Origin of the sequence: Arthrobacter vasquezii (genome assembly GCF_029455255.1) — a bacterium.
GTDB lineage: Bacteria > Actinomycetota > Actinomycetes > Actinomycetales > Micrococcaceae > Arthrobacter_D > Arthrobacter_D parietis.
This window is the reverse complement of sequence record NZ_JAROKN010000022.1, coordinates 1-49,022: the sequence shown is the minus strand read 5'-3', so window position 1 is coordinate 49,022 and position 49,022 is coordinate 1. Positions and strand designations below refer to the sequence as shown.

The following is a 49,022-nucleotide window of genomic DNA, read 5'->3' as shown; positions in this document are numbered from 1 at the left end:
GTTCCCGGCCGCTGGGCGACGGCGGCGCTGGAGTGGCGCGGCTCGACCGTCACAAGCGTGACGCAGTCGTGGCGGTCCCAGACGGCGACAAATGCGGTCATACCGAGTTCGTTCGCCAGAACCGTCAATTCAGGAAGCGCTGCAGTCTGCAGGTCACGGGAAACTCCTCGCGCTAGGGCGGCCAGACCAGGGCCGGACGTGATTTTGCCGGCATCGTCCCTGACGATGAGCGAATGATCTTCCAGCGTGCGCACAATCCGGTATGCGATGGAGCGGTGGACGCCCAACTCCACTGACAACTCGGCAATTGATAGCGCCCGCGGAGCATCCGCGAGAATCTCGAGGGATCGCAGGCCGCGGGACAGGGTCTGCGAATGCTGGGGCGATGGTGTTGTGTCGGAGCTCACACTCGGATATTATTCTATATCGGAACGATATGTTCAACTATCGAACTGCAACTGCCTGTTTGGTCGGTTAACGGCAGCGGCGGGCAATAGGAGGCGTCGACTTCCGGTAATGCTGCGGTGTAGTGCCCCTGAAGAGTATGATCTGAACCACAGTTACCGAACGTTCTGTCGGTAATTAAAGTCCGTCCCACCTGGAGTAACAATGACGTCTTCAACGGCTGCCCCACGGCAGCGCATGTCTCGGGAGGACCGCAAGGTCGTCGCGGGGACCATGGTCGGTACCACCATCGAATGGTATGACTTCTTCATATTCGCGCAAGCCGCGGGTCTCGTCTTCGCGCAGCTGTACTTCGCGCCGCTGAACGAGGACAGTCCGGGCCTGGCGCAGCTGGTCTCATGGGCCACTATCGGCATCAGCTTCTTCTTCCGGCCGCTCGGAGCGGTAGTTGCAGGTCACCTGGGGGATCGCATCGGGCGCAAGGCCATGCTCGTCTTCACCCTGGTGATGATGGGTTCGGCCACCGCCTTGATCGGCCTCCTGCCGACCTACGCGCAGATCGGCGTGGCGGCGCCGATTCTGTTGATGCTGCTGCGCATCCTACAGGGCTTCTCGGCAGGCGGAGAATGGGGCGGTGCGGCCCTGATGGCGGTAGAGCACGCTCCGGTTCACAAGCGCGGCTTTTGGGGTGCATACCCCCAGATCGGTGTTCCCGTTGGCATGATCATCGCAACGTTGGTGCTGTTCCTGCTGCGCTCTTCCATGTCCCAGGAAGATTTCCTCGCCTGGGGCTGGCGGGTTCCGTTCCTGCTCTCCGTGGTCCTCATCGTTGTCGGCTACTTCATCCGCAAGGCAGTTGCGGAAAGCCCCGTTTTCAAGGAGATGACCGAGCGGAAGCAGGAATCATCTGTTCCGCTCAAGGAGCTCTTCCGCCACAACACCAAGCAGGTTGTACTGACCGCAGCCATCTTCATTGCTAACAACGCGGCAGGCTATCTCCTCATCGCCTTCTTCTCGGCGTACGCCCAGCGCACGCTGGGGATGCCCGGCGGGCCCGTGCTGTTCGCCACCCTGCTTGCCTCCTTCGGCTGGCTGATCTTCACGATGTACGGAGGCATTCTTTCCGACCGGATTGGCCGGGTGCGTACTTTCCAGATCGGCTATGGGCTCGTGTTCGTCTGGATGATCCCCCTGTTCCTGATGATCGACACGCGCAACATCCTCGCCTATGGAGTCGCTCTGTTCGTCCTTACGATCGGTTTGGGGCTGTCCTACGGACCGATGTCCGCGATGTATGCCGAAATGTTCCCTGCGAACGTGCGGTACTCCGGTATCGGAATCGGTTACGCACTGGGCGCCATTCTCGGTGGTGCCTTCGCCCCGCTGATTGCGGAAGCATTGCTGAGGGGCACCGGCTCGTCCATTTCGATCGGCGTCTACATCATGGTGCTCTGCGCCATCTCGTTCGCGGCTGTGACCATGGTGAAGGAGACACGCGGGGTACCGCTGCACGTCGGTTCCGGTCACACTCAGGCGAAGTAGCCGGAACGTCGGCGCCCGGCAGTGGACTCCATGGGTAGTTCTCCCCATGGCGTCCGCTGCCGGCCCTTCATACACTGAGGATCAAGACGGGCCTTGTACGAGGGGCCCGCCGCCGGACTGACGGGTCCGGTACACGAAAGGCCGGCTCGCCACGGGTTCCCCCAGCCCACCGAGCCGGCCTTTTGCATGTCCGGCCTCTGATTCAACAAACCGCATACGTTCAGCTGCGCGAACTTGTGCCGGTGTATTTGGCGTCACTGCTGATGCACTGCCGCCGCTGACTTGAGCCCAGTGATGAGTGAGTCAAGCCCGAGACCGAACGCAGCGTCCGCCTGCCGTTGGTTCGCCTGGTCCTTGCGCGCGGACACGGCAGCAGTGAATCGGGGATAAGCCCCTGCCAGAGGTCCCGATTCGAAGATCGTTTCCGGGGCCGTCGCGTCGAACGCGGACCCGAAGATAAAAGACTCAAGAGCAATGATTGCCGGCACGATCAAAGGTTCCGGCCAGCCGACCTTCTCAAATCCACGGGTCACTGCCTCATAGACGGCAAGGGTTTGCGGCGCGCCGCTCACGGGCAGTACGGCGATCACCGGGATAAGCGGAGTATGCCGGGTGAAGACATCGCGATAGGACCAGGCGAACCGGCGGACAGCCTGCTCCCACGGTTCGGACTCGAAACCTGACACGTCCACCTGAGTCATGACGTGGTCCTGCAGAAGGATGAGTACGTCGCCTTTGGATTCCACGTGGTTATATAACGACGACGGCGCCACTTTGAGAGCGCGGGCAAGGGAAGACATGGTCAAGCCCTCATACCCGCGGGTTTCGATGAGCGTGAGAGCCGCCCGGGTGATTGCTTCCTGGGAAAGAATCCTGTTCAGCGGCCTGCCCGCTGAGCGGGGGGATGTACCGGTTGCGCCGACCATCGTTTGTGTTCCTGATTCCTTCCGGCCCGGAGCCGGCACCGTTCACCTGCTCCCTCCTACACGGTAGTGGAAGACCTGCTGCTCTGTTGCCTTGGAGGTTTCGTGGCGCAGCACTCGCAGCGAAGGCCTCCCGCGGTACCGTAGTGCCATGCCTGAGATGCCTGAGGTACAGGGACTGGCCCACTTCCTGGCCGGCAAATTAGTGCCGGAGGACGGTGAACCAGCCCGGGTAGGGAACGTTGAGCTTGGCTCTTTCGCCGTGCTGAAGACTGCCGAGGTTCCCCTTGACGCCGTGTCCTCGATGACCTTCACCGGCGTGGACAGGAGGGGAAAGTTCCTCATCCTGAGCCTTGAAGGCGTGTATCTCGTGATGCATCTCGCGCGAGCCGGCTGGCTGCGTTGGTCTAACGCGCTTCCGGATACCGCCCTGCGGCCGGGCAAGGGGCCGATTGCGTTGAGATTGAGATGTTCGGAACCAGCAGGCTACGGATTCGATCTCACCGAGGCGGGCACAAAGAAGTCAGCAGCGGTCTACCTCGTCCGGAAGGTGGCGGAGGTTCCGGGGGTAAGCCGGTTGGGACCCGAAGCGCTGGACATCGGCCGGGAGCAGTTCATGGCAATGCTCCATGGGCACCGCAGCCAGGTGAAGAGTGCGTTGCGGGACCAGTCTTTCATTGCGGGAATCGGCAACGCCTACAGCGACGAAATCCTGCATGCCGCCCGCCTGTCTCCGTTTGCCCTCGCATCCAAGCTGACTGATGAGCAAGTGGGGGTGCTTCACGACGCGATGCACTCGGTCCTGCAATCGGCTATTGCTGCGGCCGACGGCAAGCCGGCGAAGGAGTTGAAGGATTCCAAGCGGCGGGAGATGAAGGTTCATGGCCGGACCGGTCAGCCCTGCCCGGTGTGCGGGGACTCTGTTCGTGAAATTTCATTCGCCGATTCCGCGCTCCAGTACTGCCCAACCTGCCAGACAGGAGGGAAGCAACTGGCAGATCGGCGGACCTCCAAATTTCTCAAGTGATTGGACATCGCCGGTCCTGGTGGCGGCTGCACCTTTCGCAGGCGACATCAATGACCCTAGGATCGAAGATGTAACAATCCGGTTCCAACTACGGAGGTCACCATGACGCATGATTCACACGACCGGGAAGACGACCGCCAGAGCGGGGATTCCACCAGCACGGAGCCGGAAGGAACCATACCCGACACCGAGGACGGTGTGGGCGCGACTACAACTGAGGAGCCGAGCAGCTTCGAACCGGAGGAAGACCCGGATGAGGACGGGGACTCCAAGTGAGGCACTGAGCGGTTTCTGACGCTGGAAGCTGCTAACCCAGTGACGGGGCGTGTGAGGGCGGTTCGGGAATGTGAACGTTTCCGGTCGTCACTCCGCCCGTGATCACGTCGGGTGTATCTGCCTGAGTGTCACTGGGTGTTGGCAGATTGAGGATCATGCCGCCGTCCTTATCGGAGTCGCTTCCCACGCGCAGCGCAAGCGCGACCTCATGCGCGTCAGGGCGCGACTGCGGATTTCTGGCGGTCATGCGCGTGAGGAGATTGACCCAGTCGGCGCCGAGGGACTCAGGAACATCCGGGTCCCGCAGGAGGCGGGCAACGGCGGCCTCGACGACGGGGCCGGGAAACGCCTTTTCCCCGGTAAGGCATTCCAGAAGCACCAGGCCGAGCGAATAGATGTCGCTGCTCGTTTCCACGTGCGCACCCTCTGCCTGCTCCGGACTGAGGTAGTTGGCCGTGCCGATGGTGGCGCCATGTGCGGTGGAGTGCGTTGCTTCCACCATTCGGGCAATGCCGAAGTCGGTGAGTTTGGGGTAGAGGCGGGTGTCCTGCTCCCCGGAGTGGTACATCAGGATATTCGCAGGTTTCACGTCGCGGTGGATGACTCCCTGCGAGTGGATGTAGGCCAGCGCATCCGCGAGATCCGCACCCAGTTGAGCCACGTGCTCGGAAGGAAGCGGACCGGATTTCAACAGCTTGCGCAGATCCAGTCCGTCGACCAGTTCCATGACAAGGAAACTGGTGGTCTTGCCGCTGCCGTCATCCTGCAGGCCGGCATCATGCAGCGTCACCAGCCCGGGATGGTTCAGCGTCGAGAGCAACAGGGTCTCTGTATGCTGACGCCGGTAATCGTCATCATCGGAGGTGGTGGGGTTGAATACCTTGATTGCCACGTCCCGGCCGAGGTTTCGGTCCAGTGCCCGAAACACCGATGCTGCGCCGCCGGTACCAATCAGCTCAATGGGTTGGTACCGCTCGGCCAGGAGTTCATCCACGTGAGACCTCCGGGGAAGAAAGAAAAGTTATGGGGGTGAAGAGCAGGTGATAAGCATGCTGATCACCTCTAACATTCTACCCTGCGCGGAGAGATGCGGAAGACCGCCCCGCGCCGCAGCCTCAAACGTTCAATAATTGTTACGCGGCGAGGAAATTGATGGCCGCGCTCTTGAAGGTCCGGGACGTTACTGCGTTGGTATGGGTTCTTCCTGGGAGCCAGAGTATTTCCGCATGACCGCTCAGCTCCGCCAGTTCCGGAATGGTCTGCGCTCGTTCGTCCTTGTCTCCGGCCACCAGGAGGAGCGGCATGTGAGGTATGGCGTCACGGGGCACGAAAGGCTCTCGCTTGATTGCCTCTACCATGGTGAGCAGTGCAAAGACGTCGTTTGTCGGAACAAGCCGTGCCATCCGAAGCAGACTGCTGGTCGACTCGTCGGCGATGGGTGACCCGTCGGTCAGGAATCGTTGCGCGGCTGCCAGGTCGAACGCCGCCAGCGGATCGCCGCTTCCAGGTCCGCCAAGCACCATACGGTGCACCAGTTCCGGTTGCGTGGCGCCGAATTCCCACGCCAGACGTGAACCGAGCGAGTATCCGATGATGTCGACGCCGCTGCCCGGCTGACCGTCGGCGAGGGGGTGGATGTGTGCATCGAGCAGTATCTGGAGCAGGTCCGCCCGGATGCGGCTGGGGGAGTAGGAGTCCATTTCTTCGGGAGCCGTACTTGATCCATGACCGGGGAGGTCGAGGGTGACGACTTTGCGGCCGGCGTCAGTAAGGGCACGAATCCAGCCGGAATCTTCCCAATTGAGCCGGGCCGAGGAGGCGAACCCGTGAAGGAGCAGGATGGGGCGCAGTGCTGACGGGCTCGCGGGCTCGTGGACAAGGACATTCAATCCCGGGTTTGTTCCCTCAACCAGATGATCGCTGTGACGTCCCATGAGTTCCTCCCCGGTGCTCTTGCTGCGGTCTTTCCTGAACTCTAGCGTCCCTTGCCGGGACTCGTACGAAAAGAAAAAGCGGCAGAGAACTGTGCTTCATTGAACAGATCTCCGCCGCCCGGCCAGCAGTGGCCAACCCGTGTGACTTTAGTCACCGCTTCTGCCCGGATGCAAATTGGCTGATAGTGCTTCGCTGTCATTCCCGGAATCTTCCGGCATGTCCGTCATGGATCGCATCAATTCGGCGCCGATCGAGGTGCCGCGCTAGAATCACTTATAGTCATAATGACTATAAGTGCGGAGGGTGAAGGGAGAGCCAGCATGAGCGCAACTTCAGCGAACGTCTCCGAACGACGCGTGCAGCCGCCGTCGTTGGCTATTTCCACAGTGATCTTCGCCCTGCGCCCGAGTGAGTCCTCGGGCAGGCCAACGCTGTGGTTGCCGTTGGTCAGGCGAATTCGCCAGCCGTACCTTGGCCAGTGGGCGCTGCCGGGTGGACCATTGGCGCACTCAGAGTCGCTCCAGGATGCGGCATCGCGCAACCTCCTCGAGACCACCGGGCTTGCACCTCGTTATCTGGAGCAGCTGTACGCCTTCGGAGGCCTGGACCGGTCTGCGGGGCAGCGTCTGGTGTCGATCGTGTACTGGGCGCTGGTTCAACCGGACGAGGCAGCGTTGACGCGCGAATCCGAGAACGTTCGGTGGTTCCGCGCGGACCGGTTGGAGTCGCTCGCCTTCGATCACAACGAAATCGTGAAGTACGCGCTCTGGCGGCTGCGCAACAAGATGGAGTACGGCTCGATTGCCTACCACCTTCTGGGCGAACGGTTCACGCTTGCGCAGGTCCGGGAGGTATACGAGGCGGTGCTCGACAAGGAACTGGACCCCGCCAACTTCCGTCGGCAGCTCCGTTCAACTCCGCACATCGAACCTACTGACGAGCACCTCACGGGCACACGGCACCGGCCACCGCGGCTCTACCGCTATGCCGGGCCCGTCCCGGACGGCAGTGTCAGGCAACCCCTGCCGGCCTCGCCTTGAAGGCACGCCCAGACCACCAAACACCCACCGGCTCACCGGAGCCCGTTTCCATCAGGGAGAACCACCATGACGAGCATTAATACCGCCATCCAACTCATGTCCCGCCAGGACGCCGAGCGGTCAAGCGCACGCGGTGGTACCTGCAGCCCGGACCTCGCGAGGGGACCATGGGAGTTCGACATGCCTGGCGTCTCCAATCAGGGTCCGGACTACGGGCCCGGCGCTTCGATGACTGACACGGCGCCGGTTTCAACGCCGCGGCAGGAGGTGCTTCCAGAGGAATACCAGCGGGCCGGTGAGGTGGAGCTCGAAGCGCGGATCCTCGCAGCAAAGGAAGCGATGGGCGAGCGCCTTGTCATCCTCGGCCACTTCTATCAGCGGGACGAGGTCGTCAAGCACGCTGACTTCGTGGGAGATTCCTTTCAGCTCGCCAACGCGGCGCTAACCCGGCCCGACGCCGAAGCCATCGTGTTTTGCGGAGTGCATTTCATGGCGGAGACCGCTGACATTCTGTCCAGTCCTGACCAGACTGTCATTCTGCCGAACCTTGCCGCGGGATGCTCGATGGCGGACATGGCTGACGCCGATTCGGTGGCGGACTGCTGGGAACAGCTCGAGGAGCTTTTCGGAACAGAGCCCGACGACGCCGGCCGCCAACCGGTCATCCCGGTCACCTACATGAATTCCTCAGCTGCGTTGAAGGCCTTCTGTGGCCGCCACGGCGGCATCGTTTGTACGTCGTCGAACGCTGCCACAGTGCTCGACTGGGCGTTCGAGCGGGGCCAGCGCGTTCTCTTCTTCCCGGATCAGCACCTGGGCCGGAATACAGCCAAAGCCATGGGGGTGCCGCTCGAGCGGATGCCCATGTGGAACCCCCGCAAGGTGCTGGGCGGCAACACCGAGCAGGAGCTCCTGGATTCGCAGGTCATCCTCTGGCACGGCTTTTGCTCCGTGCATAAGCGTTTCACCGTGAACCAGATCGAGAAGGCACGGGCTGATTACCCCGGGGTGAGGGTCATCGTGCACCCGGAGTGCCCCATGCCCGTTGTGGACGCCGCTGACGAAGCCGGGTCAACGGACTACATCCGGAAGGCAATCGCCGCGGCAGAGCCGGGTTCCGTGTTCGCGGTGGGGACAGAGATCAACATGGTGAACAGACTCGCCGCGGAGCATCCCGAGCACACCATCTTCTGCCTGGATCCCGTCATCTGCCCGTGCTCGACCATGTACCGGATCCATCCGGGCTATCTGGCATGGGTGCTTGAGGGACTGGTCGCAGGAGTGGTCCGCAATCAAATCGGAGTCGACTCCGACGTGGCGTCGGATGCACGGGTAGCGCTTGAGCGAATGCTGGCGGCCAAACCGTGACCGCCGTCCTCGTCATCGGCAGCGGAATCGCGGGGCTGTACACGGCGCTGGAGGTGCGCCGGCGAACTGATGCGCAGGTCACCGTTCTAGCCAAGGGTGCGCTTGTCGAGAGCAACACCTGGTACGCACAGGGCGGGATTGCTGCAGTGATTCCTGAGCCGGGCCAGGCCGGCGAGCGCCGCTTAGGCCTGCAGAATGACAGCATCGAGTCGCATGTAGCCGACACCCTTGCGGCAGGAGCGGGGCACTGCGACCGACGGGCCGCGCGCATTCTCTGTTCGGAGGCGGCCGCCCAGATTCAGAGGCTGGTGGATCTTGGAACACTCTTCGATCGCACCGCGGATGGTGATTTCGCAGTCGGTCGGGAAGCCGCGCACGCAGCCTCAAGGATTCTACATATTGGCGGGGATGCCACCGGGGCGGGAATCGCGGCTCCGCTCGTCCGTGCCGCTCAGGCGGATCCCGGCATCGGCGTGTGGGAGCACGCTTTTGCCGCGGACCTCGTCAGGGACAACGGGAGGGTAACCGGCGCCGTCGTCGTGCAGAACGGTGTCCATCGTGTAGTTTCCGCTGACGCGGTTGTGCTTGCGACAGGCGGTGCGGGAGGGCTCTTCCAGCACAGCACCAATCCGTCCGTGGCCACAGGCGACGGCGTCGCGGCGGCCTGGCGCGCCGGCGCGGCGGTGGCTGACCTCGAGTTTTTCCAGTTCCACCCGACATCGCTGAACGTCGCCGGGCATCCGCTCATTTCCGAGGCGGTGCGTGGGGAGGGCGCAGTGCTGAGGGACGCCTCAGGGCGTCGGTTCATGGCTGATTATCATCCTGCCGGTGAGCTTGCTCCGCGTGATGTTGTCTCCCGCAGCATCGCACTGCATCTTGCGCGGACCGGAGGGGAGGAAGTTTTTCTTGACGCGACGAACCTCGGTGCGGACTTCCTCGCTCAGCGGTTTCCGACGTTGAGCGCAGTGACTGCGCGTGCAGGCTTCGACTGGACACGCGACTTGCTCCCGGTTGTCCCTGCTGCCCACTACTGGATGGGCGGAGTGGTGACGGACACCGCAGGACGGACGTCCGTACCTGGGCTGTACGCCGTGGGGGAGGTTGCCCGAACCGGAGTGCACGGGGCCAACCGGCTCGCGTCCAACTCGCTGCTGGAGGGACTGGTGTTCGGCGCGCGGGCTGCGGAAGCGATCGCCGCAGAACGCATGCAGTGGCCGGCGGTCGAGGCGGAGGCGCTGAGCCTGGCGCCCGGTTCGGTAGGCGCGGCCCGCGCTGACGTGCAGCGGGTGATGTCCGACCACGTCTCCATCCTGCGCGAGGATGCGGGGCTCCGTATTGCCTCGAAGCAACTCGCCGATTGGCATTCGAACGGCTCTTCTGTCGCGGAGCGGGAGACCGCGAATCTGCTCCTCTGTTCCCGGCTCGTCGCAGCGTCTGCGCTGGCACGCGCAGAATCGCGTGGAGCGCATTACCGAGCAGATTTTCCCGACACCTCCGCCCCCGAGGGCAGCCCCATCATCCTGAGGAGAGCTCCGTGAATTTCACACCGGCCAGACCATCCCCGGCCGACGTCGACCGCATTGTCGCAGCCGCGCTCGCCGAGGACGCGCCGTGGGGAGACATAACCTCGCAGGTACTCATTCCGGAGGAGGCACACGCTGAGGGGGTCGTTGTAGCGCGCGAACCCGGCATCTTCTGCGGAGAGCAGGTCATCGAGGCTTCCATGCGACTCACCGACCCGCGGATCCGCGTCACGTTCAGTGTGCGGGACGGCGACGCTTTCGACGCCGGCGCTGCGCTTGCTGCGGTGTCCGGTCCCGCCCGGTCGATCCTCACCGCTGAACGGGTCGCCCTGAACCTGGCGCAGCGACTGAGCGGTATCGCTACGCTCACCGGCAGATTTGTTGCGGAAGTAGCCGGGACCGGTGCGCGCGTGGTCGATACCCGCAAGACAACTCCCGGACTGCGCGTCCTGGAACGCCATGCGGTGCGCTGCGGCGGAGGGGCCAATCATCGCTTCAGCCTGTCCGATGCAGTGATGGCCAAGGACAACCATCTTGCGGTCCTGACCCAGGGCGGTGCGATCGGCCTTACGGAGGCACTCCGGGGAGTGCGTGCCAGGTTGCCGCATACCGTCCATTTCGAGGTCGAGGTTGACCGGCTCGATCAGATCGAGCCGGTGCTGGCAGCAGGCGTCGACACGATCATGCTCGACAACTTCAGCCTCGAGGATCTGGCCAGTGGAGTGAAGCAGGTCGCGGGGCGCGCGCTGGTGGAAGCAAGCGGCAACGTCCGGCTCGAGTCGATCGGCGCTATTGCGCGCACCGGCGTCGATATTATCTCGTCCGGTGCGCTCACCCACAGCGTTAAGGCACTGGACCTCGGGTTGGACATCCATATCGATGCGCTTGCGCGGGAGGACGGTTCCGGCTCCACCCGCGAAATTCCCGGGAGCGTGCGGTGATCTATCTCGATGCTGCGGCCACCACTCCGGTTCGCCGGGAGGCACTCGAAGCGATGTGGCCGCTGCTCACCACGGACTATGGTAATCCGTCGAGTTCCCATACGGTCGGTGAATCGGCCGCGCGCGCTCTCGACTACGCACGCCGTCTGGTGGCCAGGGAACTCAACTGCAAACCGAACGACGTCGTCTTCACCTCGGGCGGCACAGAGGCTGACAACCTGGCAATCAAGGGCATATCCCTGGCCCGTCCGAAGGGGAAGCATATTGTTGCATCCGCAATCGAACATCCGGCCGTCCTGGAAACGCTGGACTATCTGCAGCGGTTTCACGGCTTCCGGATATCCCTTCTTCCTGTAACCGCGGAGGGACTGGTGGAGGAAGCGACTCTCCGCGCTGTCCTCACGGAAGAGACCACGTTGTGCACCATCATGTACGCGAATAACGAGGTGGGGACGGTGCAGTCAATTCCAGCGTTGGCCTCGATCTGCCGGGAACAGGGCGTTCCCTTCCACACCGATGCAGTGCAGGCGGCGGGATGGCTGCCGCTGGATAGTGCAGAGCTCGGCGTGGACGCTCTCAGCATCTCGGGTCACAAGCTCGGCGCGCCGAAGGGCTGTGGTGTTCTGTTCATCCGCTCGCGCCTTCCATTGGAACCGCTCGTTCATGGAGGCGGGCAGGAGCGGGGGAAGCGGTCAGGTACTGAAAATGTAGCGGGTGCGGTGGCCATGGCGACTGCCTTGAAGCTTGCCCAGCAGGAGCGTACCGCAAATACAGCGGCCTCGATCCTGCGCCGTGACCATCTGATCAGCGCCGTACTTAAGGGGGTCGAGGGCGCACTCCTGACGGGTCACCGGGAGCAGCGGTTGCCGAATATTGCCTCGTTCTGCTTTCCGGGCGCCAGCGGCGAGGCGATCCTGCTGGAACTGGAGCGCGCCGGAGTCGTGACCTCAAGCGGTTCGGCCTGCGCGGCCGGCGCCAGCGAGCCCTCGGCGGTTTTGCTGGCGCTGGGCCTGGGACCGGACATCGCCCAGACAGCACTGCGGTTGTCGTGGACGGCCGCAACGAGTGATGCAGAGATTGCGCTCGCCGGGCGCGCGGTTGTCGCTTCAGTCAGGAGCATCCAGAGTCTTGGAAGCCGCACGTAAGGCCGTCATCAACCCTGCCGTTTCGGCTGGATTTTCTATCTGCGCGAAGTGTCCGGTGCGGTTCAGCACCACGCTTTGTGAATGCGGCATGAGGGCAGCCAGGGAACGCAGCTCGCCGGGCGGGGTGAAGACGTCCTTGCTGCCGCGAGCGAGAACTACGGGGGCGGTGATGGAGTGCCAGGTGCCGGCGTCGTACTTTTTCAGAGCGTGTGCTGCAGCAATGAAGGACGCCGGCCGCGCATCGAGCGCAAGGTCAGCGAACACGGGGCGCTGCAGGTCAGAAGGGGCGGCGAAGAACGGGCCAAGGACGAGCCTCAGTAATCCCGCGCGCTCTGCCCTACGCAGTAGCCAGGGGGCTGCTCTCCCGAGTATCCGCAGAATAAACATGAGTCCGAACATGCCAAGAAGCGGTGCCATGGAGGGATGGCGGAGCGGGTGGTTCAGGGCGGCGCCGGCTGTCAGTGCGGTTGGTGAAAGAGCGACGACGGCGTGCGTTTCTTCCGGATGCGACGCCGCAATGTCCAGCGCCAATACCGCGCCCATCGAATGCCCGAAGAGGTACCAGGACCGGTAGTTGAGACCCCTCAGTACCTCGGCGACGGCCCTGCTCTGCTGCTCAACCGTGAAGGGCAGCATGCCGGGGGATTCTCCCCAGCCCGGCAGGTCAATCATGACGTGGTCGCAGGTGTCCGGCAGCACTGGACTCCGAACGAGCTCACGGAACGTACGCCATGAGCCCGATGCGCCATGCAGCAGAACCCATGGCGGGGTGCCCGGTGTGATCCGGGCACTCGAATGGGCCGGGCGTACGCGCACTGCGACTGAGCCCAGGGATGTATGGATGAACCGCTTCATGTAGGTGATTCTGCGCCGCTCCCGCCGCGGATGTCTCCGAAGTGGTGTGCTTCACTGCATAGAGTGGACATCAGGTCATTCGAAAGGAGCTGTTATGAAACGCACCGTCGGGTCCCGTGCGCTGGGGGCTGTGCTGATTCTCGCCGTCGCAGCCACCATCACCGGCTGTGACGACTTCGTTGTCGGCGACCGGCCGCCTGCCAGTCCTGCTGCAAGTGCAACGAATGATGCTCCGGCTTCGGCAAGCGCCAGCCCTACTCCCGTTGCGCTTCCCATGCTCCCGGAACGGACGGCGCCGGGGAATGGATGGACCGCATTCACCGACGAACAGAGACTTGTCAGTTTCGAGGTGCCCGAGGACTGGACGGTGGAGCCGATCGAAGATCCGGGTGAGGGGTATGACGAGGGAGGCCTGCACTTCGACGTGTCGAACGCGGAGGGCGCCAGCATGGCAGAGCTGCATACCCGAATCATCCCGCCCTCCGAGGAATGCGGCGAGGAGGCAGCGAACCCGTACATCGTTCTGACCAGCGAGCCGGTTGATGTTCCATCCACAGCAGAGGCAGAGGGCTCGATCGAGCCGCGCTTTGTTGTGCGGCTCATCCAGGGCTACCGGTTCTTCAGCTCGTATGGGATCACGGACATGGTGGGCGGAGCCGATGGAGCGGCGTGTGTCCTGAACAACACAGTGCAGGGACCGGAGCACATCGGCCTGTACGCCTTCGGCGACGGCATCCAGCTCCAGGCACTGGATCCGACGCAGGTCGGCTCGCGGACGGAATCATTTGCGACCATCGCCGAGGCCCAGAAGCGATTCGATCAGGAGGACTTCGAGCGGATCCGCCGGATGATCATGTCCCTCCAGGTTGCGAGCTGACCTGGCGCCGCTTTCCTGCTTGGAAGCTCCGTTAGCGTGAAGCTCTGCGAGCGCGACCTACTCGGAGACGGCCTTGCTCACGTCAGCGGGCAGCATGCTTACTATCGCGTTCGGTTCAAGGGCAGGGATCAGGCGGCAGGAAGCCCCGCATACGTCACACCGGTCAGCTCTTCACTCGCCGCCCAGAGCTTCGCAGCAACACCCTCGTCGAGGACTGACGGAGCCGGAGCTACCAGCACGGCGTTCCCGTGGGTTTCGCCCGGTCCATCCGGGCCGTAGTAATCACCACCATGAACGTGCGGGCCGGTTGCTGCAAGAAGGATAGGCTGTGCGCCGTCCACATCCGACTGGCCCATGATCCGGAAGAATCCGCCCATGAGATCGAGCACGGCTGCTCCGCGCATCCCGGCCGTCAGGTTGGTCGTTGACAGACCCGGGTGGGCGGCAACGGCGATAAGCGGCCAACCGGCCGCCCGTACCCGCCGGTCGAGTTCCATGGTGAACATGAGGTTCGCGAGCTTGCTCTGGTTATAGGCCTTCCAGGCACGGTACCGGGCATCGGAATTCAGATCGGAAAAGTCGATGTGTCCGCGCTTGTGGGCCAGGGAAGAGACCGTCACAACCCTCGCGGACGGAGACTGCCGCAGGAAGTCCAACAGCAGGCCGGTCAGTGCGAAGTGCCCCAGATGGTTGATGCCGAACTGCTGCTCAAAACCATCAACCGTGCGCTTCAATGGTGTGGCCATGACTCCGGCATTGTTGACCAGGAGGTCCAGGGGGCCGGTCCAGTCTCGAGCGAACGAACGTACCGACTCCAGGTTTCCGAGATCGAGCTGCCGCAGCGTCAGTGACCCGCTGTCTGAGGCAATGCGTGCCCGCTCCAGCGCGGCCGCTCCGCGTTCCTCGCTGCGGCACGCCAGAACCACCGACGCCCCGCGCTGGGCCAGATCGATGACGGTCTGTAGCCCCAACCCGCTGTTGGCGCCGGTCACAACGGCGGTCAGGCCGTCCAGGCGGTGGTTTGCGGAGCTGTCAGTGGTAGAGCGATTCACCAGGGGCGCCTTTCTCGTCGTACCGTGTTACAGCCAGTGTTTCAGACCGGCACCGTTCACCGCTCATCGACATCCGCCAGGAGCTACCGGAATGAATCGATCAGTCACGGCTCGTCTCACCGCAAATACCCGGGCCAACACCTCAATGGCCTTTTCCGTAGCGGTGGCGCGAAACTCCGGGTATTCAGCGGTGAACGAAGTCCTTGAGATCACGGCCAACGGAGAACCGGTAGCGCCAACCCCCATCCGGGACAGCCATGGCGGGATCCTCCACACGCTCACCCTCGAGCAGCCGTCGGTGCTCGAACTGACCTACCGGGCCGAGGTACGGGGTTCAGCCGCCGCGCCGGAGAAGGACGACGCCGACCTCATCCGGTACGTCCGCCCAAGCCGATATTGTGAATCCGACCGGTTGCTGCCGACGTCGTACAGTCTGTTCGGAAACCTGCACGGCAGCGAGCTGCTGGCCGCTGTGCGCGCCTGGGTAAGCGGCAACATCAGTTATGTCTCGGGATCATCCCGGCCAACCGACGGTGCCACGCAGACACTGCTTGACCGCAGAGGAGTTTGCCGCGACTACGCCCATCTGGTGATCGCGCTGCTGCGGGCCAAGGACGTACCCGCGCGCCTGGTGTCTGTTTATGCTCCCGGCCTGAATCCGATGGACTTCCATGCGGTGGTTGAGGCCTGGGTGGACGAAGCGTGGCATGTCGTCGACGCAACAGGGCTCGCTCCTCGGACCAACCTGCTGCGCATCGCAACCGGGCGGGACGCCTCGGATACCGCGTTTCTCTCCACGGTCGGCGGGAGCCTCACCCTGGACACGCTGCAGGTCACCGCTGTGGCAGACACCTTGCACGACGACGACGGCACCTCGCCGGTCCAGCTCGGCTAGCGTAGAGCGGCCGGCCGGCTATTCAGCCAGCCGAAAGCGGAGCGAAGCGAGCGGAAACCGACGAAACCGACGACAAGTGGCGCTCAGTCCGGCCGGTGAGCGCCGTCGTCGTGCTCCAGGCCCGCCCGGAGCTTGGTGGTCAGGGTCAACAGCTGTTCCATTTCCTCTTCGTTCAGAAGGGGACCGAGCAGCGCGTGGATGGCGCGCACGTGTGCCGAACCGATCTCGCGCTGCAGGCGACGGCCTTCGTCGGTGAGTGACAACAGCACACCGCGCTGATCATCCGGCGCCTGCCTGCGCTGCACGAGGCCCTTGTGCTCAAGGCGCTCAGCCATCCGGCTCAGGCTTGGCTGGCTGATCAACAGATGGCTGTTCAGCTCGTTGAGCCGTGTCCAACCGGTGGGACAGCGGCTGAGGTTGAAAAGGACGTCATACTCCCCGATGGCGAGCGTCTGAAAGGAAGGATCCCGCCGGAGTCTGCGCATCACCGCCACCTGCGCCCGGAAGAGGGACTCCCAGGCGTCGGCAGTGAGGCGCAGCGGTGTTGCCGGAGACTCAGGCATGGGCAGACACCGCAGCCAGCCGGTTCTCGAAGGTCGGGGGAGCGGGTATCGAGGCCGGCGTGCGCTCAGCAAATTCCTTGCGCAGCGTGGGCAGCACATCGGAGCCGAACAGGTCCAACTGCTCCAGGACGGTTTTCAGCGGAAGTCCCGCGTGGTCCACGAGGAACAGCTGGCGCTGGTAGTCCCCGAAGAACTCCCGGAAGGAGAGCGTCTTGTCAATCAGCTCCTGCGGACTGCCGACGGTCAGGGGTGTCTGCGAGGTGAAGTCCTCCAGCGACGGCCCGTGCCCGTAAACCGGTGCATTGTCGAAGTAGGGGCGGAAGTCGTTCACGGCGTCCTGGGACTTCGGCCGAATGAAGAACTGTCCGCCGAGCCCGACAATTGCCTGCTCGGGTGTGCCATGGCCGTAATGGGCGTACCTCTCGCGGTAAAGCGAGATCAGCTGTTGGTAGTGCTCCTTCGGCCAGAAGATGTTGTTGGCGAAGTAGCCGTCGCCATAATAGGCGGCGATCTCCGCGACCTGCGGCGTGCGGATGGTGCCGTGCCAGACGAAGGGTGCAACACCGTCGAGCGGCCGGGGTGTGGAGGTGAAGTTATGCAGGGGGGTGCGGTGCTTGCCCTCCCAGGTCACCACGTCCTCGTCCCAGAGCCGGCGCAGCAGATGGTAGTTCTCAACGGTGAGGTCCACGCTGTCCTGCGGATTTTTGCCAAACCAGGGGTAGACGGGCGCCGTGTTGCCGCGTCCCAGGATCAGGTCCACCCGACCATCGGCGAGATGCTGCAGCATCGCGTAATCTTCGGCGATCTTGACCGGGTCATTGGTGGTGATCAGCGTGGTCGAGGTGGAGAGGATGATCCGCGACGTCTGCGCTGCCACATAGCCAAGCATGGTGGTGGGGGAGCTGGGAACAAAGGGCCGGTTGTGGTGCTCACCGGTCGCGAAGACATCCATGCCGACGTCTTCGGCGTGCTTGGCGATGGTCACCATGGCCTTGATGCGCTCGTGTTCGCTCGGTGCTTTGCCGGTGGTGGGATCAACCGTTACGTCCCCGACGCTGAAGATACCGATCTGCATGGGATTCCTCCTCCTAGAAGTACATGCATTTGCATCTACTGTACCCCGTAACCAGCAGGCTCCGGGATTTGTTCCCGTTCACGACCCACCGCAGCACGCCGCTCCCGCCGGCCTTCGATGAGGCGGTAGAGCACCGGAACCAGTACCAGGGTCAACAGCGTCGAAGAGACAAGACCCCCAACGACGACGACGGCAAGCGGTTGGGAGATGAACCCGCCTTCTCCGGTCAGACCGAGGGCCATCGGGGTCAGGGCGAAGACCGTTGCAAGGGCCGTCATCAGGATGGGACGAAGACGTTGCCTGGACCCGCGGGTGACTGCATCGGCAACGCTCAGCCCCGGCGAACCATTCTGCGGCCGGCGGTACTGGTTGATCAGGTCAATGAGCACGATCGCGTTCGTTACAACGATGCCGACCAGCATGAGCATGCCGATCAGTGAGGGCAGCCCGAGCGGGATTCCCGTGAGAACAAGCAGGGCAATCGCACCGGTGGCCGCGAAAGGAACCGAGACGAGGAGGATAAGCGGCTGGATGAGGCTCTTGAACGTTGCCACCATGATCACGTACACGATCGCCACCGCCGCCCAGAGCGCGAGGAAGAGCTGGCCGAAGGAATCAGCTTGCTGTTCGGACGCGCCGCCCAGTGTGGCAGTGGCCCCGGCTGGCAGCGTGACGGCGTCCAGCCGCTCAGTGACGGACGCCGTCAGTGCGCCCAGATTGTCCTGGGACGGCGTGATGGAAACCTGCGCTGTCCGCTCGCCGTTTGAACTGGTGATCGTCAGCGGAACCTGGACCTCTTCCACCGTGGCGACATCCGTCAGCGGGATTGGCCCGGCCGGCGTCGGCAACGAGAGATTGCGGAGTTGGTCCACGCTGGTGATTTCCGTTCCCTCACCGATCAGGATGGGGTAATCCGTGGCATCGATCCGGACGGTGCCTCCCGGAACGGCGCTGATGCTGCCGCCCAACAGCGCGCCGATCTGGCCCTCGGTCAGCCCTGCCTCCACCGCCGCGTTCCGGTCCACGCTCACCTGGATCTGCGGCTGGGCGGCGGCGAGGTTCGACGTCACATCGCGAGCTCCCGGCACCCCCTGCATGGCGGCGACGACGGCCTGGCTTGCCTTAGCGAGGACGTCCGGTTCGGGGGCAGTGATATTGATGTCCACCGTGCTCGACGTCCCCAATCCACCCTGTTGGTTGGACAGCGAGATCTCGCCCGCTCCCTCAAGCTCGTTGAGCGCGGAGCGAACCTCGTTCTGCAGCTGCTGCTGGTCTGCGTCCTCCTCGGTAGTCACGGTGAACTGCGCGGTGGAAGCGCCGGCGGAAAAACGGGCTCCGACTGCCCCCGCTGCGTTCCCGACCGTGACCTGCACGTCACGGATCTCCTCGAAACCGGCCAGCGCTTCCTCCACGCGCCCCGCTTCGGCAACGGTGTTCTCAAGACTTGACCCCGGCTGCTGGCGCTGGATGACGCTGAAACTGTTCTGACCGGTGTTGCCCAGGAGATTGGTCTGCATGAAGGGAACCAGCGCCACTGTTCCGGCAAGCACTAGCGCTCCGGCCACCACAGTCCACACCGGATGGTGTTGGGTTATCCGGAGGATGGGAAGGTACCCCCGCTGGAGCCAGGACCGCTGCTCCTTTTCCTCAGCGCGGTGCCGCTGCTCCGCCGTAGCAGTCGCAGCCGACGCCGGATCTGCCTGATCGGCTGCGATCCGCGTCCGCGGCAGAAACCAGTAGGCCAGCACCGGGACGATTGTCAGCGACACAGCCAGGGACGCCAGCAGCGCAATCGTGACGGTCAACGCAAACGGCCGGAACAGCTCACCCGCCAGATCCCCGACAAAGGCGATCGGGGCAAAAACCGCCACCGTGGTCAGCGTGGAAGCTGTAATGGCGCCGGCAACCTCGCGGATGGCGGTGAGGATGGCCGAGCGTTTGTCCTCGCCGTAACTGAGGTGACGCTTGATGTTCTCAATGACCACGATCGAGTCATCAACGACCCGGCCGATCGCAATAGTCAGCGCACCGAGCGTCAGGATATTGAGCGAGTAGCCGGTAGCCCACAACCCGATGAACGTGATCAGCAGCGACAGCGGGATGGACACCGCGGTCACCAGCGTGGACCGCGCGGAGAGAAGGAAGACCAGAATAACGACGACGGCGAAGCCCAGCCCCAGCAGCCCCTCGGTTGTGAGGTCGGCGATGGAACGCTCGATGAAGGGCGCTTGGTCGAAGATCACCGTGATATTCGCGCCGTCGCCCAGTTCAGCCTCAAGCTCGGGGATCAGGGCAGTCACCGCATTGGAGAGAGTCACGGTATCTGCGGACGGAACCTTCGTTACCGTGAGCGCGAGTGTTTCGGTGCCGTTGGTACGCGTGATGGACGTGGCGTCGTCGTCGGCTATTGAAACCTCCGCAACCTCCCCAATTGTTGCCGGGTCGGTGGCGCCTGTACTGGCTTCCGGTGGCAGGATCGGCAGGGCGCGGATGTCGTCCAGCGACTGCACGGGACTGCCCGCCTGGATCGTAAGGGAACGTTCGCCCTCCTCGAGGGTGCCGATGGGAAACAGCTCGCCGTTGTTTTCGAGGGCGTCGATGATGTCGCCGGTGGATAGTCCCTGTGCAGCGAGATCTTCCTGGCGGGGAAGGATGGAGATGTGCTGTTCGGCACCGCCGGTGATCTCGGCGCTGCGAACACCCTCTACCTTTTGAAGCCGCGGCACCGTGAGCCTCGTCAGTTCCTCGCCCAGTTCGCTCAGGGAGCGGTCTGAGGACACGGCCATGAAGACAACGGGGAGGTCGTTGATGCTTCCGGCCAACGACTGCGGCTCAACGTCGTCCGGCAGGGCAGAACGTACGGTCGAGATGGCGCGGTCCACCTGCCCTCGGGCGCGGTCCAGATCCGTACCGTAGGCGAACATCAAGCTGACGGTGGAAACGCCGTTCCGCGACGTCGTCGAAGACGATTCAAGGCCTTCGACACCGCTGAGGGCACTTTCCAACGGTTCGCTGACCTGCTTGTCCAGGTACTCCGGCCCGGCCCCCGGCAATGAGGAAACCACAGTGATCTGCGGGAACTCCAGCGAGGGGATGAGCTCCTGCTTCAGGGAACCCATGGCGATCACACCGAACACCGCCGCACACACGGTGATGAGGGCAATCAGTGCGCGGTTCGCCAGGGATAGCTGCGCCAAACGGAACATCGGTTCTGCCTTCTGCGGGCATCCAGTCCTGGCGGCACCGCGGTCTAGTTGAGTCCCAGGACCCTGTCAGTCATTGACTGGATGTCATCGGCAAGCGACTCATTCTCGTTGAGCTTCGTGCCGTAGCCGGGGATCATTTCCTTCAATTTGGGCTCCCAGTCAGCAAGCTGGCCGGGGAAGCAACGACGCATGAGCTCAAGCATGATCGGCGCCGCAGTCGACGCCCCCGGAGATGCTCCCAGCAGGGCACCGACAGTGCCGTCTGCGGAAGTGATGACTTCCGTGCCGAACTGCAGAACGCCGCCCTTCCCGGGTGCCTTCTTGATGACCTGTACACGTTGCCCGGCGCTGATCAGTTCCCACCGGTTGCCATCAGCTGCGGGCAGGAACTCGTTGAGGTACTCATTTTTCGCCTCACGCTTCTTGAGCACCTCGCTGATCAGGTATTTGGTCAACGGGATATTGTCCTTGCCTACCGCCAGCATGGGCAGGAGGTTGGACGGGCGGATCGACGTTGGCAGGTCCAGCAGTGATCCGCGCTTGAGGAACTTGGTTGAAAAACCGGCGTAGGGGCCGAACAAGAGCGAACGTTCGCCATTGACGTAGCGGGTGTCGAGGTGCGGCACGGACATGGGCGGGGCACCGACCGACGCCTGCCCGTACACCTTGGCGTTGTGCCGTGTCACGGTCTTTGGGTTGGTGCAGCGCAGGAACTGTCCGGAGACCGGGAATCCGGCAAAACCGCGGCCTTCGGGGATGCCGCTCTTCTGCAGCAGATGCAGCGCACCGCCGCCGGCCCCGATGAAGACGAACCGCGTGTTCACGGTGTGCGCTTGCCCGGTTGCCCGGTTGCGAACGGTGACATCCCAGCGGTTCTGCGAGGTCTTCGAAAGATTGATGACGTCATGGCCGTAGCGCAGGTCAACGTCATTTTCGCCGAGGTAGCTTGTGAGACCGCGGGTAAGTGATCCGAAATCGACGTCCGTACCGCCGGTTACCCGTGATGCTGCGACGGGCTGACCAGGACTGCGGCCCTCCATGATGAGCGGAGTCCACTCTGCAATCTCCGCGTGCTCAGTGGCGAACTCAATGGTTTTGAAGAGTGGTTGCGTGCGGAGTGCCTCATAACGCCGACGGAGATACTCCACATTTGGTTCACCCCAGACGAAGCTCATATGCGGAACGGCGTTGATGAAGCCGCCCGGATCGCCGAGGTGGCCGTTCGAGACCATATGCGCCCAGAACTGCCTGGAGATCTGGAACTGCTCGTTGATGGCGATGGCTTTGGACGGGTCTACGGAGCCGTCCTTGCCTGCCGGCGAGTAGTTGAGCTCGCATAGGGCGGCGTGGCCGGTCCCCGCGTTGTTCCAGGGGTCGGAGCTCTCGAGCCCAGCGCGGTCAAGCCGCTCGAACAGAGTGATGCTCCAGTCCGGCTGCAGTTGCTTGAGGAACGCACCCAGGGTGGCGCTCATGATTCCGCCGCCGATAAGAACGACGTCAGTGTGATTCGCGGGCTTTCCCGCCTGGCTGTCAGCAGTCACGATGGGTCTCCAATAGCAAGGGCGCTAGCCCTAGAAGCGTAGCCTCTGGCAGAGGCGTTCCCTAAATCCGAATGCCGCACGGCGCAGTGATCCTCGTCCCAGTGCTCCGCCGAATTCACCCGGCTGGCAAGGTGCCGAATCAGTTCTCGGTTCAGGGGACCGGTTGTTCAACATCAGCGAGGTCAATGCTGTTGAAAACCTCGTGCATGACCGGGCTTACGGGGTAGCTGAGCACACGGGGAGACACCACTGCGGCCGAGATGGGAAAGGCGAGCGGAACGGCAGGAATGTCAACGGCGATGCTCTCACTTATCTCCTGGTACGCGGCAACGCGCTCCTCACCGTTGGGCAGGGTGACTGCCCTGGCAATCTTGCTGAAGAGCTGGTTGTCACGGAAAGCGAATTCTTCGCTGTAGCTGCCGAACAGGGCGCCCACGAAATTGTCGGGATCCTGGTAGCTCCCACTCCACCCGAGCAGGTGGAACGCACGGTTATCGTCATTCTGGACGGTCTCGACATAGCCGTCGGCCCATTCGGTCGGGACGGGCTGAAGATTGAATCCGGCGGCCGTGAGCTGACGGCTCAGCTCGGCGTACACCTTCTCCGGTGAGGAGAGATAGGGACGGGAGACGTTGCGGGGATAGTGGAAGGGGAGCGGCTCACCGCTGTACCCGGCCTCGTCCAGCAGTTCCCTCGCCAGCTCAGGATCGTACTCGTAATCGGTGATCTCTTCATTGGTCACCCCGAGCTTCGGCGGAATGAACTGGTTGGCCGGGCTGGTGCCGGCCAGGAAGCGGCCCTCGATGAGTGCATCTTTGTCGATCGCGTGGGCTACTGCCTGCCGGAACAGCACATCGTCGACGCCGGGAAAGTCCTGGTTCATCCCGAGGTACAGGACCGAATATGGATCGCGTTGCAGGATCTGCTGGCCCTCCCGGGCGAGCTCGGCGGCGTTGTCCACGGTCACGAGGTCGTATCCGTCGATTTCCTCGCTCAGCAGCGCACGCAATCGGGCAGCTGTGTTCGGAATGGTACGAAAAGTGACGGTCTGAATTTCACCCGCCGTGCCCCAGTAACCTTCAAAAGCGCTCAAGGTCACCTCATCCGCGGACCAACGGGTGAACGTGAACGGACCCGTTCCGACCGGACTGAGCGCGAACTCCGACAGTTGCCTGCCATTTCGTTCAACAGTCAGCTGGTTCGCGTTGAGCTCGTCGAGCGCTTTTGGCGAGGCCATTCCGAAGGCAGGCAAAGCAAGGGCGGGAATGAAGGACGTGAGGCGACCGGTCAGCCGGATGAGCACGGTGTGCTCTCCGAGCGGCTGACACGAATCGTAGACGGATTCCTCAGGTTCATCAGAGAAGGCTTTGAACACGGACTTGAACGCGATGGTGGCGTCCAGCACCCGGGTTTCGGGAGGCATCGTGTACCAGCGCTCGAAGTTTGCGCAGACCGCTGCGGCGTTGAACGGTTCGCCATCGTGGAAGACAACGTCCTGGCGCAGATCGAAGGCGTAGGCGCGGCCCTCGTCCCGTTCCTCCCATGACGTGGCCAGGAGCGGCGCCGGTTCTGAGGTCAGCGGGTCGATTCCGACGAGACCTTCCAACATCTGCCGGGTGATTCGGTAGGACTCAGTGTCTGCAACAAGTGCCGGATCAAGGCCGGTAGGCGTCGCGGCAGTGCCGAACGTGAACGTTGCGGTGGTGGTATCGCCAACCGGAGCCGCCGGCTCCGCACTGGTGGCGGGCGCCGTCGTCGTTGTTGGTACCGGCGTGGCTGCAGTGCACGCGGTCAGGCCGAGCACTGCTGCTCCCGCCAGCGCACGCAGGAACGGTCCCGACAGCTTACGACGGCGGTGCGTTGGGCTGGCTGGCATGGTCTCCTCGGGGCGCGCGTGCAGTAGGGCACGACTGCGGGCGGAATCTCCAGTTTAGGTCACGAGACTGAAGGGAAGCTGATCGCGGTGCATCGTACGACACGCCCGACACACAAAAACGGTGGGTATCTGCATCGGAGTGCAGATACCCACCGTGTCCCTGATCCAGATTAGAGGAGTCGAATCAAGGAGTCTTTGTCAGACGATTGCTCGCCTGGACTGCCGTGCCTGTTACCCGGGACTGACTACTCGCTCGGGGGCATCAGGATGGAGTCGATCAGGTAGACCGTTGCATTGGCGGTCTGAACGCCACCGCAGATGACCGCTGCGCCCTCTTCGCCGACGGTGATGGAGTCACCCTCGCCTTCGACCGTCAGCTCGGCACCGTTGAGCGTGGTGTGTGTTCCGGCAACCTCATCGGGAGCCAGCTGGCCCTCAACGACGTGGTAGGTAAGGATTCCGGAGAGGAGGTCTGCGTCGGTCTGCAGCGCCTCGACGGTTGCTGCATCGAGCGCTTCGAAGGCGTCGTCAACCGGCGCGAAGACGGTCAGCGCTTCAGATCCGTTGAGGGTGTCAACCAGATCGACATCAGGGTTGATGCCACCTGACACAGCGGCGGTCAGTTGAGTAAGCAGCGGGTTGTTCGAAGCAGCCGTCGCTACCGGATCCTGAGCCATGCCGGCTACCGAGCCGTCGCCGTCGGGCACCTGCTCCGCGTAACCTTCGCAGCCCGGGCCCACCAGGTTGGCGGCGGGGTCCATGGCCTCTTCGGTCATTTCCTCGGTCATCTCGGGTGCTGAGGATTCAGTCGTGGTTGATTCGGTGGTCTCCGAATCACTGGTGGCTGCTTCATCGCCACCGCCACAGGCTGCCAGGCCGAACATGGCTACAGCTGCGACACCGAATACGGAGAGATTCCTGCGCTTGAGAAGTTCCATTTCATTTCTCCTTCATTCATTCCGACCCCCACGGCAAAACGCGATGGTCTAATTTCCGGACGAACACATCGTGTCGATGTCTCACAGGTCATTCGGCTGAGCGATGAAGGTGGATGGGTGAGTGCTGAAAAAATTGTTGACAGCGGCTCGGGGCCGTGATTTCGCATTGGGGCTTAACGAGCCGGGCCCCCAGGCGTGAAGCCTGGGGGGGCCCGGATAATCGACGCCGATCACGTCTCCAGCTGGTAGTGCGCAAGGGGGGACTCGAACCCCCACGTCCGAAGACACTGGAACCTAAATCCAGCGCGTCTGCCAATTTCGCCACTCGCGCGTGGGCCTGCCGACCGGCCAGAACGATCCGGCGCACGGTCCATTGTACTGGTTCCATCACGGGCAACGGATGCCGCTTACGGACCTGCCGGTTTCGCGTTAGCTGATCCCTAAATCGCGGCGGAGCTTGGCTACATGACCGGTGGCCCTGACGTTGTACTGGGCGAGGCTGACCTGCCCGGATCCGTCGATCACCACTGTGGATCGGATGAGACCTTCATAGGTCTTCCCATAGTTCTTCTTTTCGCCCCACGCGCCATAGGCCTCTGCCACTGCATGATCCGGGTCGGAAAGCAGCGGGAAAGTCAGTGACTCCTTCTCACTGAAGGAGCGGAGCTTCGTTTCCGAATCGGGGGAAATTCCCAGGACCCTGTATCCTGCAGCGCCAAGCGAGGCGAGGTTGTCCCGGAAATCGCAGGCTTCGGTTGTGCAGCCCGGTGTCGCTGCTGCGGGATAGAAGTAGACGACGACATTCTCGCCGGCGAAGTCGCTGAGGGAAACGTCCGAACCGTCCGCGGACGAAAGCCTGAAATCGGGTGCGCGGTCCCCGGTCTGGAGTCGTTTTGACATATTGGTCTCTCTTTTCGGTCTCGATTGTGCATCAGCGGTGCAACTCTCCGGGTTTGCGGCCCGAGCAGTAGCTATCATATGTGGGTGGATTTCAAGGTCCCCAAGCGAAGCTACACGAGCTACGCGGGGTGAAAGGGAGTTTTTGCTGATGCCGCATCTCGAGCAATGGCCTACCGGTCGACTACTGACGACGGCCGCTCGGTTGGTGGAGCATGCGTGGAATGAACGGTTGGTTTCCATTGGTGTCACTCATGCCGGCGTGATTGCGCTCGGCGTGCTGGAAACCCAGGGAGCCATGACCCAGGCCAATCTTGCCCAGCTGGTGCGTGTCCAGGCGCAAACCATGGGCAAGACCCTGTCCCGCCTCGAACTGCGCGGACACATCTTGAGGACGCGCAGCGACATCGATCGCCGCAGCCATGCAGTCTCTATTACGCCCGCGGGCAGCCGGGTGCTCGGAGAAGCGAAAGATGTTGAGCGTACGCTCATCGCCGGCGAGGGGCTTGTCTCCAGTGAACTGAGGTCACACCTCCAGTCCGTCATTGAGGACCTCGGTGCCCCGCGCTGGAACTGGGAAGCTGATGATGCGCCTGCAGCCTCACGGCGGGCTGGCCTTCCGGAGCCCGCGCTCATTGACGATTAGCGGGTCGCTCGGTTCTTGGAGTTAAAGCAGAAATCCTCCCGCCGGGCAGATGCCCAACGGGAGGATTTCTTTTTCTGTGCACCCCCCGGGACTTGAACCCGGAACCCATTGATTAAGAGTCAATTGCTCTGCCAATTGAGCTAGAGGTGCCTGCGAAATCCGGTCTCACCGCGTTCCGCAACAGCACTAAACTCTACCAGCACTGCGACGGAAAGTTGAAATCGGAGCGCTGCGTGTGAGCTATTGCATCTCCACCCGCAGGATCCTGGATCCACTGGTTTCATTAGTCGCAATGAGCAGGGTGCCGTCAACTCCCGCAAGAGTGTCCCTCAGCCGCCCGTGAGCGCCGTCGAGGAAGCTGGCCGGATTGCCGGCGGAACCTCCGGACACCGGTACACGCCAGAGCCGTTCACCTCGTAGACCGCCGATGTAGGCGACGTCTTCCACGATGGCCATGCCGCTGGGGGAAGCTGTAGCGGTGGACGGCCACACCACCTGGGCGTCAATAAAACCGCGCTGACCGGAAGCCCCGGTGACTGCAGGCCAGCCGTAGTTTCCGCCGGGCTCGATGAGGTTGAGCTCATCATCGCGCTCGGGGCCGAACTCGCTTGCCCAGAGCCGGTCCCCGGAGTCCCAGGCCAGACCCTGCACATTCCGGTGCCCCAGCGAATAGACGGCAGAGCCGAACGGACTATCCGGGGCGGGTTCGCCGTCAGCAGTAACCCGAAGGATTTTCCCGCCGAGGCTCGCCCTGTCCTGTGCGCTTTCTGCGTTGGACGCATCGCCCGTGCCGATGTACAGGTACCCGTCGGGGCCGAATTTGATACGGCCTCCGTTGTGGATGTTCGCCTTCGGTATGCCCGTCAGCACTTCTTCCGTGCCTTCAAGGGCACCGTTGCCATACGCCATGCTGATAACACGATTATCGTCGGTGCTCGTGTAGTAGAAGTAAAGGCGGGGGTCAGCCGTGAAGTCCGGCGGCACGGCAACGCCCAATAATCCGCCCTCGCCGTCGGCGTCGATGGCGTCCTGTACTACGCCGATGACATCAACCACGCCGTCGGTAATCCGTTTCACCTCCGCGCTTTCCCGCTCAGTGACGATGAGGCTGCCGTCCGGCAGCAACGCCATTGCCCACGGAACATCCAAGCCTGTTGCCACCTCCGCGGTGACTGCCGGAATTGGCTGCTCGGACACCGACGGCGCCGGTTCACCGGCGGTGGCACCCAGGGAGGTCGGAGCCTGCCGGACAATGGGGGCGGGCTCAGGTCCGGCATTGCATGAGGTGACTCCGGCGAGCAGACAGAACGCTGCGGCGAGACCCCGGAGTGCCGGGGTGATTCCATCGTTCCGTTTTTCCTGCTGCGCGGTGCGCATGACAGACACGTTACGACGACGGAAAACGGCTGTCCATGGGCCCCACGGTCGTCCGGCTACGCTGATCGCATGACCGCTCCTACAATCCGTACCGTGACAGTGCCTGACCAATACCTTCTGGAAGCACTCAGTCCTGCACCCGCCGGAATCACCCTCGCAGTGTGGGACTTCAAAGGCGAACCCCTTGGGGCTGACCTGCGGGAGGTCGACGTCGCAGTACTGCCCTATATGGCCAGGGGCGATTTCAGCTCACAGCTGCAGTCAGCTCCCGCGCTCAAACTGGTGCAGACCCAATCGACCGGGTATGAGGGCGTGCCGGAAATGGCAGGTGCCGGGGTTGCCGTCTGCAGTGCCGCCGGCGTCCACGCTGCGGCTACAGCCGAAATGGCAATCGGACTCGCCATTACCTCCCTTCGCGGCATCAACGTCGCAGTGTTGAACCAGCGGGAGCGGGTGTGGAAGCCCGAACGATTCCCGGGCCTTGCAGACCGCAGAGTGCTGCTCCTGGGAGTTGGCGGCATCGGAGAAGAAATAGCCAATCGACTCGATGCCTTCGAAGTCGAGCTCACGAGGGTCGGCAGGACAGCGCGTACCGACCAGCGCGGGCAGGTGCACGGCAGCGATGAACTTCTCGGACTGGCTGCCAACCACGATGTCCTGATTATCATTACGCCGCTGTCGGACTCCACCCGGGGACTGGTGGGAAGGGACGTGCTTGCGGCGTTGCCCGACGGCGCCCTCGTCATCAACGTTGCACGGGGCCCCGTGGTGGATTCGGAGGCACTCACGGCTGAGGTGGTCAGCGGCCGCCTGCATGCCGCAATCGATGTCTTCGATCCTGAGCCCCTTCCCGCGGATCATCCGCTCTGGGGTGCGGAAAACGCGATCATCACGCCCCACAACGGTGGGAATACCGGTGCGTTCCTCCCACGCATCGTGCGGCTGCTGCGGCGCCAGTTGGAGGCGTTCGCCGTCGGTCGGGAGCCGGTCAATCTGGTGGTGCCGGGACCGTGGGAAGCGGGGCGCCGCGACGTCTGAGGGCTATGCAAGCGTGATGAACGTCTGCATGAACAGTTCGAAGTCCGCGTAGTCGTCCGCCTGCTCGAGGTGGAGTTCCTGGTGGCGTGCAGGCTGGAAAATGACGTCCGGCTGAACCCCGAAGCGGAACGTCCTGCCGGTGTTTGTTGCCACCTCGTAATCGCCATCCGCCAACTGAAAGGCGTGGGCGAGGTTGGTCATGTTCAATTCGACTGGAACGCCGCCGCCGGTCAGGGTCTGCCCGTTGACGGGAGCCACCATGATCTCCGTGGGTTGCCAACGGTATCCGACGACGTAGTACCTCGGTGCGCTGATTCGCGTCCCGTCGGCGTCCCTGCCTTCGCGGCGAGCGTTCACCGCGAAGATGAGGTTGTAATCGCCGTAGTTAAGGATTTGGGAGTCGAAGATTCCGCGGAGGATGTTCTTCAGGGCATCGCTTCCGGGCTCGTCCTGTGAAGCGTGCGGCAACTGGGGAATCATTTTCGGCCTGGGTAGGGAAGTGCCCGCGGAACGGCTGGTCGGTATGCGGCCGCCGATGGCCGGCCGCACGTGGTCCGCGCCGACCACCCTACCCGAAATAAGCAGTGTCCATTCGGCCGGCGGGCGCGCTGAACACCGGCCGCCTGTGACGCAGCACACCCCTAAGATGGGCTTAATAGGTCGGTCACACGCGCAGGGCGCACCTGCTTTCGGGCCTAGACTTTTACCCATGAGCGTGGATAGCGAAGCCAAGGCAACACCGGATATCAAGCCAAGAAGCCGTGCGGTCACTGATGGCATGGAGCGGGCACCTGCCCGAGGCATGCTGCGTGCAGTGGGAATGGGTGATGACGACTTCGCCAAGCCGCAGGTCGGCGTCGCGAGCTCCTGGAATGAAATCACGCCCTGCAATCTCTCCCTGAACCGCTTGGCCCAGGGCGCCAAGGAGGGCGTTCACGCGGCCGGCGGGTTCCCTATGCAGTTCGGAACAATCTCCGTCTCGGACGGCATCTCCATGGGCCACGAAGGAATGCACTTCTCGCTCGTATCCCGCGAGGTCATCGCCGACTCCGTTGAGACAGTGATGGAAGCGGAGCGCATTGACGGGTCGGTGCTTCTGGCAGGCTGTGACAAGTCATTGCCCGGCATGCTCATGGCTGCTGCGCGGCTGAATCTCTCGAGCGTTTTCCTGTATGCCGGCTCAATCATGCCGGGCTGGGTGAAGCTGGAAGACGGCACGGAGAAGGAAGTCACCCTGATTGATGCTTTCGAAGCTGTCGGGGCATGCGCGGCAGGAAAAATGTCGAGGGGTGACGTCGACCGCATCGAGCGCGCAATCTGCCCTGGTGAGGGCGCCTGCGGAGGCATGTATACCGCCAACACAATGGCCTGCATCGGTGAAGCGCTCGGTATGTCACTGCCCGGTTCGGCAGCGCCGCCGTCTGCTGACCGCCGTCGGGATGAATTTGCCCGAAAGTCCGGCGAAGCCGTCGTGAACCTGCTGAGACGAGGCATCACAGCTCGGGACATCATGACCAAAAAGGCGTTCGAAAACGCCATTGCTGTCACGATGGCCTTCGGTGGGTCCACCAACGCAGTCCTGCACCTGCTCGCCATCGCACGCGAGGCAGAGGTGGATCTGACGCTCGATGACTTCAACCGCATCGGCGACCGCGTTCCGCACCTGGGTGACCTCAAGCCGTTCGGCCGCTACGTCATGACCGACGTGGACAAGATCGGCGGCGTGCCGGTGATCATGCGTGCCCTTCTGGACGCCGGACTCCTCCACGGAGACGTGCTGACGGTGACGGGCAAGACCCTCGCTGAAAATCTCGAGGCGATCAATCCGCCGGACGTTGACGGCAAGATCCTGCGTGCCCTGGATAACCCCATCCACAAAACCGGTGGCATTACCATCCTGCACGGCTCGATGGCTCCGGAAGGTGCGGTGGTGAAGAGCGCAGGCTTCGACGCAGAGGTGTTCGAAGGTACTGCGCGCGTCTTCGAACGCGAACAGGGGGCCTTGCAGGCTCTCGCTGAGGGGGAGGTGAAGGCGGGGGACGTCGTCGTCATCCGGTATGAGGGCCCCAAAGGCGGACCGGGCATGCGCGAAATGCTGGCCATCACCGGAGCCATCAAGGGCGCGGGACTGGGCAAGGATGTACTCCTACTGACGGACGGTAGGTTCTCGGGCGGCACCACCGGGCTGTGCATCGGCCATGTGGCTCCCGAGGCAGTGGACGGCGGTCCCATTGCGTTCGTCAAGGACGGGGACCGTATCCGCGCCGATATTCCGAACAAGACCTTCGACCTGCTGGTCGATCCCGAGGAACTGGAGCGCCGGAGGGTCGGTTGGGAGCCGCTTCCCGCCCGGTACACCAGGGGAGTGCTGGCGAAGTACGCGAAGCTGGTGCATTCAGCCTCCGAGGGCGCCTACACCGGCTAATCTGCGCCGGTTGGAAACCGGAACTGAAGACGACGACGGAGGCTGCGCGCCGGCGTCGTCGTCTTCAGTTAGTGTCCAGTAACTGGAATGGTTGTCCATATAGTGAGACGGTTCCGGGTGTTGTTGACACTGTTGGCGAGGGAGTGAAAACTACAGGTATGCAGCTCGTATCCGTAGTCCTAGTTACCAAGCGCGTGGCCTAAAAGCCCGGCTGGTACGTCTACGTCACGCGCAAACCCCTCGCAGAGCCCACCAGGCTGAGGGGTTTTTTTGTTCCCACCGAACAGATTCGCGCAGTACATTTGCGCAGCGATCAAGCTGTGCTGGATACAAAGGAAGTTCAAAGATGTCCAAGGGATCGCCCATCAGCCCGGCGCTGATGGCAACCAGACAACCCGCTCCGGCGGCACCGGTCCAGCAGCCGGGCAGGGACAACGCGGCTCCTTCCGCGCCCGCCAGTCCGGTGCTCGGGCTCAACCGCGTGGTGCCGCCAACCCAGATGACCGGATCCCAGGCGATTGTCCGCGCCCTTGAGGAACTCGGCGTTGATGACATCTTCGGCCTTCCCGGAGGCGCAATTCTTCCGACCTACGACCCGCTGATGGCCTCTACCAAACTTCGGCACATCCTCGTCCGCCATGAGCAGGGCGCCGGGCATGCGGCCCAGGGCTACGCCATGGTGACCGGGCGTCCGGGGGTCTGCATTGCCACGTCCGGGCCTGGGGCCACCAACCTGGTCACCGCAATAGCGGATGCGCATATGGATTCGGTGCCGATGGTGGCCATCACCGGCCAGGTGTCCAGCGCCGTGATCGGATCGGATGCGTTCCAGGAAGCGGACATCGTCGGCATCACCATGCCGATCACCAAGCACTCCTACCTGGTGACCAAATCACAGGACATTCCCCGGGTTCTCGCTGAAGCATTCCACATCGCTTCGACGGGGCGGCCGGGACCGGTGCTCGTGGACATCGCAAAGGACGCCCAGGTCGGCGCGATGTCCTTCTCCTGGCCACCGAAAGTTGACTTGCCCGGCTACCGCACGGTGGTACGGGGTCACGCCAAGCAGGTCCGCGAGGCCGCCCGGCTCATCATGGCCTCGGAACGTCCCGTGTTTTACGTGGGCGGCGGTGTGGTCAAGGCCCATGCGGCAGCAGAATTGCTCGAGCTGGCGGAGCTGCTGGGCGCACCGGTTGTCACCACGCTGATGGCCCGCGGGGTTTTTCCCGACTCCCATCCGCAGCACGTCGGCATGCCCGGCATGCATGGCTCGGTGTCCGCGGTGACTGCCCTTCAGCAGTCGGATCTGCTGATTACGCTCGGCGCGCGGTTCGACGACCGCGTAACCGGTGTGCTTTCGAGCTTCGCGCCCGGGGCGAAAGTGATCCATGCGGACATCGATCCTGCCGAAATTTCGAAGAACCGGACGGCCGACGTACCGATTGTCGGCTCGGTGAAAGAGATCATTCCGGAGTTCACCGCGGCACTGCGCGAGCAGTTCGCCGCCTCCGGCGCGCCGGACTACAGCGCCTGGTGGATGGTGCTGAACCGGCTCCGCGAGAGCTACCCCATCGGGTTCACCCAGCCCGAAGACGGGCTCTCCGCCCCGCAGCACGTCATCCAGCGCATCGGTGAGCTCACCGGACCGGAGGGCGTGTATGCGGCAGGCGTTGGCCAGCACCAGATGTGGGCAGCCCAATTCATCAACTACGAGCGGCCGCATGCCTGGTTGAACTCCGGCGGCCTGGGCACCATGGGTTATGCGGTTCCGGCCGCCATGGGCGCCAAGGTCGGCAACCCTGACCGCGTGGTGTGGGCGATCGACGGCGACGGCTGTTTCCAGATGACCAACCAGGAGCTGGCCACCTGTGTGATCAACAACATTCCGATCAAGGTCGCCGTGATCAACAATTCCTCCTTGGGCATGGTGCGCCAGTGGCAGACCCTGTTCTACGAGGGCCGCTACTCGAACACGGACCTCAACACCGGGCACAACACCGTGAGGGTTCCGGACTTCGTGAAACTTGCCGACGCCTACGGCTGCGCCGGACTGCGTTGTGAGCGGGATGAGGACATTGATGCCACCATCCAGCAGGCACTGGACATCAACGACCGGCCCGTTGTGATCGATTTCGTGGTCAGCCGTGACTCGATGGTGTGGCCTATGGTCCCCACTGGCGTCAGTAACGACCTCATCCAGATTGCCCGCAACATGACCCCGGACTGGGAGCAGGAGGACTAACAATGGCCCGTCATACCCTTTCCGTTCTGGTCGAGGACGTCCCGGGCGTTTTGACCCGTGTCGCAAGCCTGTTTGCTCGACGCGCCTTCAACATCAACTCACTGGCCGTCGGTCCGACCGAAGTAACCGGGATGTCCCGGATAACTGTCGTGGTAGAGGCAGAAGGGGACCTGCTTGAGCAGGTCACAAAACAGCTGAACAAGCTCATCAATGTGATCAAGATTGTCGAGCTTGTCCCCGAATCCTCCGTGCAGCGGGACCACATCCTGGTCAAGGTCCGCGCGGATGCCGCAACACGGCTGCAGGTAACCCAGGCAGCAGACTTGTTCCGCGCTTCAGTGGTTGACGTGTCCACCGACTCGCTGATCATCGAAGCCACCGGCACTGCCGAAAAGCTTTCCGCGCTCCTGTCAGTGCTGGAGCCGTTCGGCATCCGCGAAATAGTGCAGTCCGGAACCCTGGCGATCAGCCGCGGCGCCAAATCGATGAGTGACAGGGCGCTCAGGAGCGCCTAGCCAGCAGCGCGAACTTCACTCTCAATACCTCAACCACGCCGGTCCACGTCAGGTGGGCGGCACAATCACATCACAGGAGAAACACAAGTGACCGAGTTGTTCTACGACGACGATGCAGACCTTTCGATCATCCAGGGCCGCACCGTGGCTGTTATCGGGTACGGCAGCCAGGGCCACGCCCATGCGCTGAGCCTCCGCGACTCGGGCGTTGACGTCCGCGTGGGCCTGAAGGAGGGCTCAAAGTCCCGCGCCAAGGCGGAAAGCGAGGGCCTGCGCGTCCTCAATGTCTCCGACGCCGTTGCCGAAGCCGACCTCATCATGGTCCTGACGCCGGATCAGGTCCAGCGCCACGTCTACGCTGAGGACATTGCTCCCAACCTGCAGGCAGGTGACGCCCTGTTCTTCGGTCACGGGTTCAACATCCGCTACGGCTACATCCAGCCTCCGGCCGACGTGGATGTTGCCCTCGTTGCGCCGAAGGGCCCGGGCCACATTGTTCGCCGCGAATTCGAAGCGGGACGCGGCGTTCCCGACCTGATCGCCGTTGAGCAGAACCCGTCCGGCAAAGCCCGCGAACTGGCACTGTCCTACGCGAAGGCAATCGGCGGCACCCGCGCGGGCGTCATCGAGACAACCTTCACCGAAGAGACCGAAACCGATCTTTTCGGGGAACAGGCTGTCCTGTGCGGCGGCGCGTCCCAGCTCATCCAGTACGGTTTCGAAACACTCACCGAGGCCGGCTACAAGCCGGAGGTCGCGTACTTCGAGGTACTGCACGAACTCAAGCTGATTGTTGACCTGATGGTGGAGGGCGGCATCGCCAAGCAGCGCTGGAGCGTCTCCGACACAGCAGAATACGGTGACTACGTCTCCGGCCCGCGCGTCATTGACCCGTCGGTGAAGGAAAACATGAAGGAAGTTCTCGCGGATATCCAGAACGGTGCCTTCGCCAAGCGCTTCATCGATGACCAGGACGCGGGTGCGCCCGAATTCGAGAAGCTGCGCAAGCAGGGCGAGGATCACCCGATCGAGGCAACGGGCCGCGAACTGCGCAAGCTGTTCTCGTGGATCAAGACCAACGACGACTACACCGAAGGTTCAGTCGCCCGCTGATCATCGTTGTTGACACCCTGGAGGCGACGGCCGGACCGGCGGAGTATCCCGCCGGTCCGGCCGTCGCCCATTGTGTGGCACTTCTCTCATCTGCTCTCCATAGCGGGTAACAAAGTGGGCTCGCCGGAGCGGCAAACTACACTTGAACAAAATTCCTGAACACACATCTGGAACACTTCTGCCCACCGCACTGCGAAGGATCTCCCGTGGAAAAACCAGTAGTTCTCCTTGCTGAAGAACTCTCGCCGGCAACCGTGGATGCGCTCGGACCGGATTTCGAGATCCGCCAGACCGACGGGGCTGACCGGTCCAAGCTGCTCTCCGCTATCGCAGAGGTGGACGCGATCCTGGTGCGGTCAGCAACCCAGGTGGACGCCGAGGCAATCGCCGCCGCCCGCAAGCTGAAGGTCATCGCCCGTGCCGGCGTCGGCCTGGACAACGTTGATATCAAGGCGGCCACGCAAGCGGGTGTGATGGTAGTCAACGCCCCCACCTCCAACATCATCTCCGCGGCCGAACTCACCGTCGGCCATATCCTCAGTCTCGCCAGGCACATTCCGCAGGCCAGCGGCGCTCTGAAGGGCGGCGAGTGGAAGCGGTCCAAGTACTCGGGGATCGAGCTCTACGAGAAGAAGGTCGGCATCATCGGCCTTGGCCGCATCGGTGCACTCGTTGCAGCCCGGCTCCAGGGTTTCGGCACTGACATCCTCGCCTATGATCCCTATGTCACCTCGGCGCGGGCAGCCCAGCTCGGGGTCCAGCTTGTGACACTCGATGAGCTGCTTGCGGAGTCGGACTTCGTGACCATCCACATGCCCAAGACGCCCGAGACCGTCGGCATGCTGGGAGCCTCAGCCTTTCAGAAGATGAAGAGCAGCGCGTACGTGGTGAACGTGGCCCGCGGCGGCCTGGTGGACGAGGAAGCGCTGTACAACGCGCTCAAGGAAGGGCAGATTGCCGGCGCCGGAGTTGATGTGTTCGTCAAGGAACCGAGCACCGATCTCCCGTTCTTCGAGCTGGACAACGTTGTGGTCACCCCGCACCTCGGCGCCTCCACGGCAGAGGCTCAGGAGAAGGCTGGTATCTCCGTTGCAAAATCGGTCCGCCTGGCACTCGCAGGAGAACTCGTGCCTGACGCCGTCAACGTCGCAGGCGGCGTCATTGCGCCGGAAGTACGTCCCGGTATCCCACTGATCGAGAAGCTGGGCCGTATCTTCACCGCACTCACCCATGATTCACTCACTCAGATCGAGGTCGAGGTAGCTGGCGAGATCGCCTCGTTGGACGTCAAGGCGTTGGAACTGGCCGCCCTCAAGGGTGTTTTCACCGACGTCGTCTCCGAGCAGGTTTCCTACGTCAATGCACCGGTTCTCGCCGAGCAGCGCGGCATCAACACGCGCCTGGTCACAACTGAGTCCTCGGAGGAGTACCGCAATGTGCTGACCATCCGCGGTGCGCTGTCTGACGGGTCCCAGATCTCGGTCGCCGGTACGCTCACAGGGCCGAAGCAGATTCAGAAGCTGGTCGGGGTCAACGGTTATGATCTCGAGATCCCGATCAGCGAGCACCTGCTCGTGATCCTGTACCAGGACCGGCCCGGTGTGATCGGAACCCTGGGCCGGGTGCTGGGGGAGCGCGGGATCAACATTGCCGGCATGCAGGTCGCCCGCAGCAAGGAGGGCGGCCAGGCGCTGTCGCTGCTCACCGTGGACAGCTCCGTGCCGCAGGATGCGCTGGAGAGCCTGAAGGACGCAATCGGCGCATCAGTGGCTCGTGAGGTGGATCTGCAGGATTAGTTCGGGAGCGGCCACACCACTGTGGCTTCGATGCTGTCGACTGGGAGCGGACCGAAGTCTCTGGAATCAATGGACTGAGCCCGGTTGTCGCCCATCACGAAGACATGCCCGGGAGGAACCGTGACGGGCCCGAAGTAGGTGCCGTCTATGAGCGCGTGGTCGACAAAAGGTTCGGATACCGGGACGCCGTCAATGTAGAGCAACGCATCTTCAATGGCAACGCTCTGCCCGCTGACGGCCACCACGCGTTTGAGCACGGTACCCGCTTCGGAGGGATTCCGGAACGAGACCAAAGCGCCCGGCGCCGGTTCCCCGTGCCGGTAGAGCACTACGATGCTCCCCTCGGGAACGGTGGGTTCCATGCTCGGCGAAGAGACCCAGAGCGGCTCGATCACCCAAAGCCGCAAGCCGACGAGCAGGAGTACAACGGCCATAAGTCCCGCCAGCGAGCGGTACCGCGGCCAGCGCGCAGACGAAGTTCGTGCGGTGCTCGCCTCCTGACCACCCATGCGATCGTCCTCCAACCGGTCATCCGTTAGTCGTTATCCTCCGCTCGGATGGTTGGGGAAACCCTGCACCTTCCAAGGTATTCATAACGCTCGTACGGGACTCTTGCGGCACCGGTGGAAGACCGTCGGTAGGTCTTGGGAGGAATTATGGGAAAGGCACAACACGCCTCGGAGGAGCACCCGGCTGCTCAGATGCGGCCCACAGGTTTTCCGTTTCGACGCACGCTTTCGGCACTCACATCACTGGCTATGCTCACGGGTATCGGCCTGCCACTGGTCGCGGCGCCCGCGCAGGCGGCGCCCGTCGGCCAGGGCTTTACCGTCACGACGTCCGACTTGGCGTTCATTCTGCGCCAGATCAAGATCGCTGAGGCACATGTCCGCAACACCACCAGCGAGACCGGTCCCTGCGGCGCACTGCTCGGTACCGGACCTGATCAGGTGCCCGGCCCGTTGGTTTCCTACGGACTGCGCACGGTGGATGGCTCCTGCAACAACCTCCAGGCAGGTCGCGAAGACTTTGCGGAGTCGAACCGTCTCTTCCCCCGTCTCACCACTCCCGATTACCTCGATGCCGACGACGGGGCCATCATCCGCCAGCCCGGTCCCACGACCTACGACGGCGTAGGCAACGTGGTCGATGCCGACCCCCGCGTCATCAGCAATCTGATTGTGGACCAGACCTCTACGAATCCTGCGGCGGTTTCCGCAGCGCAGTACCCGGTACGCACGCAAAGCGGCGCCGACAGCGTGGTGCCCTGCGACGCCGGAGGGCTGCCGGCGGGCTGCGTGCCTGCCGGTGAAACACTCTTCATCCCGAACATCACCACAGACGTCGGCCTCTCGCCCCCGTACAACTCGTTGTTCACAATCTTCGGACAATTCTTCGACCACGGCCTCGACATGGTCAATAAGTCGGGCAGCGCGGTTTTCATCCCGCTGCAGCCGGATGACCCGCTGATTGCGGGGCCCGACGGCGTTACGCCGAGTGCGGACGATCTTCCCGCTCGCCAGCGATTCATGGTCCTCACCCGCGCCACCAATCAGCCCGGCCTGGATGGGAAGTTGGGCACGGAGGATGATGTCCGCGAGGCGACCAACCGCACCGGCCCACTGGTAGACCAATCACAGACCTACAGCTCGGACCCGTCCCACCAGGTTTTCCTGAGGGAGTACACAAACAACGCCGGCGGCAGGCCGGTCTCCACCGGAGCGCTGCTGGCCTCCGACGACGGCGGCATGGGCACCTGGGCAATGCTGAAGGCCCAGGCGGCCGGTCAGTTGGGTCTTCAGCTATCCGATATGGACGTGCACAGTGTTCCGATGATCGCCGTTGACCCCTACGGGAAGTTCATCCCGGGTCCCGAGCGCGGACTTCCGCAGTACGTGACCGCAGACGGCATGGTCGAGGGCAACACCGAAGCTCCGGTTGCAGTGCCGGCCAACGCGCTCCGGGTGAACGAATCCTTTCTCGATGACATCGCGCACAATGCTGTCCCGAAGGCGAACTTCCTGCCCGATGCTGACGACACCATCAACCCTCCCGGAGCCCCGAGCACCAGCACCTATGACAACGAGATGCTGAATGCGCATTTTGTCGCCGGTGACGGCCGGGTCAATGAGAATGTCGCGCTGACCATGATCCACCAGGTCTTCCACTCGGAACACAACCGACTCCTCGAGGACATCAAGGCAACCCTCACCGCCGATACAACAAGCCGCGGCGTAACAGCTCTGGCGGAGTGGAAGAGCGCTGCCGGAGCGGGCGGCTGGAATGGCGAGCGCCTTTTCCAGGCTGCCCGATTTGTGACCGAAATGGAGTACCAGCACCTCGCCTTCGAAGAATTTGCCCGCAAGGTACAGCCGCTCCTTGAACCGTTCGCCACCTATCACGACGACGTGGACCCGGCGATCAGCGCCGAGTTTGCACACGCCGTGTACCGCTTCGGTCACTCGATGCTCACCGATACCGTGTCCCGGACGAATGCCGACGGATCCACAAACGATGTGCCGCTGCTGGACGCTTTCCTGAACCCGCCGATGTACTACGACGGCGGCGGCACCGAGCCGCTCTCAGCTAAAGACGCAGCCGGATCCATTGCTATGGGTATGTCAGACCAGGTCGGCAACGAGCTCGACGAGTTTGTTACCGACACCCTGCGGAACAACCTGCTTGGACTTCCGCTGGACCTGGCCGCCATCAATATCGCCCGTGCCCGTGAAACGGGCATTCCGTCGCTGAACAACCTGCGCAAGGAAATCTACAACAAGACCAACGACAGCCAGCTCAAGCCGTACGTGAACTGGATCGATTTCGGCCTGAATCTCAAGCACCCGGAGTCGCTGGTCAACTTTGTGGCGGCGTATGGTCAACACCCGAGCATCACCGTCGCAACCACGCTGAAGGGCAAGCGGGATGCAGCACAGCTGATCGTGAACCCGCCGATCGATGCTGCAGAGGGCACCGTCCCCGCAGACGCCGCGGACTTCATGGGCGGCGTAGGTACCTGGGCTGACAAGGAAACCGGCCTGAACCAGATCGATCTCTGGGTCGGTGGACTCGCCGAGCGCACCAACCTCTTCGGCGGCCTGCTCGGTTCAACGTTCAACTACGTGTTCGAGCAGCAGATGCTGGACCTGCAGAACGGCGACCGCTTCTACTACCTGGTCCGCACGCCGGGCATGAACCTGTTGGGTCAGTTGGAAGGCAACTCCTTCGCCGAAATGATCATGCGCAACACCAGCGCCACTGCGCTGAAGGCAGACGTGTTCGGCACCTCCGACTGCAAGTTCGAACTTGGCCGGCTGCAGTTCAACGGCACCACGGTGCTGGACGATCCGCGTTCCGAGTGCAACGAGGAAGCCCTGCTGATCCGGATGCCGGACGGCACCATTCGCTACCGCACCACCAACTCGGAGGACCCGGCCGGCATCAACGGCCAGAGCGTCTTCAACGGAACCGCAGAAGCTGACCGCATCTGGGGCGGCGTCGACAATGACACCTTTCTCGGAAACGGCGGCAACGATGTCATCGAAGGCAGCGACGGCGCTGACACCGCCCTCGGAGGCGAGGGTAATGACATCGTGACCGACTCCGCGGGTGATGACGTACTGAAGGGCGGTCCGGGCAATGATGCACTGGACGCCGGCCCAGGACTGGATCTCGTTCTCGGCGGCAGCGGTAGCGACTTCATCAACGGCGGAGCGAATACCAACGATTCGTTCGGCGGCGAGGGCAACGACTTTCTGATTGCAGGCGGAGGCAACGACCTCTCCCGCGGCGACGCAGGAGACGACTGGCTCCAGGGCGGGGACGGTGCCGACCTCCTCATGGGAGATAGCGGTGCCCCGTTCTTCGACGATCCGAACACACCCGGCAATGACGTCCTGATGGGCCAGAACGGTGACGATGATTATGATGCCGAAGGCGGCGACGACATCATGCTGGCCGACCCGGGCATCGAGCGCAATGCAGGTGCTGCGGGCTTCGACTGGACCTCGCACCAGGTCGACGGCCTGGCGGCGGACACGGACCTGACTCGTAACCTGTTGGGCGTGCCGCTTCCCGTGGACGTGCTGCGCGACCGTTATGCAGAGGTGGAAGGGCTCTCCGGAGCGGCGAAGAATGATGTTCTTCGCGGCGACGACGTTGTTCCCCGGCTGGTCGAGGGCGAAGGAACATCCGGCAAGAACTGGCTGGACGCCGAGGGAGTCGCAAGAATCACCGGCCTGAGCGAACTGCTTCCCGCAGGTGTCACGGATAACGGCGGCATCTGGGGAGAGGGCAACATCATTCTCGGTGGTGCCGGCTCGGATGTGCTCGAGGGCAGGTCCGGCAACGACATCCTCGACGGCGACAAGGAACTGCGCGTCCGGATGAGCGTACGCACTGATCCCGCCGACCCGACTACGGAAATCGGCAGCACTGACAGTATTGAAAAGCCTTACCTGGCTGACAGTTCACGGACCCTGCAGGCCGCTGTTTTCGCCGGTGTTGTTGATCCGGGAGACATCGTCATTGTGCGTGAGATCGTCAACGCAGGGAAAGCCGGTGATGCGGACGCTGCGGTCTTCTCGGACCTGGAGCAGAACTACACAGTGACCACCGTACCGACGGGTGCTGTCCCGGGGGCTCCGGGAAGCGTCACCACGGTGACGCATCTCGGCGATGATCCCGATGCACTTCCCCCGCTGGGTGACGGCGACGGCGTGGATACCCTGCGGAACATCGAGAAGCTCCTGTTCGCGGATTCCCAGGCTCCCGGTGTCCCGGAGATCGCCGCAGGAGTTGCAGGCGACCGCTCTGCCACAGTCGAATGGGGTGCACCGGTTTCCCCGGTCACCACTTACGAGGTACGTGCAGTGGACGCAAACGGTGCACCGGTGGGCGCTCTCCGCCAGGTTCCCGGCAATGAAACCAGCACGGTGATGACCGGGCTGACAAACGGTCAGGCCTATCGCTTCCAGGTCCGGGCATCCAACGAGCTGGGAACGAGTGCCTTCTCGCCGCTCTCCGCAGCGGTTGTCCCGGACATTGTGCCCAACGCGCCGACCAACGTGACAGGCGTCGCCGGCAACGGCATCGCCACGCTCTCCTGGAGCACCCCGGCTGCCAACGCCGGCACCGCGATCACCGGTTATAAAGTGCAGGTGCTCGCTGGCGAAACCCTCGTGCAGACGATTTCGCTCACCGGCACAGCGACGACGACGGAAGTCACCGGCCTCGCAAACGGCACGGCGTACAGCTTCAAGGTCCTTGGAGTGAACGCTCATGGCGAGGGTGCAGCTTCTGCAGCCTCGGCAGCCGTCACTCCACGATCAGTCCCCGGAACTCCGGTTCTCGGTGAAGTGACCGCGGCGGATGGATCGGTGACTGTCCGCTGGAGTGCGCCGGATACCGACGGCGGATCCGCGATCACCGGATACGCAGTCCAGGTCCTCGGCGCTGACGGACAGCCCGTGGGAGCGCCGAGGACAGCGGGTGCAACCGCCACGAGCCTCGAGATCACCGGGCTTGCCAATGAAACGGCCTACCGGTTCCAAGTACGGGCAGTCAACGCACTGGGTGCCGGGGAGTTCTCAATCCTGTCAGCCGCAGCTACCCCCACCCGGCCGGAGCTGCGCGAAGACTTCGACGGCGACGGCATTGCCGACCTGGTTGCCCGTGACCCCAACGGGCGGCTGTGGCTGTACCCGGGAGACGGAGCAGGCCGGCTGCAGACCCGGTCGCTGATGGGAACAGGATGGCAGGGGATGCGCAGCATCATTGCCACCCGCGACTTCAGCGGCGATGGAAACGCGGATATCCTCGCCTCGGACTCCACCGGGCGGCTGTGGCTCTACCGCGGAACCGGCGCTGCGGGGCTTGTGAGGGGACTTCAAATCGGCAATGGCTGGGGCGGCTACACACTGACCGCTCCTGGTGACTTCGACGGAGATGACCGGTCTGACCTCGTGGCTCGGGATTCCAACGGCAGGCTGTGGCTGTACCCTGGCAACGGATCAGGCGGCTTCCAGTCACGCAGCCAGGCAGGCAGTGGCTGGAATGGCTTCCAGATTGCGAGTGTCGGTGACTTCAACAGCGACGCCCGCTCGGACATCATCGCAGCCGACAGCACAGGACGCCTGTTCCTGTACCCCGGCAACGGCAGAGGCGGCTTCCAGAGCCGTTCACTGTTCGGCAGCGGCTGGAACGGGTACTCACTGGTGGGAATCGGTGACCTCACCGGGGACTCACGTTCCGATGTCGTGGCTCGCGACTCCGTAGGCAGGCTGTGGCTCTACCCGGGCACAGGAACCGGACGGGTTGGAAGCCGCACGCAGATCGGCAACGGGTGGGGCAACTACCTGATCACCTGATGCGGTAGGGCCACTCCCAGACGAAAGGACCATGGCGGGAATCCCCGCCATGGTCCTTCCTTTCGTGCGTGGGCTCCTGCCAGGGCAGGCAGTAGCAAAGTGCCCCTGAGCACGGCCGGCGACGTGCCGATGCGTCAGCGGGGTTCACGTGTCATGCAACAGCACACGCCGGCTTGCTTTTCCGACACACAAAGAGGGTTTCCCACCCGACTGGGGGGAAACCCTCTTTGGATACCTCTAACCGGGACTCTCCTACGCTGCGGACATCGCCCGCACAAGGAAGGAGTTGATGACGACTGTGGCGTCCCGCAGAGACTGCCGGACGTTCTGCGGAGCTGCAGCCACCGGTGCGGTGGTCCTGCTGAGCTGGCCGTGAAGCACAAGCAGAGCGGACAGGACGTCGGACAGTTCGCCTTCGCTCTCTGCAGTGGCCTGCAGCAGGCGGGCATGCGCTGCCTTCAGCCCGGGTCCGGGTGCGCATCCCAGCTCCCGAACCATTGCACGCCGGCACTTCTCGTAGCTCTGCAGGCCCTCGGCGTAGCGTCCTGTGCGCTCGAGGCCGGCAACCCGGGCCAACCATGCACGTTCATTGAGCGGGTCCATGGTGAGGGCCTTCTGGGCCCAGTCGATCGACTCGGAGACTGCACCGACCGCTGAGGCGGTTTCCGCTGCCAGCACCGTTGCCTCAAGGACCCGGGAGCTGTGCAGCTCCCGCTCGTCTTCTGCCCAGGCTGGGAGGAGCTCGTCGCCCAGCAGGGGAGCGGTGGCGAGTGTAAGTGCCTCGTGAAGGAGTTTGAGCGCTGCTTCCGGCGCGCTCTGCTGGGCCTGCCGCAGGAGCTGATCGAAGCGGAAGACGTCCAGGTCCACCATGGTTGCGTCCATCACGTAACCGCCGGTCGTGGTGCGCAGCGGACCCTGCTTGCCGCTGCCGGGCTGGATGTTCCGGCGCAGGACGCTGACGTAGCTTTCAAGGGTCGGAAGGGCTTCAGCAGGTGCGTGTCCTTCCCAAAGGACCTCGATCAGGCGGTCCTTGGAGACCGGTGTGCCGAGGCTCAGGAGGAGGATCTCCAGGATCTGGCGCGGCTTCGGCCCGCCGAGGGTCCGGGCGTTCAACACTGTGTCTCCGCGCCGTATACGGAGCGAGCCGATCAGCTGGACGGTCAGGAAAGCCGGCACGCCTGGTGCGTCCGCGGGGGAACCCGAATGTGCCGGTGAAAATGCGTCTGACTGCAACATGAGCGAGACCTCGTCTTTCGTGCTTGTGATGACGAGATCAAACCTAGGGATTGGAGAAACGGGGATCACGAGTAGGCCCTACCCGAAAAAATGACCCCGATTCCGAAGGATTCGGGGGCACTACTCGAATTTCCCGGCGTAGCGGCAGGGTAGTTACCTGAGTAGCCGCTAAGGCTACTCAGGACCACTCACTGACCGGCCGTGTGGTGGTCAGTTCCGAGCGAAAGCCGCGCCTCGCCGTCGTCACTGAGTACCAGTGCGAGCGCCTTGTTCGGAATTTCGAAGACCAGCGTGGCATCAATCGTCTCTCCCTGTTCCGCGATGTGCTGTGACGGGGATGCCCAGATGACGTGCGGTTCCCCGGTGCCAAGCCCGTCGACGAAGTAGTCGGCGGCGCTGAAGGCGATGCCTTCCGGTTCCAGCGCAGTAAGTTCGAGCAGCACGCGGACGCGATGCGCGCCGTCGGGCACTGCGGTCTCAAGGGCAGCCCCGTTGGACGGAGGCACCCAGCCGTCGGATTCGAGCGGGAGTATTCCGTTGATCCGGGCAATTCCGCCGTCCACAGTGTCCGATGCACCCAGCATCGCGGCAGGTTCCTCCTCAACATTGTTGGTGAGTACCCAGGTTGCGCCGCCAAGCACGCCGATCAGAAGCGCGGCCGGGATGAGCATCCGATGCCGGGGGCGGGAAGCGCGGTGGGCGACGCGGCGGTCGTCGAGTTGCTGTGCCATGCAAGTAGTGTTCGCTCCCCACCATGGGAAAACCATGATCGCAGGAGCCAGGCAACGCAATGATGCGACAACCCCACGGCGGCAGGGTAACTTTCTAGGGTGAGTTCTGCGCAGAAACCCCCGTTCTACATCACTACAGCCATCACCTATCCCAACGGCGTGCCGCACATCGGGCATGCGTATGAGTATGTCGCCACCGACGCCATCGCGCGTTTCAAGCGGCTGGACGGCTATGACGTCATGTTCCTGACAGGTACTGATGAGCACGGGATGAAAATTGCTCAGACCGCGGAGAAAGAGGGGATCTCGCCGAAGGAGCTGGTGGACCGGAACGCCGTGGTCTACCAGGCTGCCCACGCTGACCTCGCCATCAGCTACGACCGGTTCATCCGGACCACCGATGAGGACCATTACGCGGCCTCGCAGGACATCTGGCGCCGGATGGAAGCGGCCGGAGACATCTACCTCGACAAGTACGCGGGCTGGTACTCGGTGCGTGACGAGGCGTACTACACCGAGGAAGAGACCGAGCTCCGCGAGGACGGCATCCGCTACTCGAAGGACACGGACACCGAGGTGACGTGGACGGAGGAGGAGAGCTACTTCTTCCGCCTATCCGCGTACCAGGACCGTCTACTGGCGCTGTACGCGGAGCAGCCCGAATTCGGCGCACCGCAATCCCGCTTCAACGAGGTCATCAGTTTCGTGAAGCGGGGTCTGGACGACCTCTCGATCAGCCGCACCACCTTCGACTGGGGTGTACCTGTGCCCGGCAATCCCCAGCACGTCATGTACGTCTGGGTGGATGCGCTCACCAACTATCTGACCGGGGTGGGCTACCCGGACACCGAGTCGGAGCAGTTCCGCAGGTTCTGGCCCGCAGACGTGCACGTGATCGGCAAGGATATCTCCCGCTTCCACGCGATCTACTGGCCCGCCTTCCTGATGTCCGCAGGCATTGAGCTGCCCAAGCGGGTCATGATCCACGGTTTCCTGCACAACAAGGGCGTGAAGATGTCCAAGTCCTTGGGCAACGTGATTGCGCCGAAGGACTGGATGGAGCAGTACGGCCGGGACCAGATCCGCTTTTTCCTGCTGCGCGAGGTGCCCTTCGGAGCGGATGGCTCCTACAGCCATGAGGCCATCGTGACCCGGATGAACTCGGACCTCGCGAACAACCTGGGGAACCTTGCGCAGCGGTCCCTGTCCATGGTGGCGAAGAACTGTGACTCGCTGGTGCCTGCGCCGTCGTCGTTGTCTGAGGCGGACCAGCGCATCCTGGCTGCGGCGAACACGCTGCTGGATACCTGCCGGGCCGCATATGACAAGCAGGAGCTGTCCCGCGCGCTCGAGGCGATCTGGGCGGTCCTGGGAGACACGAACGCGTACTTCGCCGAGCAGCAGCCCTGGGTGCTGCGGAAGACTGACCTCGACCGCATGAACACGGTCCTCTACGTGACCCTGGAGATCCTTCGGATCGTATCAATCCTGGTGCAGCCGGTGATGCCGGACGGCGCCGCGAAGCTGCTCACGGTTCTGGGCCAGGGCACCGTGAACGACGACGGCGCCCGCCGCTTCAGCGCGATCGCAACTCCATTGGTGCCCGGCATTGCCCTACCGGCGCCTGCTCCGATTTTCCCGAAGTACGAGGAGCCCGCGGAAGACTAGTTCATTTGTCAGGACACACCCCTATAGCGACGGCTAACGGGGCGTGTCCTGACAAATCAACGCGGGTCACGCGCGGAAACGCTCGGCGGCCGTGCTCACCATGATGGCTGCAATTTCCCGCTGTTGTCCGCGCGCCCGCTCTGCAAGCTGGGTGAGGCGCTCGCGGTCGTATCCGGTGAAGGACCAGCCGTCGTCCAGCAGCGCCAGGAGGGTCTCCCACAGCGCTTCCTTCCCGCGGACGAGGCTCTGGAGTGCCTCCAGCTCCAGCTGTGCCCCCGGACCGTTCTCCGCCTTGCTCACATTGAGGGGATTCAGGCGGGCGGCGGCAGCGCTGAGATGCGCGAAGACCATCTTTGCGGGGTTCGGACGGTGGCCTTGAGAGCGCAGGGAGGTGAGGAGCTCACTGCGTTCGTGGTCAATCTCGTCGTGGAGGCGGGACAGCGTGCGCCCGTGCTGTGTGCCCTCCCAGGTCTGGGCAGCTGCCTGAAAGAGACGCACCCCGCCGGTCGCTCCGAGGAGATGGTCCTCCAAATAGCGAAACAGCCATTGCCGTTCTTCCCGAGTGGGGTTCTTCACCGGTCCTCCTGATTGCTTCACGGCCCGAGTGCGCGGACCGTGAAGCAATCCTTGCAGGTCAGTCCTCCACGGCCAATCCCTGGACGGGGGAGAGCCGCGCCGCGCGGCGGGCAGGCAGTACTGATGCCGCCAGTCCCGCAGCGGTAGCGACAACCAGCACGCCTGCCAGCTGCAGCCACGGGAACGACGGCGTCACAACAGCCACCATGCCCAGCGCCGATTGCGCGCCGAGCCAGCCGTAGAGCATTCCGAGTACGATCCCGATCAGCGCTGCCACTCCGGCGATCAGTACGGCTTCCACTGCCAGCATGCCGCGCAGCTGGCCCCGGGTCAGCCCCAGCGCCCGAAGGAGTGCCGATTCGCGTGTGCGCTCAAGCACCGAGAGGGAGAGCGTGTTGGCTACACCAATGAGCGCAATCAATACGGCGACCGCCAGGAGAGCTGTGACGACAAGCAGCAGCACATCGATGATCTGGTTGAAGGTTGCGCGTTCCAGCGCTGCTCCCGAGACGAGATACTCGGACACGCCCAGGGCGTCCACAACGCTCGTCCGAAGCTGCATGATCTCACCCGTTCCCAGGGAGTCGTCCAGCTTCAGCCAGAGAACTCCACCCGTGTCCGTTGCCTCCAGCTGCCCGAGCTGTTCTGCAGTGGCCGGCGTAATGAGGGGAACGATCGTTCGGCTTTCGGCTTCCTTCACGGGAAGAAGGCGGGTAGTTGAGGACCCGGCCACTTCGAGTTCGGTCACTGCGGTGCCGTCCGGCATCACCACTTCGCCGTCCTGCGGGTAGGCGGTCTCCGAGCGCAGGACCGCTTCCGCGTCGGCTGCCGAGAGACTGTAGACCGTCTGCCCGCCTGCTTCGTCTGTGGTGCGGCCCACCGGCATGGGTTGCACCACTGCGTCGACGCCCTCCAGCGCCTGCAGGGTACTCACAGCATCCGGGTCTTCTCCGCCTTCAAGCTGCACGGCCAGATCCACCGGGTAGTTCTGCGCCAGGGCGTCATCGAACGCTGTCCGCGATGTCTGTGCTCCGGCCATCATCATGCTGACGAGGGTGACGCCGACAAGCAGGGCCGTTGCGGTCGCCGTCGTTCGCGCCGGATTGCGTACTGCGTTCACCGCAGCGAGCTTCCCGGGTACGCCCAGCGGCGAGGCAAGCCGGCCGACGCCCGTGACGAGTGCCGGGACAAACAGGCCGGCGCAGAGCAGGAATCCGAGAAAGGACAGTGCACCTCCGGGCAACGCCAGCAACAGGTTGGCCTGAGCGGCTCCGACCGCGAGCAGAGCGCTGCCTGCCACGACCGCCAGCACACCGATTCCCAGGCGGATCCGGCCGCGTCGGGTGGTGACACCGGCGTGTTCGGCCGGCCGGAGCGCGGCAAGTGGAGCG

At 63.2% G+C, this 49,022-nt stretch carries 39 protein-coding genes and 2 tRNA genes; 19 read left to right on the top strand and 22 right to left on the bottom strand.

The features are described from left to right. The coding region (locus tag P4U43_RS09805; RefSeq protein ID WP_277358575.1) for a helix-turn-helix domain-containing protein at positions 1-407 on the bottom strand (407 nt) is incomplete at its 3' end. Between the two features lie 202 nt (positions 408-609). Between P4U43_RS09805 and P4U43_RS09800 the strand changes: the two genes are divergently transcribed. Beyond that, a complete protein-coding gene (locus tag P4U43_RS09800; RefSeq protein ID WP_277358574.1) occupies positions 610-1,947 on the top strand; it encodes an MFS transporter in 1,338 nt (445 codons plus the stop codon). A 254-nt stretch (positions 1,948-2,201) separates the two neighbouring features. On the opposite strand, the gene P4U43_RS09795 is transcribed toward P4U43_RS09800, so the two are convergent. Continuing rightward, a complete protein-coding gene (locus P4U43_RS09795) occupies positions 2,202-2,873 on the bottom strand; it encodes a TetR/AcrR family transcriptional regulator (protein ID WP_277358573.1) in 672 nt (223 codons plus the stop codon). 148 nt (positions 2,874-3,021) lie between these two features. Here P4U43_RS09795 and P4U43_RS09790 point away from each other — a divergent pair, with 148 nt between their 5' ends. Both P4U43_RS09790 and P4U43_RS09785 read left to right on the top strand, forming a co-directional pair. Continuing rightward, positions 3,022-3,897 (top strand): Fpg/Nei family DNA glycosylase, encoded by an 876-nt coding sequence (locus tag P4U43_RS09790; RefSeq protein WP_277358572.1) that lies wholly within the window; start codon positions 3,022-3,024, stop codon positions 3,895-3,897. Between the two features lie 102 nt (positions 3,898-3,999). After that, positions 4,000-4,173 carry a hypothetical protein gene (locus tag P4U43_RS09785; protein WP_277358571.1) on the top strand — a complete coding sequence of 58 codons (174 nt, stop codon included), beginning with the start codon at positions 4,000-4,002 and terminating at the stop codon, positions 4,171-4,173. Positions 4,174-4,204: 31 nt separating this feature from the next. Here the strand turns inward: P4U43_RS09785 and P4U43_RS09780 are convergent, their stop codons facing one another. Together P4U43_RS09780 and P4U43_RS09775 are read right to left on the bottom strand one after the other, a co-directional pair. Continuing rightward, complete coding sequence (locus P4U43_RS09780; RefSeq protein ID WP_277358570.1) at positions 4,205-5,167, bottom strand: serine/threonine-protein kinase; 963 nt, start codon at positions 5,165-5,167, stop codon at positions 4,205-4,207. Between the two features lie 139 nt (positions 5,168-5,306). Continuing rightward, entirely contained in the window at positions 5,307-6,107 is an 801-nt protein-coding gene (locus tag P4U43_RS09775; RefSeq protein ID WP_277358569.1) for an alpha/beta fold hydrolase, read from the bottom strand. A gap of 321 nt (positions 6,108-6,428) precedes the next feature. Here P4U43_RS09775 and P4U43_RS09770 point away from each other — a divergent pair, with 321 nt between their 5' ends. The 5 genes from P4U43_RS09770 (at position 6,429) to P4U43_RS09750 (ending at position 12,125) form a co-directional block, all read left to right on the top strand. Further along, the gene (locus tag P4U43_RS09770; RefSeq protein ID WP_277358568.1) at positions 6,429-7,148 is read left to right on the top strand and encodes an NUDIX hydrolase; all 720 of its coding nucleotides are present in this window, start codon (positions 6,429-6,431) and stop codon (positions 7,146-7,148) included. Between the two features lie 66 nt (positions 7,149-7,214). Further along, on the top strand, positions 7,215-8,516 hold the full coding sequence (gene nadA, locus P4U43_RS09765) for a quinolinate synthase NadA (protein ID WP_277358567.1): 1,302 nt from the start codon (positions 7,215-7,217) through the stop codon (positions 8,514-8,516). Continuing rightward, the gene (nadB, locus tag P4U43_RS09760) at positions 8,513-10,054 is read left to right on the top strand and encodes an L-aspartate oxidase (protein ID WP_277358566.1); all 1,542 of its coding nucleotides are present in this window, start codon (positions 8,513-8,515) and stop codon (positions 10,052-10,054) included. Before nadA ends, nadB begins: the two co-directional genes overlap by 4 nt. After that, positions 10,051-10,980, top strand: a complete 930-nt coding sequence (gene nadC / locus P4U43_RS09755) for a carboxylating nicotinate-nucleotide diphosphorylase (protein WP_277358565.1) — start codon at positions 10,051-10,053, stop codon at positions 10,978-10,980. Before nadB ends, nadC begins: the two co-directional genes overlap by 4 nt. Beyond that, positions 10,977-12,125: a cysteine desulfurase family protein gene (locus tag P4U43_RS09750; protein ID WP_277358564.1), complete on the top strand. Its 1,149-nt coding sequence runs from the start codon at positions 10,977-10,979 to the stop codon at positions 12,123-12,125. Before nadC ends, P4U43_RS09750 begins: the two co-directional genes overlap by 4 nt. Here the strand turns inward: P4U43_RS09750 and P4U43_RS09745 are convergent. Then, entirely contained in the window at positions 12,087-12,980 is an 894-nt protein-coding gene (locus P4U43_RS09745; RefSeq protein WP_277358563.1) for an alpha/beta fold hydrolase, read from the bottom strand. The genes P4U43_RS09750 and P4U43_RS09745 overlap by 39 nt on opposite strands. 94 nt (positions 12,981-13,074) lie before the next feature. Between P4U43_RS09745 and P4U43_RS09740 the strand changes: the two genes are divergently transcribed. Continuing rightward, on the top strand, positions 13,075-13,857 hold the full coding sequence (locus P4U43_RS09740; RefSeq protein WP_277358562.1) for a hypothetical protein: 783 nt from the start codon (positions 13,075-13,077) through the stop codon (positions 13,855-13,857). 128 nt (positions 13,858-13,985) lie between these two features. Here the strand turns inward: P4U43_RS09740 and P4U43_RS09735 are convergent, their stop codons facing one another. Beyond that, positions 13,986-14,909, bottom strand: a complete 924-nt coding sequence (locus P4U43_RS09735; RefSeq protein WP_277358561.1) for an oxidoreductase — start codon at positions 14,907-14,909, stop codon at positions 13,986-13,988. Between the two features lie 91 nt (positions 14,910-15,000). On the opposite strand from P4U43_RS09735, the gene P4U43_RS09730 reads away from it, so the two are divergent. After that, the gene (locus P4U43_RS09730; protein WP_277358560.1) at positions 15,001-15,804 is read left to right on the top strand and encodes a transglutaminase-like domain-containing protein; all 804 of its coding nucleotides are present in this window, start codon (positions 15,001-15,003) and stop codon (positions 15,802-15,804) included. Between the two features lie 83 nt (positions 15,805-15,887). On the opposite strand, the gene P4U43_RS09725 is transcribed toward P4U43_RS09730, so the two are convergent. The 8 genes from P4U43_RS09725 to bcp all read right to left on the bottom strand — a co-directional run bounded on the left by P4U43_RS09725 (position 15,888) and on the right by bcp (position 25,903). After that, complete coding sequence (locus P4U43_RS09725; protein ID WP_277358559.1) at positions 15,888-16,367, bottom strand: MarR family winged helix-turn-helix transcriptional regulator; 480 nt, start codon at positions 16,365-16,367, stop codon at positions 15,888-15,890. Then, positions 16,360-17,442 (bottom strand): LLM class flavin-dependent oxidoreductase, encoded by a 1,083-nt coding sequence (locus P4U43_RS09720; RefSeq protein ID WP_056548171.1) that lies wholly within the window; start codon positions 17,440-17,442, stop codon positions 16,360-16,362. The genes P4U43_RS09725 and P4U43_RS09720 overlap by 8 nt, the downstream gene beginning before the upstream one ends. A gap of 35 nt (positions 17,443-17,477) precedes the next feature. Continuing rightward, positions 17,478-20,648 carry an efflux RND transporter permease subunit gene (locus P4U43_RS09715; protein WP_277358558.1) on the bottom strand — a complete coding sequence of 1,057 codons (3,171 nt, stop codon included), beginning with the start codon at positions 20,646-20,648 and terminating at the stop codon, positions 17,478-17,480. Positions 20,649-20,692: 44 nt separating this feature from the next. Then, a complete protein-coding gene (locus P4U43_RS09710) occupies positions 20,693-22,189 on the bottom strand; it encodes a malate:quinone oxidoreductase (RefSeq protein WP_277358557.1) in 1,497 nt (498 codons plus the stop codon). 151 nt (positions 22,190-22,340) lie between these two features. Next, on the bottom strand, positions 22,341-24,065 hold the full coding sequence (locus P4U43_RS09705) for an ABC transporter substrate-binding protein (protein WP_277358556.1): 1,725 nt from the start codon (positions 24,063-24,065) through the stop codon (positions 22,341-22,343). 245 nt (positions 24,066-24,310) lie between these two features. Beyond that, entirely contained in the window at positions 24,311-25,003 is a 693-nt protein-coding gene (locus tag P4U43_RS09700) for a fasciclin domain-containing protein (RefSeq protein WP_056548173.1), read from the bottom strand. A gap of 249 nt (positions 25,004-25,252) precedes the next feature. Continuing rightward, positions 25,253-25,334 (bottom strand) — tRNA-Leu (locus tag P4U43_RS09695). Between the two features lie 98 nt (positions 25,335-25,432). Next, positions 25,433-25,903, bottom strand: a complete 471-nt coding sequence (bcp, locus tag P4U43_RS09690; RefSeq protein WP_277358555.1) for a thioredoxin-dependent thiol peroxidase — start codon at positions 25,901-25,903, stop codon at positions 25,433-25,435. Between the two features lie 148 nt (positions 25,904-26,051). Between bcp and P4U43_RS09685 the strand changes: the two genes are divergently transcribed. Further along, a complete protein-coding gene (locus P4U43_RS09685) occupies positions 26,052-26,546 on the top strand; it encodes a MarR family winged helix-turn-helix transcriptional regulator (RefSeq protein ID WP_277358554.1) in 495 nt (164 codons plus the stop codon). 77 nt (positions 26,547-26,623) lie between these two features. Here the strand turns inward: P4U43_RS09685 and P4U43_RS09680 are convergent. Together P4U43_RS09680 and P4U43_RS09675 are read right to left on the bottom strand one after the other, a co-directional pair. Continuing rightward, positions 26,624-26,696 (bottom strand) — tRNA-Lys (locus P4U43_RS09680). A 90-nt stretch (positions 26,697-26,786) separates the two neighbouring features. Then, positions 26,787-27,923: a PQQ-dependent sugar dehydrogenase gene (locus tag P4U43_RS09675; protein WP_277358553.1), complete on the bottom strand. Its 1,137-nt coding sequence runs from the start codon at positions 27,921-27,923 to the stop codon at positions 26,787-26,789. A 69-nt stretch (positions 27,924-27,992) separates the two neighbouring features. Between P4U43_RS09675 and P4U43_RS09670 the strand changes: the two genes are divergently transcribed. Then, positions 27,993-28,961, top strand: a complete 969-nt coding sequence (locus P4U43_RS09670) for a 2-hydroxyacid dehydrogenase (RefSeq protein WP_277358552.1) — start codon at positions 27,993-27,995, stop codon at positions 28,959-28,961. A gap of 3 nt (positions 28,962-28,964) precedes the next feature. On the opposite strand, the gene P4U43_RS09665 is transcribed toward P4U43_RS09670, so the two are convergent. Next, the gene (locus P4U43_RS09665; protein WP_277358551.1) at positions 28,965-29,441 is read right to left on the bottom strand and encodes a hypothetical protein; all 477 of its coding nucleotides are present in this window, start codon (positions 29,439-29,441) and stop codon (positions 28,965-28,967) included. 229 nt (positions 29,442-29,670) lie between these two features. Between P4U43_RS09665 and ilvD the strand changes: the two genes are divergently transcribed. The 5 genes from ilvD to serA all read left to right on the top strand — a co-directional run bounded on the left by ilvD (position 29,671) and on the right by serA (position 37,052). After that, positions 29,671-31,386 carry a dihydroxy-acid dehydratase gene (gene ilvD / locus P4U43_RS09660; protein ID WP_277358550.1) on the top strand — a complete coding sequence of 572 codons (1,716 nt, stop codon included), beginning with the start codon at positions 29,671-29,673 and terminating at the stop codon, positions 31,384-31,386. 346 nt (positions 31,387-31,732) lie between these two features. Further along, the gene (locus P4U43_RS09655; protein WP_277358549.1) at positions 31,733-33,628 is read left to right on the top strand and encodes an acetolactate synthase large subunit; all 1,896 of its coding nucleotides are present in this window, start codon (positions 31,733-31,735) and stop codon (positions 33,626-33,628) included. Positions 33,629-33,630: 2 nt separating this feature from the next. After that, complete coding sequence (ilvN, locus tag P4U43_RS09650; protein ID WP_056548179.1) at positions 33,631-34,143, top strand: acetolactate synthase small subunit; 513 nt, start codon at positions 33,631-33,633, stop codon at positions 34,141-34,143. A gap of 87 nt (positions 34,144-34,230) precedes the next feature. Next, positions 34,231-35,256, top strand: coding sequence for a ketol-acid reductoisomerase (ilvC, locus tag P4U43_RS09645; RefSeq protein ID WP_056548180.1), 1,026 nt, complete (start codon positions 34,231-34,233; stop codon positions 35,254-35,256). Positions 35,257-35,462: 206 nt separating this feature from the next. Beyond that, on the top strand, positions 35,463-37,052 hold the full coding sequence (gene serA, locus P4U43_RS09640; protein WP_277358548.1) for a phosphoglycerate dehydrogenase: 1,590 nt from the start codon (positions 35,463-35,465) through the stop codon (positions 37,050-37,052). On the opposite strand, the gene lepB is transcribed toward serA, so the two are convergent. Beyond that, entirely contained in the window at positions 37,049-37,561 is a 513-nt protein-coding gene (gene lepB / locus P4U43_RS09635; RefSeq protein WP_277358547.1) for a signal peptidase I, read from the bottom strand. The genes serA and lepB overlap by 4 nt on opposite strands. Before the next feature lie 147 nt (positions 37,562-37,708). Here lepB and P4U43_RS09630 point away from each other — a divergent pair, with 147 nt between their 5' ends. Beyond that, the gene (locus tag P4U43_RS09630) at positions 37,709-43,420 is read left to right on the top strand and encodes a peroxidase family protein (RefSeq protein ID WP_277358546.1); all 5,712 of its coding nucleotides are present in this window, start codon (positions 37,709-37,711) and stop codon (positions 43,418-43,420) included. Between the two features lie 252 nt (positions 43,421-43,672). Here P4U43_RS09630 and P4U43_RS09625 read toward each other — a convergent pair whose 3' ends face one another. Together P4U43_RS09625 and P4U43_RS09620 are read right to left on the bottom strand one after the other, a co-directional pair. Further along, complete coding sequence (locus tag P4U43_RS09625; RefSeq protein WP_277358545.1) at positions 43,673-44,656, bottom strand: AfsR/SARP family transcriptional regulator; 984 nt, start codon at positions 44,654-44,656, stop codon at positions 43,673-43,675. Between the two features lie 188 nt (positions 44,657-44,844). Next, a complete protein-coding gene (locus P4U43_RS09620; RefSeq protein WP_277358544.1) occupies positions 44,845-45,387 on the bottom strand; it encodes a hypothetical protein in 543 nt (180 codons plus the stop codon). 99 nt (positions 45,388-45,486) lie between these two features. Here P4U43_RS09620 and metG point away from each other — a divergent pair, with 99 nt between their 5' ends. Then, complete coding sequence (gene metG / locus P4U43_RS09615) at positions 45,487-47,055, top strand: methionine--tRNA ligase (RefSeq protein ID WP_277358543.1); 1,569 nt, start codon at positions 45,487-45,489, stop codon at positions 47,053-47,055. A gap of 66 nt (positions 47,056-47,121) precedes the next feature. On the opposite strand, the gene P4U43_RS09610 is transcribed toward metG, so the two are convergent. Beyond that, a complete protein-coding gene (locus tag P4U43_RS09610) occupies positions 47,122-47,631 on the bottom strand; it encodes a hypothetical protein (protein WP_277358542.1) in 510 nt (169 codons plus the stop codon). A gap of 58 nt (positions 47,632-47,689) precedes the next feature. After that, positions 47,690-49,022, bottom strand: a 1,333-nt coding sequence (locus P4U43_RS09605; RefSeq protein WP_277358541.1) for an FtsX-like permease family protein, incomplete at its 5' end; no start/stop codon positions are given.

What these genes read in the sequence shown, in the direction of transcription:
- ilvD (WP_277358550.1), top strand. Translation starts at nt 29,671, where the DNA reads ATGAGCGTGGATAGCGAAGCCAAGGCAACACCGGATATCAAGCCAAGA.
- P4U43_RS09670 (WP_277358552.1), top strand. Translation starts at nt 27,993, where the DNA reads ATGACCGCTCCTACAATCCGTACCGTGACAGTGCCTGACCAATACCTT.
- P4U43_RS09620 (WP_277358544.1), bottom strand. Translation starts at nt 45,387, where the DNA reads ATGGCACAGCAACTCGACGACCGCCGCGTCGCCCACCGCGCTTCCCGC.
- bcp (WP_277358555.1), bottom strand. Translation starts at nt 25,903, where the DNA reads ATGTCAAAACGACTCCAGACCGGGGACCGCGCACCCGATTTCAGGCTT.
- P4U43_RS09630 (WP_277358546.1), top strand. Translation starts at nt 37,709, where the DNA reads ATGGGAAAGGCACAACACGCCTCGGAGGAGCACCCGGCTGCTCAGATG.
- P4U43_RS09800 (WP_277358574.1), top strand. Translation starts at nt 610, where the DNA reads ATGACGTCTTCAACGGCTGCCCCACGGCAGCGCATGTCTCGGGAGGAC.
- P4U43_RS09740 (WP_277358562.1), top strand. Translation starts at nt 13,075, where the DNA reads ATGAAACGCACCGTCGGGTCCCGTGCGCTGGGGGCTGTGCTGATTCTC.
- P4U43_RS09795 (WP_277358573.1), bottom strand. Translation starts at nt 2,873, where the DNA reads ATGGTCGGCGCAACCGGTACATCCCCCCGCTCAGCGGGCAGGCCGCTG.
- P4U43_RS09775 (WP_277358569.1), bottom strand. Translation starts at nt 6,107, where the DNA reads ATGGGACGTCACAGCGATCATCTGGTTGAGGGAACAAACCCGGGATTG.
- ilvN (WP_056548179.1), top strand. Translation starts at nt 33,631, where the DNA reads ATGGCCCGTCATACCCTTTCCGTTCTGGTCGAGGACGTCCCGGGCGTT.
- P4U43_RS09770 (WP_277358568.1), top strand. Translation starts at nt 6,429, where the DNA reads ATGAGCGCAACTTCAGCGAACGTCTCCGAACGACGCGTGCAGCCGCCG.
- P4U43_RS09790 (WP_277358572.1), top strand. Translation starts at nt 3,022, where the DNA reads ATGCCTGAGATGCCTGAGGTACAGGGACTGGCCCACTTCCTGGCCGGC.
- P4U43_RS09715 (WP_277358558.1), bottom strand. Translation starts at nt 20,648, where the DNA reads ATGTTCCGTTTGGCGCAGCTATCCCTGGCGAACCGCGCACTGATTGCC.
- P4U43_RS09745 (WP_277358563.1), bottom strand. Translation starts at nt 12,980, where the DNA reads ATGAAGCGGTTCATCCATACATCCCTGGGCTCAGTCGCAGTGCGCGTA.
- P4U43_RS09675 (WP_277358553.1), bottom strand. Translation starts at nt 27,923, where the DNA reads ATGCGCACCGCGCAGCAGGAAAAACGGAACGATGGAATCACCCCGGCA.
- P4U43_RS09705 (WP_277358556.1), bottom strand. Translation starts at nt 24,065, where the DNA reads ATGCCAGCCAGCCCAACGCACCGCCGTCGTAAGCTGTCGGGACCGTTC.
- P4U43_RS09730 (WP_277358560.1), top strand. Translation starts at nt 15,001, where the DNA reads ATGAATCGATCAGTCACGGCTCGTCTCACCGCAAATACCCGGGCCAAC.
- P4U43_RS09720 (WP_056548171.1), bottom strand. Translation starts at nt 17,442, where the DNA reads ATGCAGATCGGTATCTTCAGCGTCGGGGACGTAACGGTTGATCCCACC.
- P4U43_RS09625 (WP_277358545.1), bottom strand. Translation starts at nt 44,656, where the DNA reads ATGTTGCAGTCAGACGCATTTTCACCGGCACATTCGGGTTCCCCCGCG.
- P4U43_RS09785 (WP_277358571.1), top strand. Translation starts at nt 4,000, where the DNA reads ATGACGCATGATTCACACGACCGGGAAGACGACCGCCAGAGCGGGGAT.
- lepB (WP_277358547.1), bottom strand. Translation starts at nt 37,561, where the DNA reads ATGGGTGGTCAGGAGGCGAGCACCGCACGAACTTCGTCTGCGCGCTGG.
- nadA (WP_277358567.1), top strand. Translation starts at nt 7,215, where the DNA reads ATGACGAGCATTAATACCGCCATCCAACTCATGTCCCGCCAGGACGCC.
- P4U43_RS09685 (WP_277358554.1), top strand. Translation starts at nt 26,052, where the DNA reads ATGCCGCATCTCGAGCAATGGCCTACCGGTCGACTACTGACGACGGCC.
- P4U43_RS09700 (WP_056548173.1), bottom strand. Translation starts at nt 25,003, where the DNA reads ATGGAACTTCTCAAGCGCAGGAATCTCTCCGTATTCGGTGTCGCAGCT.
- P4U43_RS09725 (WP_277358559.1), bottom strand. Translation starts at nt 16,367, where the DNA reads ATGCCTGAGTCTCCGGCAACACCGCTGCGCCTCACTGCCGACGCCTGG.
- P4U43_RS09655 (WP_277358549.1), top strand. Translation starts at nt 31,733, where the DNA reads ATGTCCAAGGGATCGCCCATCAGCCCGGCGCTGATGGCAACCAGACAA.
- P4U43_RS09665 (WP_277358551.1), bottom strand. Translation starts at nt 29,441, where the DNA reads ATGATTCCCCAGTTGCCGCACGCTTCACAGGACGAGCCCGGAAGCGAT.